This is a genomic window from Candidatus Cloacimonadota bacterium, assembly GCA_020532085.1.
Classification (GTDB): Bacteria; Cloacimonadota; Cloacimonadia; order Cloacimonadales; family Cloacimonadaceae; genus Syntrophosphaera.
On the sequence record JAJBAV010000004.1, the window covers coordinates 1 to 57,671 of the forward strand.

The following is a 57,671-nucleotide window of genomic DNA, read 5'->3' on the forward strand; positions in this document are numbered from 1 at the left end:
CGGCGCCAGCGTGAGCACCGTGAAAAACGCCATCGACAACGGCTACCTGGACAAGGTCGGCACCTACGACGACCTCACCGAAGCCTACTAACCGGAGGGATGAGGGGGCTGGGAGACCGGCCCCTTCTTTAATTCGTCGCGGAAAAGCGCGGAAAAAGGGAAAATGGGGTCAGAAAAAGAGGGGTTTTTGAAAACAGAGGGACAGAGGGACAGAGTTATGTACCATAAGCTTCAGCTTGTTGGGTGTCCGAGATTCATCTCGAGGCACAAGGATAAAAACAGAGGGACAGAGAGAGGTTTGAGGTGGTGGCGGGGGTGGGGGATGCTTGAATCCGTATAATCCGTTTAATCAGTTGAATCCGTAGGGAAAAAATAAAACAAAGGAGGGACAAGTGAACGAGAACCTGCTGAAAGAACTTGCCCGGGAACTGGCCACCAAGGTGAACAACCTGGTGGACATCCCCATCATCAAAGAAGAAGATGAACAGGCGTTCTTTGAACTGATCATCCTGCTGATGCTGGAACTGGTCTTCAACCGCCTGGGTTTCAAGAACGTTGTCGAAATCTCGCCGCGTGTGTGAAACGCAAACTGCGCAAGAGGCGCAAGGACAGTAACACGTGATGGATTCCGGGGCCACAGGGGTTAAAACCCCCTCCCTGGAATGATAAATCGGGGCCTGCACTTCGGTGTGGGCCCATTACATTGCCTTCTACAAGGAGGAAACAGATACCAGTTTGTCTAAACTGAAACGCAACAAGTATGGACTTATGGCAAACAGGCAGTTAACTTCGTAAAATCATCCTCCACCGATAATCTTGAACAAATAGCTAACAAGAAAAATTGATCCAAACACAATGAAGAGCCATTTGAAAAAGGTAACGATCTGCCCCAGACAGGATGATTCAAAATCCCTGTCTGAGCCTGATTTGTAACTTTGCCTGTTCGATGAGTCGCCAGAGTTGTCGTTTTCTTCAATGTAGATATAACCTGTCCCCTTGCAGTACATGCAAGGTTTCCGACCATAACCGGTCATAACAAATCCGTTGATACAATGCCCACACTTTCTCTGTACCAAAGACATAATACCTCCATTAATTACCTCGAATCGCTGTAGATGCAATAACCACTTCTGTGGGTCAACGTTCACTTCATATCATCTATGTACTCCCCCTGAGGGTTTTCAGCATGGCAATGGCCCGGGCTGCCTCCCTGTCGGAGGGATCCAGAAAGCGAATGTAACCAGCCAAGCCGAGCAGGTGGTTGATCCATAAATGAGTTTTGGTGCCGTGTTTGGCAGCCTGGTCCGCCAGCCCGAAGCGGCTGAGGTAATACAGCTGCTGTCTGAGGTGCATGCGCCTGGACCGGGCCGCACGGAGGCCGTTGTTCACCATCACTCCCGTAACTTCCTGGCGGCGGTGCCTACGGATCACCCGGTTTTTTTCCGGATTGAGCCTTAGGCCCAGGGTTTCGATCACGGAGGCAACGCGTCTGATCACCAAGCCGGGCTTGAAATCGCCGGAAAAAGTTAAATCATCTGCATAGCGGGTGTAACGGATGTTGGCCTGACGGCAAAAATGAAAGATCCTTTGATCGGCCTCACGAAAGATGAGGTTGGAGAGAGTGGGACTGGTGGGCGCACCCTGGGGCAGCGAACCGTTTAGGCAGGTGAGTTTGGCCAGCAAGGTGGCCACCTGGGGATGGTAGCCGACGCCATGAAAGACCTGATAAACCTGATACTCGCGCAGAGAGCCGAAGAAATCGCTGACATCCAGCTTGAGCAGGAGGGGTTGGCGGGTGTGGAAATTGGCGTTGTCTTTCACGGACGAGCCTGGCTGATAAGCTTTGGCAGCTGGATCAACGGGCAAGCGGGCCAGGATGAGGTCGAGGATCACGCGCTGCATTTCCTTGAGAGTGGGCAGGGGTTCGTGAAGTTCACGGAACCCACCGTTGCGCTTGGGGATCCGGAAACACCGGTAATACTTATGGGGGCGGTTGGCAATGCACATCACCAAGGAGATGTCAAAGCCGAGAAACCAGGCAAGGTTCTTCTGATCGAGGATAACGGGCAGTTCCTGGTCGTAGAGCCGGCGCGCGCGCTCCAGCAGCAGCCGCGTTCTATCGGGCGGAATTCCGTGAATCTCACGGCAGGCGCGGCGGATGGCAGCTTCGTATTCTGACCAGTTCATGGTATCAAAGTGGACGGACGCGGTCTCGCATCACTCATGTTTTGTATCCCATGGCAGCGTCTAGTAAGCGCAGCGCACAGACGCTGCCATGGCAGCACGTAATGGGGTCCTTCCGGAAATGATGACTCATCATTCCTCCGCGTTTGCACACGGTTGCGCTGAAAACTCAACCGCGTCCGTACCAAAATTTCCTTCTCCGCGTGAGCGGAACATAGACGGGCTCTTCGGCCAATCTGTTGCTGCGGCCGTTTTCGAGGGCGGGCAGCAAAAATGAGCTTCCTCTTTTGCCCAGTTTCCTGGCCAGCTTCCGCAATTCGATGATGCCAGCAGAACTCAGCCGATAAGATCCACCGTTTTTCCGGAGCAGATCACGAGCCAGCAATTGTTCAAGATTAGAGCGTAGAGCCTGCTGATCAAGACCCCAGCGCTCAAGCTGGCGCGGAGACATCCCCCGGCTGGCAAAGCCAAGCAGATAAAACTGGACCTCGCAATCTTGCATATCTAACCGCCTAACCTGGCAACCCGCCTAATGGCTATGTCGCCTCTGCTTATCTCTGGATTCAAGAAGTGTATCGGCAGTTTCTTGTCAACGTTTTTTTCGGTGTCCTTCTTGTCTTCGCGCTTGACAAATTTGACTTCCTGGAAATATTGACCCATTATACATTTACGCATCACGCCAGCCACCGTCAGGAGATCAGATGAAACAAGAGATCCAGGCGCATTCTCCGGCTGGGGACCAGAGGCTGTTTTCCGCTTCGGAGCGGACCCTTCGCATTCTGCCAGAGGCAATTTATCCACAAGGAAAATACTCATGCACAAAAGAGTGATGATATTCGCGATAGCCCTGCTGTCCGCGGCCCTGGCCTGGGCCCAGTACACTGTCGATTTTGAAGGCACGGGCGAAACCAAAACCGCCTATGCCAGCGGAACCGTCAACCTCAGCGGCCTGAACTGGGATCTGACCGAAGTGCTGATCGGCACTTCAGATACAGATTTCAAGAACGGCGCGCGCTCAGCGAGATTGCGTGGTTACGGGACCAGTTCCATGACCATGCTGGCCGACAAGAGCAACGGGCTGGGCACCATCTCTTTTCAGTACCGCCGCTACGGCACCGACGCCCAGGTGGATTGGAAGGTGGAATACAGCACCAACCAAGGCAGCAACTGGACCCAGATCGGATCCAGCTTCACGGCTCCGGCTTCTGATGTTGTTCAGACCTTTACCGCCACGGTCAACGCCTCCGGCGGCGTGCGGATCAGGATCAAACGGGCCACGGAAACCGGCGCCAGCAACCAGAGGTTGAACATCGATGACATCACTCTCACGGATCATACCGGCAGCGGCCCGGTCATCTATGCAAGCGGCAATCTGAGCGCTTTCTCAACCCCGGTGGGAACTCCCTCCGCCACTCAGTCCTACAGCCTTTCCGGCAGCAACCTTACAGAAGGCATCGGCATCAGCATCCCCGTAGGTTTCGAGATCTCCACCGATGGCGGCAGCAGCTACCATTCCGGAGCCTATAGCGTGGCCTCCAACTTCAACGGACAGGTTTTGGTACGTTTGACCGGAACGACAGCAGGATCCTACAGTGGAAATATTGTCCACAGCAGCGCCGGAGCCTCCAACGCTGATCTGGCCGTATCCGGAACGGTTGGCGCCGCGGGCAGCGGTTACTATGGCAGCATAAGCGGTTACGGAGAAACGCTGAAGGGACTGCTGCATTCCTTGGTGAAAGAAAAACACACCACCGAATTTGTCTATTACAACACCACCGACCAACTCAAATACACCGACGAAAAACCTCTGAACACAGACAACGTGATCCTTTTCTACACCGGCTGGACTTATGCGAAAACCGATTATCCCGGCTTTTGGGACAAAGAGCACACCTGGAGCAAGAGCCACGGCGATTTTGGCGAAACCGCCCCTGCCGGCACCGACTTGCACAATCTAAGGCCCTGCGACTCCTCGGTCAATTCCTCCAAAAGCAACAAAGACTTCGCGGAAGGCGGCTCTGAATACATCGATACCAGCCTGCCCGGAGGAGGTTCGCTGGGCTCAGGATGCTATACCACAACAGATACCTGGGAGCCGCGCGATGAGGACAAAGGCGACACCGCGCGCATCATCATGTACATGGCGGTGCGTTACGAAGGCGATGACACCGGGACCCCGGTCGATCTCGAGATAGTTGACCACGTCTATACCGACGCGGGCCAGAACCTGCCGCTTTACGGAAAACTGGCCACCCTGCTGCAGTGGCACGTTCAGGACCCTCCGGACACATGGGAAGACCGGCGCAACGACCGCATCGAGGAACGCCAGGGCAACCGCAACCCCTTCATCGACCGGCCTGACTTTGCCACCCGCATCTGGGCGCCCTGTCCCCTCTACGCCGACAATCTCTCCCAAAACAGCTTCACCGCCCACTGGAGCACGCCCATTGATGCCACCAGCTACTTTCTGCAAGTGGTCTCGGACACCCTGAGCCTGATCAATGTGAGCGGCTACGAAAACCTCGACGTGGATCTGGTTACCCAATATGATGTAACCGGGCTCGGCCCTGCCGGAACCTACTATTTCCGGCTGCGCTCCTTCTTTGAAGACGATTACTCCATGTATTCGCCCTTTCTTGCAGTGAATCACGAAGATCCCCTGCCCGTGGAACTGGCCGGCTTCACCGCCACCATCTCCGCGGACAACTATGTCAATCTGCTCTGGGTAACCCATTCCGAAACGGGAGTGCTGGGCTACTACGTGTTCCGCGGCTGTAATGACGATCCGGAAAACGCCGTTCTGGCCAGCCCGCTGATCGCGGCCACCAACACCTCCCAGCAACAGAGCTACATCTTCACCGACACCGGTCTGGACGCGGAAGGAACCTATTGGTACTGGCTGCAAAACGTCGATCTGGACGGCTCCAGCGCCTGGCACGGCCCGGTCTCGATAGCTTACAGCCAAGGCCAGGATTCCACTCCCACGATCCCTCTGGCCACCTCGCTCGACCCCATCTACCCCAATCCCTTCAATCCTCAGGCCAGCCTGCCTTTCAGCCTGGCCCGCGGCGGCCTGGTGAGCATCAATGTGTATGATCTGAGGGGAAGGTTGGTGAAGGTTTTTGACCTGGGCGAACTTGCTGCCGGCAGACATCAGATCCAGTGGGACGGAGCGGACTCCGGCGGTTCCCCCTGCCCCACGGGATTGTATTTCTTCAGAATGAGCACCCCCGAAGGAACTTTTTCCCGCAAAGCCATGCTGGTCAAGTAATCCGGCCAATACCTTTCCGGACGAGGCTTGCGGGAGTTTTGGAGGAGACCCGGGATTTATCCGGATCCGGACTGGCTCCCAATATCAATACGGTATCAATACGGAATCAATACGGATTTCATCCGCAATGATTCCGTATTGATACCGTATTGATATTGGGAGCGGAGCACGGAGGGCAAAAAATAGCTTTACAAAAATTTGGCCGTACATTTACTTGGTCCTTTGTGCTAACTGTGTGTTTTAGTTATGTAATCGGCAGTCCGCAAGCCGGGAACTCCGGCGGGGTTGCCGCAATAGATGAGATGATCAACCATAACACCAAAACAAAGGGAAAAAGGAGATGATCGTATGAACAGACGGATCGTCTTGCCAGTGCTCCTGGCAATTTTCGCCCTGGGAGTGTTCAGCGCCTTCGCGCAAACCTATGAATACTCCTTCAGCACCACAACCGGGACCTATGAGCCCATCACCGGAGGCCTGCTCCTCGGCACCGAGACCAGCGACGACCAACGTTTCGTTGATCCCGCCACTCCCGCCGGAGGAACCGTGCTCACCGGCCCGGGGCTGGACATAGGTTTCAACTTCACTTTCAACGGGGCCGTGTTCGACCGCCTGGCGATCAACAACAACGGCTGGATATCCTTGGGACAATCCGGCCTGACGCCATCGGTGAACATAGCCTCCACCTCAGGCTACACACCACTTTCCTCCACCACCGCCATCGATCCGCCGGTCCTCTACAACCGGATCGCCGGCATGGCCCGCGATCTGCAGGCCCAGGCGGGGGCCTCGCTGCGGCTGGAGACCATCGGCACGGCGCCAAACCGCGTCTGCGTGGTCCAGTTTGCCAACTACAAGAAATACGGAACCAGCGGAACCGGCGATCAGATCAACTTCCAGATCCGGCTCCACGAGACCAGCAACAACGTCCAGATCGTTTACGGACAGGTGGTTTCCAACGCCACCGCCGGCAACATGCAGGTGGGCCTCAGAGGCCCGGACGTGGCGGACTTCAACGCCCGCCAGGGTGACGGCGCCTGGGATAACACCACCGCCGCCACGGCCAACACCGAGTATGTGATCCTCAACGACGTGAACTATCCCGCCAACGGCCTCACTTTCAATTTCAACTTCCCGGTGGCCGATCAGCCTCCGAACCCCGCCAACCTGGTTTCCCCGGCTGACGGCGCCATCCTGGTGAGCCCCACGGCCACCCTGAATTGGATGAGCGGCGGCGGCCTGCCCAACGGCTACAGGTTCTTCCTTGGAACCGATCCCGCGGCCACCAACATCGTGAACAACCAGGACCTGGGCGCGGTGAACAGCTACGATCCGACCCCGGACCTGAACCTGGACACCACCTACTACTGGAAGGTGGTTCCCTACAATGGATTCGGTGACGCCAGCAACTGCCCCATCTGGAGCTTCACCACCCACGGCGATCCCGAGATCGACGTGCTGCCCTACACCCAGAACTGGGACCTGGTGACCGCTCCGGCGCTGCCCTTCGACTGGACCAACATCATCCAATCCACCTCCACCACCGCGTTCGTGGGCACCTACGCTTCCACCACCTACGCCCACAGCCAGCCCAACACCGCGCGCCTCTACAATCCTTCCGACGCGGATGCCACGCTGCTGCTGGTGGGGCCGCCTTTGGCCGCCACCCTGCCGGTCAACGCGGTCCGGGTGAAGTTCTGGGCCCGCTCCAGCGGAGCCAACTATCCGCTTTCGCTGGGTGTGCTCAGCGATCCCACGGACGCCAGCACCTACACCGAAGTGCACGCCCTCACCATGACCACCACCCTCACGGAATACATCTACGACATGACCACCTATGCCGGCACCGGCACTCACATCGCCTTCAAACACGGTTTGGGTGGAACCGGTCGCTCGCACTACATCGACGACATCAGCTTCGAGCAGATCGGCGCCGATGACCTGGGCTGCTACGCCCTCGTCGGCAGCACCACCCCTTCGGTTGGCGATGCCACCACCTACATCGCTGTGGTCCAAAACTGGGGCACGGCCGCGCAGGATACCTACACCGTGAAACTGTTCGACGGCGCTAACGTTGAACTGGCCACGACCCCCGGCGTAAATGTAGCCCCGGGCACGACCATCGACATTCCGCTGACCTGGACCCCCACCGTTCAAGGTGAGGTGCAGCTCTACGCCAAGGTATTCCTCACCGGCGACATCAACCCCGCCAACGACCAGAGCCCGAACCTGACCGTGAGTGTACAGCCGGCCGGCGCCACCATCGTCGGGATCGGCGACGGCACCAGCACCAACACCACCTCCGGCTCACCCACGCCATACGGTACCTATTACAAGAACTTCCACCAGCAGTACCTCTACACCGCGGCGGAAATTCTGGCAGCCGGCGGCGCTCCGGGACTGATCACCGCGCTCAGCTTCAACGTGGCGAACCCCAACAACTGCTCGCCGATGCCGAACTACACCATCAAGCTGAAGCACACCGACCAGGCCGTTCTCACCACCACCTTCGAGGTGGGCGACTACAGCCAGGTCTGGTTCCAAAACGATTTCGTACCCGTTGCCGGCTGGAACGTGCACACCCTCAGCACCCCCTTCTTCTGGAACGGCAACCAGAACCTGCTGGTGGACATCGTGACCACCCTGATCCCGGGCGCCTATACCCAGAACGCCTCGGTCTATTACACCCCCACCACCGGCACCAACACCTGCCTGCGCTATCAGAGCGACAGCGCAGACGCGGGTTCCTCCGCCACCGGCACCACCTCAGTGAACCGGGCGAACATCCGCATGAGCCTGAATGTGGTCGGAATGGCCGAGCTGGAAGGAAATGTGAGCTCCGCCGGCAACCCCGTCGCCGACGCGGCTGTTGTGATCGCCGGCACCACCCACGCCACAGTTACAGACGTCCTGGGCAACTACAACTTCCCCTATGTTGAGCCCGGCACCTATAACGTGACCGCCAGCAAGTTGGGCTTTGAAAGCCTTACCCTGCCGGTGACCCTGGTGGTGGATGAGACCACCACCCTGAACTTCGTGCTCACGCCCTCCTCCTCGGTGAACGTGACCGGATTCGTGGTCGGCAGCGACCAGCCCACAGTGGGACTGGCCGAAGCCACCGTATCCCTCACCGGGATCATGGATTATTCCGCCACCACCGACGCCACCGGGCATTTCACCATCCCGGGCGTCCTCTCCGGCAACACCTACAATTACGTGATAGTAAAGGAAGGTTACCAAAACCTGACCGGCTCCATCACCGTGGGCGCTACAGCCTACGACATGGGCACCCTGATCCTGCCTGAGATCGCCTTCCCGCCTTCCCAGGTGGTGGCCACCGAAAACATTGCCCAGACCCAGGTTGACCTGATCTGGCACAGCCCCGTGGCCGCGCCGCCCTACGACGACTTCGAAATGAACGACGGCGGCTGGGTTTCCAGCGGTTTTGGCGACTGGGAATGGGACGATGACTACGATGTGACCAATTACACCGATATTGACACTTATGCCGACACACCACCTCCCACCGCCTACAGCGGAACCGGCATGTGGGGCACGGTGCTTGAAGGCGGATACAGCAATTGCGCTGCCTGGTCCTATCTGAGAAAGACATTCAACCTCTCGGGGATCAGCAATCCCGTCCTCAGCCTGTGGCACTACATGGACGGCTACAACACCTGGGATTACGGCTTGATCACCGTCAACGGCACCACTGTCTGGGGCGCCAGCAGCGCGGCTGAATTCATTCCCTGGCAGGAACTCACCGTTGACCTCAGTGCCTATGGCAACCAGGCAAATGTGGAGATCGGCTTTGAATGGTATGCCACCTCCGTTGTTTCCTATGCCGGCTGGTACATCGACGACGTGTATGTGGGACCGCCTCAAACCAGGACTGAAACCTACGTCCAGGCAGTGGTTCCCAGCATCGCCACCGGCCTTTCCGAAACCGAAGGCACGGCTCTGAAAGCCAAGCGTTCGCAGTCATCCAGCGCCGTCCCCCAAAACCATGTCCGCAATGACCGCGTCCTCACCGGTTACAAGGTCTGGCGTTTGCTGGCAGCCAACGAAGGCAACGAGACGCTGTGGACCCCGCTGACCCCCACCGCCATCACCGACACCACCTTTGTGGACACCGCCTGGGCCCCGCTGCCCTCCGGAGTCTACAAGTTCGCCGTGAAGGCCGTTTACACCAATGACGTGCTCTCCGCCGCGGCCTTCTCCAACGAGATCCACAAAGGCATGATGGGCACCCTGAGCGGAACCGTGACCGAATTCGGCACCAACGTTCCCATCGCCGGGGCCACCATCACCGCCGGAGATTACAACGGAACCTCAGGCCCCGACGGCAGCTACGCCTTCCTGGCCTATCAGGGCACCTACGACGTGACCTGCGCCAAGCAGGGCTACCAGTCCTCCACCATCACCGGTGTGAACATCGTGGGCACCCAGACCACCACCCAGAACTTCGTGCTCACCGAGATCACCCTCCCGCCCGGAGGCGTGACCGCGGCTGTGGCCGGTCCTGCCGTGAACGTGACCTGGAGCGAGCCCGGCACCGCCGGAGGTGAATGGATCCAATACTCCACCGTGGATGCCAACAACAGCATCGGCCTCACCAGCGGCGGCGACTTCAGCGTGGCCATCCGCTTCCCGGCCACCGCGCTGCAAGACTACGCCGGCATGAGCCTCCAGGCCATCAAATTCTGGCCCGGCGATGCCGCCACCTACACCCTCAAGGCCTGGACCGGCGGAGACGCCACCGCCCCCGCGGTGGAAGCCGCCAGCCAGCCGGTCACGGTTGACACCTACGACGCCTGGATGACGGTGAACTTCAACAATCCCGTCGGCATCACCGGCAGCGAGGAACTCTGGTTTGGCTACAACGTGGTCCACACCAGCGGCCTTTATCCCGCCGGCTGCGATCCCGGCCCCGCCCTCGACGGCTTCGGCAACATGATCTACAACAGCGGCGCCTGGACCACCCTGCTGGCCCTGTCCGCCACTCTCAACTACAACTGGAGCATCCAGGGCTACGTGGGCTATTCCTATCCCGACGTCGCTCCCCTGCTCTCACCGGTGGTGGCCACCACCTCCGGCCATCCCGTCAATGCCGGCCTCTTCAGCCTCAAGACCGACAGCCCGCGCCCGGTTACCCATACCGTGCCCGGCAAGGCGCTCAGCGCCGGCAAGCCGGCCGATCCCGGCAACCGCGTCCTCAACGGCTACAAGGTCTGGCGTCTGCAGCAGGGCCAGGAAAGCAACGAAGCTTCCTGGATCACCCTGACCACCGATGCCATCACCGCCACTGCCTTCACGGACAACGGCTGGAACGACCTTCCGGACGGAACCTACAAGTGGGCCGTGAAGGCCGTTTACACCGGCAACGCGATGTCGGTGCCCGCCTTCTCCAACCCGCTGGACATGATCACCCAGATCGGCACCATCGCCGGTATCGTCCGCACCACCACCAACGCCCCCATCATGGGCGCCACGGTCACCTGCGGCACCGCCACCGCCACCACCAACGCCTCCGGCGCCTACAGCATGCAGGTGGAAGCCGGAACGCACGACGTGACGGCCTCGGCACCCGGCTACGCCCCCGGCACCCAGAGCGGAGTGATCGTTGTGGTGGGACAAACCACCACCGTGAACTTCCAGCTGGAGGAAAGCTCTGAACTGCTGGTGGATGGCTTCGAAAGCTACGACAACTTCGCCCTGGCCTTCGCGCCCTGGACCTTGGTGGACGTGGACATGAGCACCACCTACGGCATGACCGGGATCACCTGGCCAAACGCCTACGCGGCGATGGCCTACATGATCTTCGTGCCCAGCGCCACCACCCCCGCGGTCACCGACGCCGAACCCCACGGAGGCCTCAAACAGGCTGCCTGCTTCGCCAGCACCACGCCTCCCAACAACGACTGGCTGATCACCCCCGTGCTCAGCAACCCCGCCGAGATCAAGTTCTGGGCCCGCTCCTACACGGACGACTATGGCCTCGAGCGCTTCAAGGTGGGCGTGGGCACGGATACCAATCCCAACAACTTCACCATCATCAGCGGTACCAACTACATCTCCGCCCCGATCGACTGGACCGAGTACACCTACTCGCTGGCCGGCTATCCCGGCAACGTGTATGTGGGCATCCAGTGCCTCTCCAACGACGCCTTCATCTTCTTTGTGGATGACGTGCTCGTGATGGGCGGCACCGCGAATGAAGATCCGGGCGTGCCTGTGGTGGCCACCGAGCTGCACGGCAACTTCCCGAACCCCTTCAATCCGGAGACCACCATCCGCTACAGCGTGAAGGAAGCCACTCCCGTAACCATCGGGATCTACAACGTCAAGGGCCAGCTGGTGAAGACCCTCGTGAACGAAAGCAAGGCCAGCGGAAACCACTCCGCCACCTGGAACGGCCGCGACAACAACAACCTGCCTGTCTCCAGCGGCGTCTATTTCTACAAGATGTTCGCCGGAACCTACAGCAGCACCAAAAAGATGATCCTGATGAAGTAATTCGTCAGATCGATAAGATCCCAACCCCGGAACGGTCCCCCGCTCCGGGGTTTTTTTGATTGGCGCTGGTTTTCCGGGAAAACGCCGCTCAAGGAGAAATATCTGAGCATAATAACGCAGAATGGCAAACTTTATCATATTGGTCACAATAAATCGCTTGACTTTGCGCGAAGGGTTGATTTCCCTGCAACGGACGGCAGAGTCAGTTTCGCCAAACATTCGGTCCGTTGCCGCCGGAACCAAGGAGTAGAGATCATGTTAAGATCATTCTGGCTGGTTTTTTTGTGCCTCGCCGCGAGCCTCTGTTTCGCCTGGGAAGCTCCCGACAGCCTGCAGGTGAGAAATCTGACCGCGTTTACCAAACTTTGGGGCTACGCCAAGCATTTCTGTCCCGCGGATGAAGTTCAGGAAATCGATTGGGACCGCTTTTCGGTGTACGGCTCCGCCCAAGTGAGGAACGCCAAAGACCTCGAAGAGCTGCGGCAGATGCTCACGCAGTTGTTCAGTCCCATGGTTCCCGGCCTGGCGCTCTGGACCGACAGCAAGCCGGAACTCCCGGCGCTGCATCCGCTGCCTGGAATGATGAGCGCGTTCTGGCAATATGAGGGCTACAACAACGTTCAGGGACCTTCCATCTACAGATCGGTGCGGACCAACCGCCCTCACAGGATCATCAAGGATCCTGACAATCCTTACTCTTGGGGCAGCCTGCAACCGCAGGTGGCGCTGAACAGCGCGACGGATGCCAGGATCCGGGTATCCTTCCGCTTCCGCCAGGCGGTGGCGGACACTCTGCCCGTGCTTTTCTATCTGGGATGCGGGGACATCAGCGAGGGAGATTCTCTGCGCGGAGCGGACTGGAGCGACCGCAGCTACGAACTGGATATCCTCGGGAACACGGATGCCAGGTTGTGGCTGGCTTTCAGCACCGAGGGCTGCCTATGGCTGGAACATCTGCGCCTGGAAAGCTGGAGGGATGAGGACTGGCGGGAGATCTTCTTCAGCGATTTCACGCGTGACGAGGCCGGAGCCATGCCGGCGGGATTCAGTGTGAACCTCGCCTATGAAAACGGTGGCATAGGCCAGAACATGGACGTGCTGGTGGAGGAAGTGGAGGGCCAAAAGCTGCTGGCGATCCGCAGATCAGTATCGGAGGGGGCCTTCACGCTTGGCTGCATCGACCGGATCTTCCCGGAGGAACCTGCTCCCGGCGAAAGGCTGGAAAAGGACCTGGCGCCGGGGCTGCGCTGCAGTTTTCCGCTGATCCTCTCCTGCGATCAGCATCACACTTATCCCATGCCGGATCCAGAAGGACTGGAGGCATTGAAAGGGAAATACGCCGGGGTGGACCTGAAGGACCGGGCCGATCCCGGGACCTGGCTGGCTGGGATCATCCGCTACTGGAACGAACTCAACTTCTTCTACCCCTACTTCGAGTACCATCTCTGCGATTGGAACAAAGAACTTGAGCGCTGCCTGGCCCGGGTGCTGCGCTGCCGGGATTTCGCGGAATATAAGCTGGCCTTGCGGCTGCTGATGTCCCAAACCCGGGATGGACACGCCTACCTGGTCGACGCGGAAGACAGCCGCAAAATGCCAGGCTTCGGAGTTTGGCCACTGCACGGCAACTGGGTGGTGGACAAGGTTTTGGACGAAGATCTGGACATTCCGCTGGGCTCACGGGTCACCCACCTGAACGGAGAGGATTTCAGCCGGCTGATGCGGTCAAACCGACCCCATTACACCCTCTCCAATCCGGCCACCACCGATCTGAGGCTGTTCGGTAACTATCTTAGAAGCTACCGCGATTCCCTGGCCACCTTCGGCTTTGTGACCCCCGCCGGTGAAACGATCGAGCGGGCCACACCTTTGAGCTCTGCCGGCATGCTGCAGTATTTTGTGCCGGAAGAAAAGTTTGTGCAGTATCCGGACAGCATCCTCTACGTGAACACCAATGCCATCACGGAAGATGAGTTGCAGGAAAGGATGCCTGAATTGCTGCAGGCTAAGGGCCTCATCCTGGACCTGCGCCTCTACCCCGGGATCCAGCTGGGCTTGCTCACGCAGCTGCTCACGCAGCGGGATTCATTATACAATTGCCTGATAAAGAGATACATCCGTCCGGGGGAAGAACTGCCCCGCCTGGGGGAAGGCGTGCCCACCTGGGGTTTGGAGCCCGCGGAACCGCATATCGGGGCCAGGGTCGTGGCCCTAAGCAGCCGTAACAGCCAAAGTTACTGCGAGATGTACCTGGCCGTGCTGAAACACAACCACCTGGCCACCCTTGTGGGACAGCCCACCGCCGGAGCTAACGGCAACGTGATCTACTCAGAATTGCCCGGCGATCTGGAAGTGATCTGGACAGGCATGCTGGTGCGCCAGGGCGACGGAGGCAGGTTCAGCGGCGTGGGGATAGTCCCGGATGTGTTTGTGGAAAAGACTTTGGACGACATCATGGCCGGGCGGGATCCGGAACTGGAGCAAGCGCTGGAGTTGCTGCGGAGGGATCTGAACTGACCGGAACGCTCTGAAAGCTTCAGTATCCAGCATGTATTGGCGGTCAGATCACCGGTTGCCAATGCGTTTGCCTCTGCGAATCACCAGCCGGTTTGGCGTAACCCTGCATGCCTTTTCCCAAGAGGTTTACGCTTGTCTCCAACTTGGTTGCGCTAATTCCGGCGAAAAAGTGCTTGACGTTTCCCGGCTCTCGTCAGTTAATGGCTTTTATTGCCAAAATGTTGTAATTAATGTGACCCAAGGATGACAGACATGAAAAGAACGCTTTTACTGACAGGGCTTTTGGCCCTTTGCGGGCTGGCCTTCGGGCTGAGCCTGAACCTGGATGTTGACCCTGCCGCGTGGACCGGATCCACCCGTGGTGTTGAGACCGCGCCCATGCTGGAACCCGGCGTGCCGGCGCTGAACTATCTGCCGGTGCGGGTGCTGCTGCCCTTCGGCGAAAAAGTGCTGAACGTTAGTGTGAGCCTGGCCGAACCACAGCTGCAAAGCGAAAAGGCCGAGCCCGGTTTCGTTCACGCGCAGCAGAAGACCTCGCAACCCCAGCCCGACACCACCCAGCCGGACCCCGCGATCTGGAACGCAGATAAAGCCTGGCCCAGCGAGGATTTCAGCTATCTGGGCACCCAATCCATGCGCGGCTATCAGATCGCCGTGATCAACATCTACCCTTACAAATACAATCCCGTGAAGAAACAGGTCCTGGCCAGTTCCCAGGTCCAGATCGAGATCGAGACCACCTTTGACGCAGCCAAGGCACGCTCCGCGGCCAACTTTTTCGCCCCCGCCCGGGGCAGCGCCGATCTGCAGGAGTTTGTCCTGAATCCCGAGGCCGCGGGCAGCTATCAAAGTTCCTACAGCTACCGCGACCACGCTCCCCAGAGCCGGTTGATCGACCTCAGCGTGCCCAAAAAGATGATCATCATCACCAGCGCCGCCAGCGCCGCGAACTTCGCCAACTACATCCAGTGGCGCGACGCCCAGAGCGTGAGCACCGGCCTGTTCAGCACCGCGGACATCTACGCCGCCTATCCCGGAGAGGACAACGCGGAGAAGCTGCGCAACTTCATCAGCGATGCCTACCAAACCTGGTCCACCACCGCCACGCCTTTGGAATACGTGATCCTGGGCGGTGACGATGAGATCGTGCCCGAACGCGGCTGCTACGGCCAGGTTGGCAACACGGTGGACGCCAGAATGCCCACCGACATCTATTTCAGCAATCTGGATGGAACCTGGAACGCCGACGGAGACAACATCTGGGGCGAAACTACAGACAACGTCGACATGCTGCCGGAAGTGCACATCGGACGTTTTCCGGCCGAAACGGCGGAGGAATTTGCCAACATCATCCGCAAGACCCAATACTACGTTAACTACAACACTTTCAGCAACAACATCGCCGTGATGTTCGGCGAAAACCTGAACAACAACCCCCTCACCTGGGGCGGTGATTACAAGGACGACGTGGCCAACCATATCCCGGAAAGTTATTTCCTGCGCACCATGTACCAGCGCGATGGCACCTACAGCGATCAGGGCGTCTGGCATGCCATCAACCAGGGCGCTCACGTGATGAACCACATGGGCCACGCCAACGAGACCTTTTTACTGGGGCAGGGCAACAACACCATTGAACAGCTGGAGAACACGGAATATGGATTCCTCTACACCCAGGGTTGCTATCCCGCCGCTTTTGACCAGCGCACCAGCGGCGACGGCGAATCCATCGCCGAGCATATGTCCACCACAGACGGCGGGGTTTTCGCCTTCATCGGCAACACGCGCTACGGCTGGTACGCCCCGGGCAGCATCAACGGCGCTTCGCAGTTCTATGACCGCGAGTATTTCATCGGCCTCTATGAAACCCTGAACACCCGCTTCGGCCAGGCGCTCAGCTATTCCCGTCTGCAGAACCTGAACGCCGCGCTCAGCAACGACGTGATGCGCTGGTGCTATTACGAGGTGGTGCTGTTCGGCGATCCCTCCATCGAGCTCAAATATCCCGATCCCTCCCTGCCGCTGCTTACTTTGGAGGACTACAGCATCTCCGACATCGAAGGCGACGGCGACGGCAGCATCAACCCCGGCGAGATCCTGCGCATCCACCCCGTGATCCGCAACCATCAGGACTGGGCGACAGCCTACAACGTGAGCGTGACCCTGCAAAACGCTCCGGCAGGAGTGGAGTTGCTGAACGGCACCCAGACCATCCCGCAGATCCTGCCCGGACAGACCAGCCCAGACCATTTTTTCATCCGCGTACAGCTTGACCCCGACATCAGCTACGGCATCTACCAGATGCAGCTGGCGCTGGATTCGGTGCATCCGGCCACCAATCTCAGCACCGGCCAGCGCAAATTTGACATCAGCTTCGAGATCACCATGGTGGACAACCGCTACCCCTGGGATTGCCAGATCCAAACCAAATCCGCGCCCATGGTGCACGATTTCAACCGCGACGGCAGCCCCGACATCATGTATCTGGACGTGCAGGGCCGGGCCTATTACATCAACAACTTGGGCGACGATTTCGGCGGCTGGTTCACCCCGCCGCAACAGGAGATCATGCGCAGCGCCGCCATGGGCGACATCACCGGCGACGGCGCTTCCGAAATCGTTTACACCAGCCGCGCAGGACGCGTTCTGGCCTCCACTTTGGCCGGCGTTCCGGTCTTTGATTACGACGCCGGCAGCCAGCTGCTGTTCAGCCCGGTGATCGCCACCCTCGACGCTTCCGGCACGGACAAGGTGCTGGCGCACGCCCTCAACGGCGATCTGCATGCCATCAACCCCGACGGCAGCCCAGTGGCGGGATTTCCCGTGAACCTCGGTTCCGCCTACTTCACAGAGATAGCGGCGGCAGACCTCGATGGCGACTGCGTGATGGAGATCATCGCCGGCACCACCGATGGCAACCTGCACGTTCTGGACGGCACGGGCTCTCCCAAACCAGGATTTCCCGTGGCCACCAACGGCTCCATCACTGGCGCGCCGACCGTTCTGGACAACGGCAGGATCGCGCTGGGAACAAACACCCGGCTGCTTCTGGTTGCGCCCACCGGAGAGATCCTGGTGAGCAAGGGGATCCCGGCCGCGATGGCTTCCAGCCCTGTGTTGGCGGACCTCAACGGTGACGAGGAACTGGAGATCGTTTTTGTGACCATCAGCGGGATCCTCTGCGCGGTGGACCAGAACGGCGACTACCTGAGCGGATTTCCCCTGAACGTTGGCGCTGTCTGCAACACCCCGCCCCTGATCGCGAACCTGGATGACGATCCCGCCCCGGAGATCCTCGTCTCCAGCAACATCAACTCCGTCTATGCCTACAACCCCGACGGATCCAGCCTGGACGGCTTCCCCTTCATCACTTCCTTCAACGGCACCACCCCCGGCACCATCTGCGATCTGGACAACGACGGCATGCTAAAGCTGGTGAGCGGTTACTCCACCGGAGTGCTGGTGATGAATCTACGCCGCGCCGCCGGAGGCTGCCTGCCCTGGGCCACCTACCGCGGTTCCCTCAAACGCCAGGGCAGCCACGCCGCGGCCTGCTATCTGCCGAATTCCGACCCCGCGGTGCCTGCTTTAACGAACAAGCTGGCGCAAAACTATCCCAATCCCTTCAATCCCAGCACCACCATCAGTTTCCAGATCGCGCAGGAAAGCGAAGCCCGCCTGGCCGTGTTCAACCTCAAGGGCCAGCTGGTGCGCGAACTCAGCTCCGGCCAGCTTGCCAAAGGCGATCACAGCGTGCTTTGGGACGGACGCGACGCCAGCGGCAACGCCGTGGCCAGCGGTTTGTATTTCTATCGCCTGCAAACCCGCGCAGCCTCACTCACCCGGCGCATGCTGCTGCTAAAATGAAAAAGACTTGATGCCAAAACAACGATAAACAGAATACGAATAAAAAATAAATAAACACAAGGAGACCCAAAATGCCCAAAGTACTGATCGCCACGGAAAAACCCTTCGCCGCCGAAGCCGTGCAAAAGATCAAGGCCGAGTTGGACGCCGCCGGTTATCCCCACGTTTGGCTGGAAAACTACACCGATCCCCAAGACCTCCACACTGCCGCGACTGCTGCCGAAGCCCTCATCATTCGCAGCGACAAGGTGGACGAAGCCGTTTTCGCGGCCGCCCCTCAGCTCAAGATCGTGGTGCGCGCCGGCGCCGGATACGACAATATCGACCTCGCCGCCGCCACCGCCCACAACGTTGTGGCCATGAACACCCCCGGCCAGAATTCCAACGCCGTGGCCGAACTGGCCCTGGCCATGATGATCTTTATGGCGCGGGGCAAATTTAACGGCAAAAGCGGAAGTGAACTGGCCGGTAAAAAGCTGGTGCTCTACGGTTTCGGCTTCGTCGCCCGCTACCTGGCCAAGATGGCCAAAGGCGTCGGCATGGAAGTTTTCGCCTACGATCCCTACCTCAGCTCCGAGATCATGACCAAGGAAGGCGTGACCGCCCTGCACAAGGTGGAGGACATCTTCAGCACCGGCGACTTCATCTCCCTGCACATTCCCGCCACCGCCGAGACCAAGAAATCCATCAACTGGGACCTGCTTTCCCTGATGAAGGACCACTGCATCCTGGTGAACACCGCGCGCAAAGAAGTGATCGACGAGGATGCCCTGCTGAAGGCCTTTGAAGAGAAAAAGAAATTCCGCTACGTGAGCGACGTCGAGCCCGAATGCTCCGCCCAGCTGGCCGAACTTTATGCCGACCGCAGTTACTGGACCCCCAAGAAAATGGGCGCCCAGACCGGAGAGGCCAACGTCAACGCCGGCGTGGCCGCCGCCAAACAGATCATCGCCTTCTTTGAAAAAGGTGACAAGACCTACAAGGTGAATTAATTACGCCCCCGTACCCCGGTTCGTGGCGCAAACAATAACCCCCGGTTTTTGGCCGGGGGTTTTTGCTGGGGATCAGCTGCTTCCGGGTGAATCCAGCCCGTCTGGAATTGACCATTTGTACACACCAACCGGCAAATAGTACGGACTATTTGTCGGTTATTACCGTAAAAAAGTCTTGACGGCGGGAGCCGGATTGCTTTGATGGTTTTGAGGTCAAGATGAACTACATTGAACGTGAACTCGAACGACAGATTGTATCCAGGTTGGACAGCGGGAAAGCCCTGTTTATCCTGGGCGCCAGACAGGTCGGGAAAACAACACTACTGAAGAGGCTTATGGAACTTGTGGGAATCCCCAAATCGCTCTATTATGATTTGGAGATCCCCGCGAATCTGGAATTGTTTTCCGGAACTCATGAGAGAGTTGTGAACCGGTTGAGATTCGACCGCGGAGCACAAAGCGGTAAAACCTACGTGTTCATTGACGAGATCCAGTATCTGAGTGATTTTTCCAGGACGGTCAAGATCCTGGTGGATCACTACGGAGATGAGTTCAAGCTGGTGATGACCGGCTCTTCCTCTCTGCTCATCAAACACCAGTTCTCAGAATCCCTGGCCGGCCGCAAAGAGGTTATGGTATTGCGTTCACTAAGTTTTGCCGAATTCTGCCGTTTCAAGGGCGAAGAGAGGATCGCGGGCCAACTGGTCTCGGATTTAAACGAGGGAAACCATCCTTTGTTAACCCTGACTGCCAGGATGGAGGGGTTGCTGGAAGAATACGCCATTTTCGGAGGTTTTCCCGAAATTGTGCTCCTGAATGGACAGAAGGCCAAGATAGAGCTTCTCAATGACATAGTGACCTCCTATATTCTCAAAGACATAAAGCATATCTTGCGCGTCGAAAAACTGCAGGAACTGAATCGTCTGATCAAGACCCTGGCCCTCAACATCGGCAAAGAGATCAACATCAGCGAACTGAGCAGAAACATTGGCCTGCACCGGGAAACTGTTCAGAAATATCTGGTTACTCTGGAGGAGTCATTCATCGTTAGCACCATCCGGCCGTTTTATTCCAGCCTGGATAAAGAACTGCGCAAAATGCCCAAGGTCTATCTGCAGGACACCGGTATCAGAAATCTGCTAACGAATGATTTCAGTCCTCTAGACGAGCGCCGTGACAGGGGCGAATTGGTGGAGAACGTGTTTTTCCAAAGTCTGCTGCGCAAACAGGAACCCACCACCCGCATCGGTTACTGGAAGACCAAACAGGGTTCCGAAGTGGATTTCGTGTTCACCGAGGGTGACAAGATCTTTGCCTATGAGGTCAAGTACGGATCAGACAGGTCAAATCATTTCTCCACTTTTCTCAAAGCCTACCCCCGGGCAAGATGTATCACTGTGCGGTATAAATATAAATATAAACAGGGCGAGCTGCCTTTGTGGCATCAGATTTAGCCAAACAATAACCCCCGGTTTTTGGCCGGGGGTTTTTAATGCGGATGACAGCGCCGTTTAGGCTTCGGCGCTGATGGGGACCACGGAGACAAACTTGCGGTTGCTGGCTCCGCGGGTCTCAAACTTCACATGGCCTTCGATGAGGCTGAACAGGGTGAAATCCCTGCCCATGCCAACGTTGGCGCCGGGATGGAACTTGGTGCCTTTCTGGCGCACGATGATGTTTCCGGCCACCACGTATTCGCTGCCGTACTTCTTCACGCCGCGGTATTTGGGATTGCTGTCCCGTCCGTTGCGGCTGCTTCCGACTCCTTTCTTATGTGCCATTTCTCATCTCCTCAGATCCGGATCCCGGTGACTTTAATTTCGGTGTATTTCTCACGGTAACCTTTTTTAACCCGGTAACCTTTCCTGCGCTTGGCATGGTAGATCACCTTCTTTTTGCCTTTACCGTGGTCGATAACTTCGGCAAGTACTGCTGCGCCTTCTACTACGGGCTGGCCGACCATGATCTCGTCCTCATTGCGGACAAGCAACACCCGGTCAAATTCCAGGCTTTGGCCCGGCTCCGCCGTATTCAGCAGGGGAACGCGCAGGATGGCGTTGGCTTCAGCCCTGAACTGAAATCCTTTGATATCAACGATGGCGTACATCTTGACTCCTTGTTTTTGTATGGAAGGTCATAGTTTTTCGCGGCCTGATATCCGTCAAGGGGAAATTTGCCCTCCGCTTATTCCCCAATCTTTCAGCTCACCCGTGCCTCCCGCCTGATCCCCGCATTTAGTGCGGCCATCAGGCGGGAGGCGCCGCGCGGGCGGAAGTGCGGGGAAAAGGCAGGCAGCGCTGTTCATGCCCCAAAGTGCTGTTATCATCAGGTCCACAGCCTCAGCCCCGGCAGCGGCGCCGGCTTTTGCTTGAAGATTGGAACGTTTTATGCAATTCTTGCACATTAGCAGAAATTCTTACAAGCAACACAGGGAGAAAGAATGCGTAAAGCGATGTTTCTGTTGGTATTGGCCTTGGGGATCGGAGCCCTGACGGCGCAGTTGGGCCCCCTGCAGATGGTGGGGGAGGGTCATTTTGCCGGCGAGGCCGGAGTGTATTCCGAGCCAGGGCTGCTGGCCCTGGCCTATTTCGCCAACCCCAGCACTGATCCCTCCGCTACTGGCTGGATCGTGTATAAAACCAGCACCGACGGCGGCGGCATCTGGACCTCGGTAAACGTTGCCCAGGCCACGAACTGCCTCACCCGGCCCACTTTGTATTACTCCCAGGCTGAGATCATCATCACCTACACCAGCGGCACGGACCGGCTGCTGGCCAGGTCCGTGGATGGCGGCGTGACCTGGCAGACCGCGGCGGACGACCCCAACTTCAACACCGGGCGCACTTTTGAGAGCAGTCCCATCACGGAACGGAGGGACGGCCAACTGAAGACCATCGATCTGCTGCTGCCCTATCCCGAGCACGCGCAGGCCACTTTCCAGCATCCGGACGATCCGGAGGAGATGCAGGTGCCGCAATTGTTCACTGGCATCGAGTCTTCCCCCAACAGCACCAATGTCTATTATTACGGCCTGGATAACATCGATGGCATCGTCCGCGTCAATTCCGACCTCTGGATCAAGCAGGCCGGAGGCGGCGACAACAACGGCTGGCCCACTTTCCACGCCCCGGTGATCATCGGCGGCGAGGTTCATCCGTATAACGGAGCCTACGATGAAAGCCAGGTCTTTCAGGGCGGACTGATCGAACACGCGCCGCCGCTGGAAATAGCATACGCCGGAAACGTTAACGGCAGTTTGGTCGGCCCGTCCTATTATGATCCCAACAACATCATGTACGTGGAAGTGGACGGCAGCAGTTACACCGCCTGGCTGGGACAGGTGCAGGACCCCCATATTGAGTCTTCAGATGTGTATTCCACCTATCCTCCGGCAGACCCCAACAACTTTCTCTACACTAACACTTATGCTGTCTGCGACACCCTTTGGACCTTCTATAACAGCGGTTCCTGCCTCAACAGCACTAAATTTGTGAACGCCAAGCTCTGGATCAAGGGCACCTTCGGCTCCCACCAAACCTGGGCGGCGGCGGACACCATCTTCATCCTGGACGACATCCTGCTGGCCAACACCCCGGCGGGGACAAGCCCGGCGGCCAATCTGACCGATTCCGTGAACCTGATCTCGGAAAAAAGCATCGTGCTCAAATACGGTTACCGCAACCCGGTGGATTCCCTGCGTTACCATGGGCTCTGCGCGCCGGACCAGGAACCCCACCAGATCTATGCCAACCTATTCGCGATGGGCAGAAGCACAGACGGCAACCCGCGCCGCGACGGGGTTTTCACCTTCGAATACCAGCATCCGCATCCTTCCGTGCCGGCGGTGTGGATCAACAACACCCTGTATGACAACATAGACCTGCATCGCTACCGCTATCCCCAAACCGACGACTATCCCTGGGCTTGCACCATTCCGGGCTTGCCAAACCCCAAGATCGACCTGCCCTGGTACAATCCCCTCTGGCCGGAACGCATGCCCTATCTGGAACGGGGCACCATTCAGCTCTGGGGCGGGGTGTATCAGCAGCGCCGCGGCTTCCTGCACCGTTCCTATTATGACACCGAATGGCCCAGCAACAATATCTGGGATATCGACCAGGACTTCTGCGGAGGCTCGAGTAACCCCAATGTGGTTCAACACCAGGACCCCGTTTTTGGACTTCCACTTCTCAATGTCAACTATCCCGGCGCCAGCGGAACCGGCGTGGGTTACAAAAAGCAGTATCACCACGATCCCCGCCGCAAGCTGAGCGACGCGCCCCTGGCCGGCGACAGCGACCTGCACAGCATGTGGAAACTGGGACTGGCCCTGGGCACCATCAACGCTCCGGCCGGCGAACGCTATTTCCTGAAGCCCCAGCTGCGGGCCACCCGAGCCAAGGGCTTCAACAGGCTGGGTGACCAAGCCCTCTACAGCGTGAACGACCTGCTGCTCTTCGCCGTGGGCGACAGCGTGTCCGACTGGTCCGCCTCCACCCAGGGGCAGGGCCTGATCCGCAGCCTGGACCTGGATTCCGACGGCTCCGCGTTTTTGTTGCAGGACTCAACGGGACCGGGCACGCGCCAGCTTAAGGTCAGGGTCCTGGAGGCGGGCAGCGGCGATTTGGACTATGAGCTTGTCTATCAGGCGGATACGGGCCTCAACGCCACCACCGTAATGTCCGCCGGACGCAGGATCTTTGCCCTGCACGAAGCCGGCAGCCTCAAGCTTTACCAGATCTACGCCGGGGCCGCGGTCTTGCTGGCCTCCTGGCCTCTGAACCTCAGCGACCCCGGCCAGTATGACCTGGCCAAATCCACGCTGGTCCTCGCACCGGCCAACGCTGAGATGTTGGATATCTATTTATGGCTGCGCGCCGCCGGAACCGACCCGAACCAGTCCGGCAAGGTATTCCACGCCAGAACCATCCTGACGGTTCCCAACAGCGATCCCGGCCTGCCGCCGGTGATCCAGCCCCGCCTGACAGCCTGGCCCAATCCTGCCTTCGGCAGCGTCAACATCAAGCTGGAATCCGCTTCCGGCAGCCAGCCCAGCTTGGAGGTTTACAACCTTCGCGGCCAGAAGGTCCGCGTGCTGCAAGCGGAAAAAGCGGCCTCCGGCAGCGGCTTCGAGTGCGTTTGGGATGGCCTGGACGACAGCGGCCAGCCTGCCGCCCGGGGGATCTATTTCCTGCGGGCTGCACTGCCTGGCCAAAATGTCCCCGTGAAGAGGATTTGCCTTTTCTGATCAATGACTTAAGCTTTCTTAAGGAGGCGAAATTGAGAAAGATGGTGCTCGCGACGGCCCTGCTGCTGGTTATCAGCGCTTTGGCCGCCAACGTTGTGATTCCCCGGGCGGTGGAGCGGGTCTGGTTCGACGATTCGGACAATTTCTGGGTGCGCTTCGGCCCCGAAGCCGACGCTTGGGAGATAGGCAGCCTCAGCTTCATAAACTCTTCCGGCACTTACACTTTCCCCTCCGGCTACACCCTGCCGCCGGAACTTCCGTTCGAGCTGAACTTCAGCCAGGTCATTCCCGGCTTCAGCATCAACCGTGCGGAAGACTTTTTCAGAGCGGATACGGACCCTTCCGGCTATGATTTTCTTGACGAAATCGTTAGCTGGGGACCCCAGACCGACACTAGCGTGGACATCCATCCGCTCACGGCGGGCCAGTCCGTGGTGCAGTATAGTGTTGCTTACCAGATCTACATGGGGGAATGGGAATCGGCGCACGTCTGGGCCAAAGACAACGGCACGGATTATGTGAATCCCTATTTTCCCGCCACGCTCTGCACCCTGAGCGTCCAGGTGTACCAGATTGCCGGCGGACCGGCACCCTGGGTGCCCATCCACCTGAACTACGGCACTGAGCCTGACACGGTCTGGCCGGACGCGCAAACCAACTCCCTCGGCTGGTGGCAGAAGCAGTTTTTCTACGCCCAGCGCACCCGTGTCATCATCACTGACCCCATCGACGGACACTGGGTGTACAACCAAATACACTTTCCCGAGCCCGGCGAACATATCCACATAGATGCCACTGTCTGGTACAGTGGTGTTTCGCCCGAGGACCAGGTAACGGGAACTTTGCAGCTCAGCCCCTCCATTTTGGGAACGGCCTCCGGCCACACCCTGCACCTGGAATACAGATCGGATAAGCCACTGTTCGATACCGCGCGGCTGGGCCTCTACGATCTGCGGGGCAGATGGCTGGCCGGCAAGGATATGCCCAGAGAGGGATACACGGACTGGGATCTGCCGGAGCTCGCCAACGGCGTTTACTTCATCCGGCTCAGCGGTGCCGGGGCCAATTTGGTGGGGGGCCGAATCACCGTGATAAAGTGAGGTTTAGCATGAAAAAATCCATAATGACCTGCGCGATTCTGCTGTTGGCGCTGAGCGCCTCAGCCAATCCCGTCACCCCCAGAAGCCTGGCCCGGCTTTGGTTTGATTCCGGCGACCTCTATCTCCAGTTCGCCCAAGATTACATGGGCCCAGGCTATCTGGACCGCATTCCGGAACTTACCTTTGTCAATTCAGCCGGGACCTGGCAATTCCCCGACACTTTCGTTCCACCCACCTCCCTGCCCTGCACGGTGAACATCTCCGAGGCCATTCCCGGTTTCAGCTTTGATCCGCAAAACGATCAGCTGATTCTGCAGGACAGCCTTTCGTGGGCTCCACACTGGCAGGAATCGATCAGCTGGGGGCCGGGCGACACTGTGGCCCTGCATCCCCTGCTGGCCGGCCAATCCGCAGTGCAGGTGATGGTGGGTACCTACGAAGGCGAGGTTGCCGGCTGGGCCAAGGACATAGGCACCGAGGGCGGGTTTAACCCTGTTCACGGCTACACCCTCAGCGTCCACACGCAAAACCAGTACGGAGTGCCGGTGTCTGGAGTTCCTGTCTATGTAAGCTTTATCAACTATATTTCCACCTATTACACTCCATTTTCCACCGATGCCGATGGAAACTGGCAATCCAACTTTTACTCCGTGCCCACCTGGGTGCGGGTCCTGGACCCGCTCACCCAGGACCCGGTGCTGGATACCAGGTTCTACCCCGAACCGGAGGAAACCGTTGCGCTCTCCGCCGTGATCACCAGCGTGGACGCCAACGATCCGGTCCAGCCCTCAGCCAGCCAGGTTCTGCGGATCAGCCCCTCCGTGCTCAACTCCGCCACGGGCAACACCGTTTCCCTCAAATACGGCCAGGATGATACCTTCGCCGGAGCTGCCGAACTCCGCCTCTTCGATCTGCGCGGCCGCGTTTTGGCCACATCTGGGATGCCGGCCGGCGGTGAGACTCAGTGGCGTTTGCCGGATCTGCCCAGCGGGATCTATTTCATCGCTCTGGAGCAGGGCTCGCGCCAGTTGGGACGGGGCCGCATCACCGTCATTAGATGAGCCCCAAAGCCTTTCTGTTGCTGCTTTTGCTGCTGCCGGGGCTGCTGCTGGCCCAGCCGCAGTTCGCCTTTGAGGGCGAGGTGTTGGATCTCTCTTTGGAGAGGATCTCCGCGGAACATGACACCCTGCTCTGGACGGTGTCCGGCCGGTTTTTCCTCTCCAACCTCCATCATGAAGCCCTCAGCCGCCTGATCTGGTTTCCCGTGCCCGCCTCCGACAGCGTCGGGGTCGCTGAGGACGTCTTGGTATCGCTCATCGAACCGGCCGACAGCATGGAGGTGGAGCTGCTCTACCAAAACCCGCGCGGCTTCGGTTTCCGGCTGGATCTGCCCGCGCGCAGTTTCGCTGAGCTGAAGATCGGCTACCGGCAAAGGATCAGCGGTTCCGAAGCGCGCTACGTGCTGCTCACCGCCAACGCCTGGGGCCGTCCGCTGCCCTCTTCGGAGATTTATCTGGCACTTGGACAGGGACTTAAGCTCACCGATCTGCCCTACCCGGAGCCGGTCGTTGACCTTGGGGCTTTAGCTTCAAACTACCGCTGGACCTTTCTGAACTTCGTGCCGGACAAGGACTTTGTGCTCCGCTTCCAGCGCCAGCGCTGATTCCCTGGCAAATCCAGCTTTGCCTTCTCCCATCCACATCCCAACCACTTCCCGCTCACTTCCCAAGGCTTCATTGGGAACTTAGGGGGAGGCGGACAAGGGGTGAACAGGCCGAACCTCAGGGCGGAACACCCTCCATCCCCTCTGTTCGCGCGGGCTGAGCGGATTTATCACACGCTCTTTACGCTGGCTATATACCTAGTGGGTAACAAAACGGAGGGGAGGCAAGGTTTTTGGCGCAAGCTCAATTTAAGAGGGTAAAGCCCGGAGGGCGGACTTGACTGGCAAGTCCCTTCTGGGGCAACACATTGCTGACCTCCGGTTTCCCACCTCGTGCCTCTAAAAGAAACAAGTTTCTGCGGAACTTCGCAAACGGGGACGTTTGCGACTCCAACTCAAGGCTGAACTCAGGAAATTAACTACTTGACCAGCGCCATTTTGCGGCTGCTGCTGGTTCCTCCCGCGCTGAGGCGATAGAGATAGACTCCGCTGGCCACCGGGGCGCCGTTCGCGTCCGTGCCTTCCCAATCCAGGCTGTGCGTTCCGGTTCCCAGTTCCTTGTCCAGCAGGGTGGTCACCAATCTGCCTCTGAGGTCATAAACATCCAGCCGGGCCGGGCCGGCTTTGAGCAGCTCGAAACTGATGCTGGTGCTGGGATTGAAGGGATTGGGCCAATTCTGGGCCAGAATGGCCGGAGCGGGGGTCTGGCCGGGATCGTCCGCGTCCCAGCCATAGCCGATCTGCAGTTCCATGAACATCACCCGGCCACCGTCTGGGTTGGGATGGTAGGGCGGATTCAAAGCATTGGCGCCCCAGGTGAAATCATCGTAGAACATCAAGCCCAGTTTTCCCACTTTACCCCCGTTGCTGTAGCCCGTGAACAGCATCTGGTCAGAGGGATAGACCCACATCGGCTTGATTCCTGCCAGTTCGGGGATTTCCACGTTGTTGAGCACGATCGGGTCGTGCCACCAGCTGCCGCCATAATCCGAATAGGCGATATAGACGTCCGTGGCGTGTTGCCAAACTTCATAACCCGGAGCTTGGTACACGCACCAGTCAACGGCGCGTTTGGAATCCTGCCAGACCACGGCCATCTGGCCCTGGGGGTTGGCGCGGGTGACCTTGATGTTGTTGTAGTGGAACATCATGGCGCCGTCGTGCGCGGTCTGGTCCCAGTGGGGGAAGGGCCAATCCTTGAACATGAGAGGGTAGTATTCTCCGGAATCCGGATCGTAGACGAATTCGTCCACCACGCCGAAAGGATGTTCCATATCCCAGGGAGTGAAACAGGCGTTGTAAGTATCTGCATAGTTCTGTTGGGGCCAGATGTCAACGATCTCGAGATAGCCCCCAACCGGGCGGTAAACAGCTTCCTTCACGTATTGGAGAAACGGGTAGAATCCACCATCAGAATTGGCCAGGCCCCAAAGCCCCACGATGTGCAGCCTGCCGACTCTGTCCAGGGCGGCGTTCAGATGGCCGGAGTTCATCAGTTTCCAGTGCAGTTCGTCATCCGCGTAGGGAAGGCCCTGGTCGTCGGTGAAATAGTCGCCGGGATTCCAGCTGGGCATTTCACTGCTGAAGCTGTGGCGCGTCCAGTCGCCCTGCCCGAAGTTGCCGCCGACGAAGATGTCGATATCATTCTCAACCGAGTCGCTGTCGTGATAGCCGGCCAGGATGACGTTGCCGGCGGGGTCCGCCTCCAGGGTCAGGTGGGTCCTGCGCGGCTCGGGGTCCTGCGCCCAGGCGTTGAGCTCCGGAACGCTGTTGTACTGCCAGCTGAGGGGGGTCCCGAGTTCGATGTCATCGCCGTTAAAATCCGCCATGGCCAGATAGACATTGCAGCTCTGCCGGCCCAGCAGATAGAGCCTGCGCTTGTTCGCCACCGGGGAGGGCCCGATGGCCAAGCTGGGCGAGAGGAAAACGTTGTCCGTGGTCACCGTCCCGTCCGGAGCGGTGATGGTGATGGGATTGTCGATCACGATCTGGTGATAGTTGAACAATCCGGCAATGCCGGCTATGAAGGCATCGGAGGTCAGCACAATCTCGGCTTCCGGGTCCGCGTCCTTATTCTGGGTCCAGGCGTAAAAAGGCTTGCCTGAAACGGGATCCACCGCGATCGCGGGCCAGCCTTGCACACCGGCGCTATAAGGACCGATCTGGTTGGTGTTGATCATATTTCCCGCTGGGTCCAGATAGCCATAATAGGTCCTGCGGTCGCTGGCGGGCGCGGTTCTGCCCTGCCAGGTGAGGAAATAGCCGCCGCCGGCGCTGGAGGGGATGAGGTTCAGGGGCAGGTTGTTGTAGCTGCCGATCATGTAGTCGTAATAGCTGTTCATGAGCGCGGTGGGCATTTTGCTAAAGTTCCAGGCAGGAGTGGTCTTCTGCTCCGGGGCGGCTTTTTCTGGCGCCGGCATCGGCTTGGCCGCGCGCGAAAGTGCTTCGGGAAGGGCCTCCGGCACGTCTGGTCCGGCCGCATCGGCCCCCAGGCTAACAACCGCCAGCCCCAGGCAGGCCAGCGCCAAAACAAAGCTCTTGCTCATCTTTCCAGCTCCTTTACTCTTTTACCCCCCCCCATGCAAAGTTTTGTAGTTTCATATCTTTGTCAAGCGTTTATTTACATCTCATCTGGATCGAGAAGGTAACCCGGCTTGAAAGGGAGTTTTATATCTTCACACCCAGCTTCAGGAAGAAGTTGATGCCCGGCCCCGGATAGCCGAATTCTGTCTCATAGTAGGTGTCGAGGATGTTTTCCAGGCCCAGCCGCACCGAGAAGCGCCTGAATTCCCGGGACAAGGCCAGATCGTGCAGCCAATAGGGATCCAGGGTGTGGTAAACTTCTGAGGCGTCCTGGCTGAAGCGGCTGCCGGCGTAGGTGCTGGATTGGCGCAGCTGCAGCTCCCAGGGGAGTGACCACTGCTGATGCAGGGAAGCCTGGTCGCGTGGAGTTTCCGTAAGCCGGTAAGGCTCTTCCGCCCGCCAGAAGAGGATGGCGCAGCCCAGTTCGCTTTGCCACCAGGGCAGGGGATTGAAAAGCAACTGGTATTCCGCGCCCCAGGAACTGAGCTGATGGACGTTCTGGTATTGTTCCCCCACCCGGTCGATGAGGTCGCGCACAGCGTTGTAAAAAACGCCCAGCCGATTGTTCAGCAACACCTTTCCCAAGCGCAGATCCTGCCTGTGTTCCAGCTCGAATTTATGCGCGTGTTGGGGACGCAAATCCGGATTGCCGTTTTCTGCGGAGAAGAGCTGGCGCATGGTGGGAAAAGAGCTGTTCCGGCCCCAGGCCAGGGAGCTCACGCTCTGCGCGGACCAGTTGAAGGACAGGCTCGCGGATGGCTCGGCCTGGAGGCTGAGCGCGTGGTTCTGGTCGCTGTGATGGCTGGAAAGGCCCAGCCCGGCTGATAATCCGAGCAGGCCATGGGGACGGAATTTCCACATTGCGAAGGCGTTGTAGATGTTCAGCCAGTGCGGGGTCCAGTCAGGATAATTGCCGTTGTCCTTTCTGGTGCTGTGCATGGATTCGGCCCTCAGCCCCAGGTCCAGTGTCTGGCCCCCCAGGTCCCACTGCAGGCGGGGATTGAACCCAAGCGTAAAGTAGCGCATCTCGCTGTCCGTTGTCAGCTGTTGCTGGGCCAGGTCGTTGAACTGCTGATACCTGTCCTGCCCACCGTCATAATACAGGTGGGATGAGAGTTTGAAAAACTCGTTCAGCACCTCTTCATATTCCAGGGTGGCCCAGTGATGCATCCAATCCAGGTAGCGCCGCACATCCAGGGCGTAGATCGAAGAGGGGATCAGCTTTTCGGGCACATAGCTCAGGCCCGCGGAAAAGCCGGTTTGGCGAAAATCGGTGGGACTGAAGCCCAGCCGGGCCTGAACGTCATACTGGGTTTTGCCGCTGTGGTTGCGCACGAAACCGTTCTCGAAAGGGGTGGGAATGAAATCCCGCGGCAGCACGATTCCCGCGTTGTGTTCCCGCGCCAGGCTGAGGCGATAGCTGAAATCCTGGAAACCGCGGGCGGAGGAAAGGGTGAAGCGGTTGTTGTTGTTGCGTTTGGCCAGCGCTTCCAGCGTCAGCCAGCTGGAGTTGTCGGGGTCCCTGGTTACGATGTTCACCACCCCGCCCAGGGTGCCGGGCCCGAATACAGCCGAGCCTGGCCCTTTCACGATCTGGATCTCGCCAATGTCCTCCACGGCCATCTGGTGCAGGTCCACGTTGCCGAAATAACCACCGTTCAGAGGCCTTCCATCCACCATCACGCGCACTTCGTTTTTGCGGAAGCCCCGCAGCCGCAGATTGCTTTCGTCGCGCGAGCCACTGGTGTTGGTGAGCCCGGTTTGCCCCTGCAGTGCTTCATGGAGGTTCAGCGGGGCCGAGGAACGTTGGGCGGGGTCCAGCAGCTGCACCGCCCCGATCGCGTCTCCGGGTTTTCCGGCCACAACCCTCACCGTGCCAAGGTAATAGACCCTCTGGCCGAGGGTATCGGCGGGGGCTGTTGCCGGCTTGATCTCCGCCCGGGCCGAACAGGCCAGGCAGAGCAGCGACAGCCCCAGTAAAAACCGGCGCAAGGTTCTAACGGGTGGGCATCACCGTGCTGGTGTAGCCGCTCAGGTCCGTGGGAATGTTGAAGACCAGGTCCGCCCCGGCCTGCGGGGTCAGTTCGAAGGTGTGGTTTTGGGCGGTGGCGCTGCCGTAAACTTCCATCCGGGCGAGTTTTTTGAATTTTTTCACGCTGCCGGGCAGGTCGTCGTTGAAAGTGGGAAAAGTGGTGACCTCGGATCCCAGGAAGTAATAGCCGTCCGCGATCAGTTCCGGAGGATAGGTTTTGCTGTAGCCGTCGGCGGCGAACAGCGCCAGCGAATCGTAGGCCGCGATGCCCTGCAGCAGGTCGCTCAGCTTGATGGCGGTTTCCTGCCCGCCGTCCCAGTTTGCCACCTGATGGGTGGGCAGGGCCCCCAGTTCAGCCGTTTTGCTGCCGCTCACGCCGGTGCTGATGTCCACCTTCCGGTAAAGCCTGAACAGGCCCGCGTCGCGCACCTTGAAGGCTCCGGGCAGGCTGGCGCTGGGGAACCAGGTGCGGTGATCGTCGCTGGGAACGAAATATCCGCCGGCAAAGGTTTCCCAGGGCAGGTCATACCCGGCGTTGTCGCTGTCGCGGGGACTGTAACCATCCACTCCGCTCACGATCTCGTAGGCGAACAGAGTCCGGAATTCTTCATCCGGCTCGGCTTCCGGGTCAACCGCGACCCGCACGCTGTCTGCGGGGATGAACTGGTCCAGGCTGTAGCCCAGCACATCCTCGCCGGTGGGCGGATCGTCCTCGCTGCAGGCCGCGAGGCCAAAAAGCAGCGCCAATAACAATGTCAAGTAGGTCAGCTTCTTCATTTTTCCTCCTTAAAGCTGCTCAAGAGGGGAGACGCTTTTCCGCTCTCCCGCCTTTCCAAAAGGGAGGCAGGGCCGTTTCCAGCCATACCCTGTCGGTGTTTGCTCTTGCCTGAACAGGTTTAGACACAAACACTCGGCGTGGTTTCCAAGAACTCGCCGGCCCCTTTTTCGTCAAGCTGATTTCGGAGTTTCCCCTGCCGGCCCCCAATATCAATACGGTATCAATACGGAATCAATACGGATTTCATCCGTAATGATTCCGTATTGATACCGTATTGATATTGGGGGCGAAAGGGGGTCAGGCCTGCTTTTTAGCCAGAAAGTGGGAAGCGGTGAAGAGGATGGCGCAAAGAAGGGGGATGCCGAAGAAAACGGTCAAAGCCATCCAGTCCCGTTCATACAGCCCGAAGAAGAGGGCCATGGCCACGCCCAGGGCCAGGGCGTACCAGCGTTCAAATTCCACCTGGTCCTGTTTCAGCGCCATCACGCGGGCCAGGGCCTCATAGCAGTAGGCCAGGTCCCAATCCGTGGGCTGGATCTCGTCTTGGAGGCGCAGAATATTGTTGGCGTGGTAAAGCGCGGCTTCCGGATGTTCCAGCAGGGTATAGACGTGGCAGATCATCCATTCCCCGCGCAGGATGTTGATGGGCTGGCCGATCTGGCGCCAGTGCCAAAGCGAGGCGTGGGCCTGGTTGATGAGGGTGTTTTCCTCCTCCGGGCTGCGGTCCTGCTTCATCAGGAGGTCCCAGCTCTGGTTGAAGAGGTCTGCGGCAAGCTGTTGATGAATGTCTTTCATGCTGAGCTCCTTGGTGTCGGCGTTTTGGGCTACGAGGCCCCCGATCAGAAGCAGGGCCATGCCCAGGACGATCGCTATATGTTTGCTCATGGTTTGTACTCCCGGGAACCAAGCTGAGCTTCAGCCTCAAAAAGGGCAATGAAAAAAAACCGGCGGAAGTGGTTTCCGCCGGCCATGTCCTTATCTGGTGAGGTGTTTATCCCTCGGTGAGTTTTTTGTACTGGAGGTATCTTTCCTTGAAGAAATCCCCGACCTCGGTCTGGAATCTATCGGAGCGCTCGGGGAAGATATCGTGCAGCGCGGCGTAGCGGCGTTCGCCCTTGAGAAATTCCTGCACCGGCAGGGTGGGTTCCTTGCTGTCGAGGGTGAGGGGATGCTTGCCGCTGGCCACGTTGAGCGGATTGTAGCGGTAGAGCAGCCAGTAACCGGTGTCCACGGCCAGTTTCTGGCGTTTCTGGCTCATCGACATGTCGATGCCGTGATTGATGCAGGGGGCATAGGCAATGATGATCGAAGGGCCGGGATAGGCTTCGGCCTCGAGGATGGCGTTCAGGGCCTGGGCTTTGTTCGCGCCCATGGCGATGGCGGCCACATAGACGTAGCCGTAGCTCATCATCATCATGCCGAGGTCTTTTTTGTTGGTGTTCTTGCCGGCCTCGGCGAAGCGGGCAATAGAGCCCAGGGGCGTGGATTTTGAGGCCTGGCCGCCGGTGTTGGAATAGACCTCGGTGTCCAGAACGAAGATGTTCACGTTCTGGTTCGAGGCCATCACATGATCGAGCCCGCCGTAGCCGATGTCGTAGGCCCAGCCGTCACCACCGATCGCCCACACGGAGCGTTCCACAAGGTAGTCCTGCAGTTCGGAGACCTGTTTCAGCATGGGTTTGCAGCCTTCGCAAGCCTTGTCCAGCGCGGCCGGCAGCAGGGCTTTGATCTTGTCCGCGTTGCCCTTGGCAGCGGCGTCCACGTCCGCCCAGTGTTCCAGGGCGTAGCCGAAAGCCTCTTTCAGGGCGGGATCGATGGCTTTTTCACGCAGCTGTTCCAGATAGTGGCGCAGCAGCTTGCGGTGGGAATTCACGGCCAGGCGCATGCCAAAGCCGTATTCGGCGTTGTCCTCAAAGAGGCTGTTCGCCCAAGCGGGGCCTTTTCCATCCTTGTTTTTGGCATAGGGGATGGTGGGGAAGGTGCCGCCCCAGATGGAGGAGCAGCCGGTGGCGTTGGCAATGATCATGCGGTCGCCGAAAAGCTGGGTGAGCAGCTTGATGTAGGGGGTTTCGCCGCAGCCCGCGCAGGCGCCGGAGAATTCCAGCAGGGGTTGTTTGAACTGCGAGCCCTTGACGTTGGTTTCCTTGAAGGTGGCCAGCACGTCGGAGGGCAGGGCGTCGAAATATTCATAGTTGGCCTGTTCGCCGGCGGCGCGTTCGTCCTCGATGGGGCGCATTTCCAAAGCGGCTTTGGGGCATTCGTTCACGCAGACGCGGCAGCTCTGGCAGTCGTCGATATAGATCTGAACCTTGTACTGGTAGCCTTCGGCGCCGGTGGCCTTGAGGGTTTTGAAGCTGGCCGGAGCGCCGGCGAGATCTTCATCCTTGGCCAGTTTGGCGCGGATGGCGGCGTGGGGGCACACGAAGGAACACTGGTTGCACTGGATGCAGTTTTCAGCTATCCAATGCGGCACGGCGGGGGCGACGCGGCGTTTTTCCAGTTTGGCGGTGCCGCTGGGCACATAGCCATCGATGGGCATCTGGGAAACCTTGATCTGGTCGCCCTCTTCGCGCATGATGGGTTCGATCACGCCAGTGGTGAAGGCGTCCGAGCCGTCCGGGACCAGTTTTTTCTGCGGAGTGCACTGGTCCGGAATGGTGGCGGGGATCTCCACTTCCTTGAGGGCTTCGTTCACGTGGTCGATGGCGTTGAGGTTCATCTGCACCACTTCCTCGCCCTTGCGGCCGTAGGTCTTTTTCACGGATTCCTTGATCAGCTGGATGGCCTCGCCGCGCTCCAGGATGCCGGAGATGAGGAAAAAGGCCGTCTGCATCACGGTGTTCACGCGTCCGCCAAGTCCCACCGCTTCGGCGATCTTGAGGCCGTCGATGTTGTAGAACTTGATCTTGCGGTCGATGATGGTCTGCTGCATTTCACAGGTGAGGTGGTTGAAGGCTTCGTCGCGGTCCCAATTTGAATTGAGGAGGAAAACGCCGTTTTCCTTGATGCCGCCCAGGAGGTCGAACCGGCCGATGAAAGCCTGGTTGTGGCAGGCCACAAAGTCTTCCTTGGTTACGAAGTACTGGCTCTGGATGGGCTGTTTGCCGAAGCGGAGATGGCTGCGGGTGATGCCGCCGCTCTTTTTGGAATCATACTGGAAATAGCCCTGCACATAGAGGTCGGTGTGGTCGCCGATGATCTTGATGCTGTTCTTGTTGGCGCCCACGGTGCCGTCGGAGCCAAGGCCCCAGAACTTGCAGTTGATGGTTCCCTCGGGGCTGGGGTCGATGTATTCGTCCAGCGGCAGGCTGAGCTTCGTCACGTCGTCCTCGATGCCCACCGTGAAGCCGTGGAAGCCTTTGGCCATCAGATGTTTATAGACGGCCAGAACCATCGTGGGGGTGAAATCCTTGCTGGAAAGGCCGTAGCGGCCGCCGATGATGAAGAGGCCGGGGCGGTCCTTGAGGGCGGAAACCACGTCCAGATAGAGCGGTTCACCGATCGAGCCGGGTTCCTTGGTGCGGTCGAGCACGGCCACGTTCTTCACGCTGGCCGGCAGAACGCTGAGAAAATGCTCCACGCTGAAGGGACGGTACACGCGGACCTTGACCAGGCCCAGCTTCATGCCGCGCTTCGCGTTCAGATGGTTGATGGTCTCTTCGATAGCTTCGCAGCCGCTGCCCATGGCCACGATCACGTGTTCAGCCTCGGGATGGCCGACGTAGTCGAAAAGTTTGTAGGCGCGGCCGATCTTCGCGGCCACTTCTTCCATGGTGGCGGCGATGGTGGCGGGGGCATCCATATACTGCTGGTTGGTGGTTTCCCGGCCTTGGAAATAAACGTCCGGGGCCTGCTGGCCGACCTTCACCCGGGGATTCTCAGGGTTCAGCGCGCGCAGGCGGAAAGCTTCCACCAGAGCGGGATCGTTGAGCTCGGCCATGGTCTCGTAATCGATCACATCGACCTTTTGCAGTTCGTGAGAGGTGCGGAAGCCGTCGAAGAAGACCAGGAAGGGGATGGAGGTCTTCATCGTGGCCAACTGCGCCACCACACCGAGGTCCATCACTTCCTGCACGCTGTTGGCGGCGATCAGCGCCCAGCCTGTGTTGCGGGCACTCATCACGTCCGAATGGTCACCAAAAATGGAGAGGGACTGCGCGGCGAGGGAACGCGCGGTGACGTAGAATACTGTGGGCAGCATTTCGCCGGCTATTTTGTGCATGTTCGGCAGCATCAGCATCAGGCCCTGGGAGGCGGTGAACGTGGTGGTGACGGCACCGGCGGAAAGCGCTCCGTGCACCGCTCCGGCGGCACCGGCTTCGGATTGAAGTTCGACCACGTCGACCGTGGTGCCGTTGATGTTTTTGCGGCCGTCCGCGGCCCAGGCGTCGGCAAGCTCACCCATCGTGGAAGACGGGGTGATCGGGTAGATGGCAGCCACTTCGGCGAACGCGTAGGCCACGTGCGCCGCGGCGGTGTTGCCGTCCATGGTGGCTTTGATATTCTTGGCCATGGATAATACTCCTTATCTATCTGTTTTTATATTTAATTAGCTGTGTATGAACCCTAGTTTTCGGAGGCAGGTTTGTGTCAATCTATTTCACTTGGGAGGCTTGGTCGCGGTGGCGCCGAGGCACGGAGTTTTTGAGTTTTAGCGTGGCGCAGCAGCAGAGTTTTTTATTGTTCGCAGAAGCCCTGCGGTGTTGACATTGAAGGAACGGCGTATTCGGCGTTGGGTGGGAAACCCCGGAGTGACAGGCAACAGATTATCATCATCCCCGGCTCAATCCGTTAATCCGTGCAATCCGTTAATCCGTATTGAATTACGAATACTCAGTTCCTGAGTTTTCGGGATCACGGTCTTGATACGGACTCTTGCCTTACCGTTGCTCGATTTCCGGCAGCATGATCACGCTGAGCTTGTTCACATCGGTGTTCAGATAGGTTTTGGCAGCGGCGAGGACACGTTCGCGGCTCAGGCTTTCGTAGTAGCCGGGAAGTTCCAGCCAATCTCCCAGGGGACGGTTCAGCCAGACGCTGGAGTGCAGTTGCCCCAGCCAGAAGCGGTTGGAGCGGATATCTTCCTGGTATTGCTGCTTCATGGTTTCGCGGGCGGCTGTGATGTACTTTTCCTCCAGCCGGCCGGCCTTGAGGCTGTCCAGAGTGGCGAAGATGGCGGTGTTAAGCTCGTCCACCCGCGCCGGCGAGCAACCCATGAAAGTGCCCAGAACGCTGTAGGGACGTGGAAATTCGGAGGCCATGGTGAAAGCTTGTATGAAGTACACGCCGCTGAGGTCCTCGCGGATGTTCTCGCGCAGTTTTTCGTTCAGCACATACTCCAGGCCGCTCAGATCCACTTGGTTTTGCAGGCTGTATGCGTATTCCCCGTTGGTAAAATGTGCCACAAAAGCGCGGTCGCTGGAGCCTTTGCGGAAGCGGATCTCGTGGATGCCGTCGCGCGGATCCAGGCCTGGATCGACCGGAGTGTCCTGACGCCTGAGCACGGGCAGGTTGCCCAGATAGGCCTGGCAATACTGTTTTAGCTGTTCTTCGTCGAAAGCACCCACGATGATGAAGCTGAAGTCCGAAAAATCGGCAAAGCGGTCACGGAACACGGCTTCCAGATCGGCCAGTTCCACCGCGTCGAGGTCCGCGTCGGCCAGATCTGTCTGATAAGGATGGTTGGCGTAAAGTTCCTTGTACATCCTGCTCATAAAGACATTCATCGGGTCCAGGTTGCGGTTTTGGTAGTATGTTTTCATCCGCTGCACGTGGGAGGCGAAATCCTGCTCATCGAAGCGCGGGGCGGTGGCGTACTGGTAAAGCAGCTGGAACATCAGTTCCATGTCCTGCGGCGAGCAGGAGGCGTTCACGCTTTCGCTGTAATTGCTCACGCCCAGGCTGGCATTCGCCACTTTGCCGGCGGTGGCTTTGCGCAGCGAGATGGAGTCAAAGTTGCCGAAGCCAGATTCCTCGATGTAGCCGGATAGCAGTTGGGAAGCGGGAAGCGCGTCCGCGGGATAGCGCGTGTAGCCGCCGGGGCTGACGGCACGCAACAGCACCTGGTCGTTCTTGAAATCCGTTTTCTTGGCGTAAACTTTCACCCCGTTGGCCAGGGTCCAGATCTTGGTTTGGGTTGCGGTGTCGGTCTCTTCACTCACGATAGCGGCGAGTGATGGAAAGTCTTTCATGATCGGCTCGTTCACGGTTTTATCTTCGTAAGGAGCGATCTCCAGGCTGTTCACACCGCGGGCGATCTCCAGCAGGCGTTCCTGCGTGGGATAGGCCAATTCCTCTTTCTGGGGGCCGCTCAGGCCAATGAACATGTTCTTGTCCTGGATCAGCTCCGCCACCATGGCGTTCACCTCGTCCAGGGATACCAGGTCGATCAGCTCCTGGGTGAGCAGCTGCCGGAATTCCGCGCTGGTAAAGACGTTCTGGTTCGAAAGGGCGTCCACGATCCCCCAGGCGATGTCGCCGGATTCACGGGTGCCTTGCTCCGCCACCTGACGCTCGGCATCGCGCAGGACGTCGATCTTGGCGCGTTCGAACTCGCTGGGCATAAAGCCAAAGCGCTGCACCCGTTCCGCTTCGGTGAGAATGGTGCTCAAAGCCTCTTCAGACTTGCCCTGGGTGTACATCGCGAACATCATGGAAGCGGACATCGTGCGCAACAGCGGATATTCCGTGGCGGCGGCAAAGGAATAGGGCGGATTGGGTTTTTTGCTGTTTTCCTCCAGACGGTGGTTGAGCATGGTATAGAACAGCGTGCCTTTCAGGTTGTTGTAATATTCGCCGAAATTGTTGACCCGCTGGACGTCCTTTTTCCACATCACCTGCAGCATGTTGCTCGGATATTCGGGATCGGTGGTCACGATGGCCTGGGGCGCGAGGTTGGCGGGAACGCTGAAATCCTCTCTGGGGCGGGGATCGACCCGGGCCGGGATGGCACCAAAGTATTGTTTCACCAGATCCAGCATGGCGTCAGGCTCAAAATCGCCCACGATCACCACGCTTTGGAGGTCTGGACGGTACCAGTCACGGTAAAAACGTTTGATGGTGTCATGCCCGAAGCCGCTGATCACCTCGTAAGTGCCGATGGGAGAGCGTTCCGCGTAGCGCGAACCGGCCAGAAACACGGCGTTCTGGGCATCCCGGACGCGTGAGCCGGCATCCTGCCCGAGCCGCCATTCCTCGATGATCACACCGCGCTCGCGTTCGATCTCGGAAGCCTCGAAACTAAGCTGGTGGGCCATGTCCGAAAGGATCAGCAGGCCCTGGTTCAGCTTGGCGCTGTCGTCGGTGGGGATCTTCAGTTGATAAACTGTGTAGTCGTAGCTGGTCATGGCGTTGAGGCCGTTGTAATAGCCCATGCCGATGGAGGAAAGGTAGTTCACCACCTCACTTTTGGCAAAGTTTTTGGTGCCGTTGAAGGCCATGTGTTCCGTGAAATGTGCCAGTCCGCGCTGATCCTCGTCCTCGTTCACGGAGCCCACATCCACGTAGAGCCGCAGTTCAGCGAGGTTGGCGGGTTTGGGGTTGCGCATGATGTAGTACGAGAGTCCATTGTCAAGTTGGCCGGACAGCACGGCGGGGTCCTGCTGCAGGGGGATCTGCATCAGTTCAGCGGGCTGAGCGGCAAGCCCGGCCAGCAGAGCCGTCAGGATGATGGTTGCGTAAAGCTTTGCGGTGATTTTCATGGTTCGGATGTGTCCTTTATTCTGGATCGCTGAGGGTGATCAGGAACTGCTGGTCCACCTGCAGGATGTTGGTGGGGTCTCCGTAGGTGTAGGTGGTGCCATCCACCATGCGCACGGTGGCATAATAGTAGAAGTTGTTGCTGTTGGTGGCATATTCCACAGGCAGATAGGCGAATCTTCCGGAATCTATGGCCCCCAGGTCGTGGGAGGCGACCACGCCCACGAAATTGTGTTTGTAGAGGGTGGCCTGGGCCACAGCCTGGCTGCTGTTGTTCACCACTTTGAAGCTGGCCCGGTTGGGGTTGATGTAGGCTGTCAGGGTCTCACCGGCGCGGATCTCCACCCGGGTGGTGTCGGTGAAGGTCTCGTTTTCCTCGTCGTAGATCTGGTAGGTTTCGCCCACCAGGCGCACTGGCACTTCCACCCTCACGTCCGGGTTGAGGATGTGCTGGTTGCCGGTTGCCACGGCGAAAATGTGTTCCGCGCCGGCCGGGATGGCCAGTTCATCCTCTTCGCCCAGGGTAACATAGACCGGATATGAGGTCTGGTTGAGCACGCGGAAACTGCCGCCTGATTCACAGGCGGTGAGGAACAGGATCGCCAGCAGCGGCAAGAGCAGCAGATAAGCTCGCTTCATGATAACACCTCTTTGTCGTTAAAGTCGTTGCCAGTCCATATCATCAGGCTGGTTTAAAAACCTTTTCCGGCCCAGCTTTTACCCCGCTGTCCTGATGTCAAGGATTATCTTGGCCCTCGCGCCGGAGGCCGAAACGGCCCTGAATCCGTTCAGGGTGCCGCTCGCGCTGCCGAGACCCAGGTTTTGCTTGACATTCCTGGCCGGAAGATCCGCTTTGGCGCGGGGATCGATGCCCGCCAGCAAGCGTTTCCCTGCTGTCCATGATGTTTGAAACCCAACGCGGCGGGAAAAGGAGCGCCTGATGACAAATGACTCCAGCAACCGGCTCTATGCCGATCTGGCCTGGCTCTGGCCACTCTGGGGAGATCCGGCCACAGAATACGCCGCCTATTGCGAATTCATGGTGAAAGGCCTGCGCCGCCACGCCCGGAGGGAATTGAAAACCCTGCTGAACGCCGGTTGCGGCGGCGGCAAGAACCTCTTCACCCTGCGCAAACACTTCCAGGTGACCGGGCTGGACCTCAGCGAACAGATGCTGGCCCTGGCGGCGGAGCTCAATCCCTGCTGCGAACTGCTCCGGGGCGATCTGCGCGATTATGGGCTGGACCGCGAGTTTGACGCCGTCTTCCTCGACGACGCCATCTCCTATCTGCTCACCGAGGATGACTTGGAACGCTCTTTCCGCCAGGCTTTCAAACATTTGGCCCCGGGCGGGGTGCTGGCCTTTAGCATCGACGCCACCTCCGAGAATTTCCAAAACCGGCGCACCCAGGTCTTCCAATCCATCCCCTCAGAGAAATATCCGGACACCGAAGTCACCTATATCACAAACGATTACCTGCAGGCTGACGGCAGCGTGTCCAACACCTTCATCTACCTGATCCGCCGGAACGGAGAACTGCGGATCGAGACCGACCAGCACGTCTGCGGCCTGTTTCCACTTGAAACCTGGCGGTACTTGCTGGAGCGAACAGGTTTTCAAATCGCGCGGGATGATTACGAAGAAAACGGAGACCAATACCCCAGCTTTTTCTGCCTGAAACCCTGACCGGCTCTAAATATCAATACGGTATCAATACGGAATCAATACGGATTTCATCCGTAATGATTCCGTATTGATACCGTATTGATATTGGGAGCGACCCGGGATTTGGCTGTCATTTGACGATGACGAACTTGCCCACTTTGATCCTGTTGTCGGCCTTGTTTTGCACGGAGAAGAGATAGACGCCGGGGGCAATGATCTGGTTGTGGCGGGAAAGCAGGTCCCAGGCGTGGATGCCGCTGGCGGAAAGGCCGTGTTCGGTGGCTTTGGAGACCGAGATCACGTCTTCCTGACAGGCTCCGTCGTGATCGATCTCGCGCACGAGGTCGCCAGCCAGGGTATAAACGCGGATCACGCAGCGCGCGGGCAGGTTCACGAACCACATCCTGCGGCTTTTGTCGCCGTTGGGGTCGTTGGGCCTGCGGCCGTCGAAGGCGCAGCTGCCCAGATAGGGATTGGGAACCACGTAGATGTTTTCCATGTCCTCGCGGGCCAGGGCGCCGGGAAAGAAGACCAGCATGTTGGCGTCGGGATCGCGTCCGGTTTCCAGAAAATTGAGCTCGTGCACGGGAATGCCGCGATCGAAGGCAGTTACGGCCACGTAGCATTCCCTGCCCTTGGGCGGGTGCGGGATCGAAGCGTGGTAATACCTGCGGGACAAGCGTTTCTGCCTTAAAAGTGACAAGGCCGAATCATCCCCGCCTGAGCCCGGGATGGAGTTTTGGCCACCGTGCCCGGGCAGGGGGATGAGTTTTGTATCCAGGAGGGCGTCGTAGATCTCGGCGCGCATCTGGGGATGCTTGAACAACCGGGCCTGCAGGGCCAGGACCAGATCCGCCGGCGCGCCGGGATAAAGAAGGGCGATGCGCCGGGCCTCCAGTTCCAGTTCCCGGCTCCATTCCACCTCCGGCGCGTAGATGGGCCAGCCGTAAAACAGATCGTCCGGATTGGTCGCGTAGGCGTAGTTTTCGTCCAGGCAGGTGTAGAGGCCGTAAGCGTCCGAATCCTGCCAGGCATTGGGGTTGGGCAGGCCTTTGTCCACGCCGAGATAGCCGCCGTAATCCACGAAGAGCGAGTCCGCGCCGGGGCAGCTGCTGTTCACCGCGTAATCTGAAAGGTCGCGCGGGGTTTCGGCCTTGTCCCAGCGTTCAACAAGCACCCAGTCTTCCTGCGAGCCGCTGCCGCTGCGGCTCCAGAGGCCGTAGCCCTGGAAATCGTGGCGCAGCCTGAAAGCGGTGTAGGGATTCACCCTGGCCTCGGGGTTGAAGACGAAGGTGGGATCGTTCAGCCGGGGCTGAAACTCCTCGGGAAAGCCGCTCCAGTCCACCCAGAGGGGATCGCTGTCCAGGCCGGGCCGGAAATTCGGACCGGAGGGGTCCTGCCAGCCGATGTCATCACTGCCCACGGTCATGGGATCGTAGCTGAATTCGCCGCGGTTATCCCAGTAAAGGTCGATGCTGTTGCCGTTGTCCGCCAGTTCGGCAAAGAGTTTGGGGATGGCCGGCGGTTCGGGTGGGCTGTAGTGGGGAAAAGTGTCCGGAAGCACCACCGTAACAAGGGTTTGGGCGCGTCCGTAGATCTCCATGGCCCAGCGCGCCGTGCGTTTCAGTTCCTCCATCGTCTCGCCGGGAAACAGCGCCACCACGATCTTCATGGTCTTGCCCGGAGCCAGGTCCCAGCGTTTGTGGTAAACGCCCCCTTCGATCTCGTTGAAGTCCGAGCTGCCGGGTTGCGCGCCGTAAAAAGCAAAGAGGAAGCGGGTGTCCGTGGGGGTGGGCTGCACGAATTCCATCTGCTCCAGCGCTTCCGGGCGCAGGGGCTGGAAGTTCGTGGGATTGGGATTGCGGCCCGTGAGCAGCCAGTATTTTTCGTTGGCGGTGAGCCGGGGGGCATAGTTGAAGGAAAGGGGATCGGCGTCGTGCGGTCCGTTCACGCCGCTCCAATACCAGCAGTGAAAGCGGAGCAGATCGGGGTCCGGAGTGCAAACCCGGGCGCCCATGATGCCGCAGGTGAGTCCGCCATCGAAATCGGCGTCGCGCGTGAAGGCAAATTCGTAGCCCACACCCTTCACATAGCCGGAAATGTCGTCGCTGGCCTTTTCCCCGCCCATCACCTGCGGCCCGCAGTCCGAATCCACGTAGATGCCCATACAGCAGTCGAACAGCGTGTCCCGGGTGGCGAGGTTCATGTTGGTGATGTCAAACTCGATGTAAACCAAGTTCTTGATGTAGTCGTAGCTCCACTGGTAGGACATCTGCCGCACCCGGATATTCAGGGGATAATGCCGGTTTTGGCCGCGGCTGATGCCCAGATCCCTGTCTCCGGGTGTGCCAAAGGGACAGTAGTCGTAATAGTAAGAGATGAAATCCTGCTCGGAAACCGGGGCCCCGTCTTCATCCACCTGGCCGTCGGAATCGTCGTCGCAGGGCTGGGCGAAGTTGTAGGAGGCGTTGCTGAGGTCGCTCAGGTCCATAAAGCCCAGGGGAAACCAGATCTCGGAATTGAAGCCGGAGGTGATGGCTTCGTAGTTATCCGTCTGATGGATGCGCAAACCGCCGAAAGCGCTGAACTGGCGGGGAAGTTCGTCCGCGCCGCGCAGGGGAAAGCTGTAGCCGATGAAATCTTCATCGATGACGCCGTCGCCGTCGTCATCCTCCCCGCGTTTGTGATAGCGGCTGCTGGCGGTGATGATCTGGTCGGTGGAGTTGCAGGCCAGATAGAGGTCCTGAACGTCCGGGTTGCCAGCCACCAGAGGGTTGTAAGCCGGCAGGAGTTCATGCACGTTGAGCACGCTGTCCTCGCCGATCGTGACCAGGGTGTCCACCACCGGCACCATCCAGGGTTGCCAGTCCGGGCTTCCTTCCGCCACCGTGCCGGAGCTGTCCGCGCTGGGATGCAGCGACTGCCAGTACAGTCTGCGCCCGGCTTCGTCCCGGCGGTATTTTTTGGCCCCAAACCACAAGCTGCCCTGAAAGAGATAATCCACTCCGCTGCCGCCAGGGTATTCCAGGGATGGATACTGCTCGCCAGTGGCCCCGCCACTGCCGAAATAGCCGAAATTGCTCACCCGCAGCCAGATGTTGCCCACATTGTGATACCGGGATGTGTCCAGCCTCTTCACGCTGTCCGCGCGCTCCTTACCCAAACCTGCCAAACGGCCAAAAGCCAGCAGCAGGGCCAGGATGAGCATCAGAGTGGCTGTGCGTGGGCGCATCATTCTCCCCATGGCCAATGTTTGGTTCACATTTGAGAAATATCCAATATATGTCAAGGTAAATCCCGGCCCTGCCAAATCCGGTACGGGATCCCAGTCCGTAAAACGAATCCGGGGTTGTGGTTGGCCGGGACACGCGCATCGGGGCCAAGAAATAATTTGACAGAAAAACATCCGGGTAAAATAATGCCTTTACGAACGCAAGGGAGCGATAAATGAGTTCATTAACGGTGCTGGGCTGCATGTGGGGTGACGAGGGCAAAGCGAAGATCGTCGATTTTTTGGGCGCGGACGCCGATGTGGTGGCGCGTTTTCAGGGCGGGGCGAATGCCGGACACACGATAGTTTTGAACGAAGCCAAATATGTATTTCACACGGTGCCTTCGGGCATCCTCTATCCCAAGGCCAGATGCGTGATCGGCGCCGGCACGGTGATCGATCCCCACGGCCTGCGCGAAGAGATGAAGGCGCTGATGAGCCAGGGCATAGATTTTGGCGGCCGGATGTTCATCGATGTCCGCGCCGGGCTGGTGCTGCCGCTGCACAAAGAACTGGACGGCAGCACGGAAGAGGAATTGGGCGCCAGCAAGATCGGCACCACAGGCAAGGGGATCGGCCCCGCCTACGCGGATCAGGCGGCCCGCAGCGGCCTGCGCTTCGGAGACCTGGGCCATCCTGACTGGCTGAAGCAGCGCCTGATCAGCCTTTACGCCTTTCATGACCTTGAGCCCCGCGATCTGGCAGGCGAGCTGAAGCAGCTTGCAGACGTGTGGGATTTTCTCAAGCCCTATGCCGCCCAGGCGGATGAACTGGTGCGCGCTTCTTACCTGGCCGGCGCATCCGTCCTGTTCGAGGGCGCCCAGGGCACGCTGCTGGACCTCACTTACGGCACCTATCCCTATGTAACGTCGTCACATACCACCACCGGTGGGGCCAGCACGGGCATCGGTTTTCCCCCGCGCTGGCTGGACAAGATCCTGGGAGTTTACAAAGCCTACGCCACCCGGGTGGGGGAAGGGCCTTTTCCCACCGAACTTTTCGACGCCACCGCCGAGCGCATCCGCACAGTGGGCAACGAGTTCGGCGCCACCACCGGCCGGCCCAGAAGAATAGGCTGGTTCGATGCCGTGGCCGCCAAATACACCGCCGCCCTGAACGGCCTGGACGCAATGGCCCTGACACTTTTGGACGTGCTGAGCGGCTTGCCGGAACTTAAGATCTGCACCGGTTACTGGCTGGACGGCAAGAAACTGCCCGGTTACGCGCCCCATCCGCTGGACCTGGAACGGCTGGAGCCAGAATACCTCAGCTTGCCGGGTTGGGAAGCCGATCTTGGCAAAATCCGCAGCCTCTCCCGCCTGCCCAGGGCGGCCAAGGATTATCTGGAGGCGGTCCAGGACCTCGTGGAAGTTCCCATCAAGCTGGTATCGGTGGGCAAGGACCGCACTCAAACCATTGTTGTAAAGTGATATAAGGAGATTATGCCATGTGCAGGAACCTGATCTTTCTGCTTGTGCTGGGATTGCTGGGCACGGCCCTTGGCGCCCAGGCCCCGGATACTTTGACCTTTCCCCAGCCCCAATATGTGAACCCCATCTTCGACAGTTTTACGCGCAACTACATCTCCACCAGCGCGATGGGCCGCGGTCACACCGGCCTGGCCATCCCCGGAGGAGTGGACAACGTGCTCAAAAACCCCGCTGGCTACCGTCCGGACAAGGCATCCCTGCATCTGGAACTGCTGGTGAAGCCGCCGGTGGACAGCGATATCTATGCCATGGCGGACACTTCCGTTTACTACCAGATGACCAATGAGACCATGAACTCGCCCGTGCCCGTGGGGATCATCGGCGGAGGTGGCAGGATCGGCCCCAATTTCACTTACGGCCTGCTTTACAGCCTGCCCAAGACCATCAAGGTGGACAATTTCGGCGTGGAGATCAACATGGGCTACGGCCTCATCCAGCGCTATCCCAGCTTTTACCTGAACCAGATCACAGCCAACGCCGCCTGGCACAAGGACGATTTCCACGTGGGACTGAATCTGCACAACCAGATCTATCATCTGGGCGATGTGACCTTCCTGCGTTCCTTCGAGCGCATCAGAGACACCAAGTATGTGCTGAGGCCCCAGCTGGGGCTGCTTTACAGCGGCGAGACCCTCAGCGCCGGACTCAGCGTGGTGCCGCAGCAGAATGTGGACTGGGACCTCAAATTCGCCAGTTACGAGACCCGCCTGCCCCTCAATCTGGCCATCGGCATGGCTTACGGCAAAAACGACGCCTTCCTCACCGCCGAACTCGACTTTGAGCAATGCAGCGCCATCAGCCCCGCCTTCAGGGATCGCTACACCATTCACGTGGGCGCGGAAAAGACCATCCGCCGCTACACCTACCGGGCAGGATACATGTACCATCCGCAGGTGTGGGTCGGGGATTTTCTGATCCCCGACGCCGCTTCGGACACCCTCTCCATCTGGTGGAACGCCGTGTTGCCCCAGGGCCAGGTGGGCAAAAACAACCAGCATATCCTCACGCTGGGCAGTTCCTGGAGCCATCCGGACGTGAGGGTGAACCTCGCCGGCCTGATCGACGTGGCCGGACAGGCCCCCGTAGCCCAGGTGAGCTTTTCCGTGGACCTCTTTTTCAGCGCCTTCAAGCGCAAGAACTTCCTCTACTTCGACTGATGCCCAAAGTTCAGATCCGCAAGATAGAAACCTACGACCTACCGCAGCTTGAGGCCGCGGTGGGAGATTTTCTGGGCCAGGCGAACCGCCTGAGGATCAAGCGCAGCAAGCGGGTGTTGCTGAAACCCAATCTGCTGGGCGCTTTTCCACCCGAGCGGGCCGTTACCACCCATCCCGTGCTGCTGGAAGCCCTGATCCACCACTTTCTGGAACTGGGCAAAGAGGTGTGGATCGGCGACAGTCCCGGCGGCACGGCCAATGTGGAGCAGGTCTGGAAAGTCTGCGGACTCAGCGATCTGGCCCAGCGCTACCCCGTGAAACTGGTCAATCTTTCCACCGCCGGCTACCGCGAACTCCAGTGGGAGGGAATCCCCGTGAAGATCTCCGAGGTCTTCTGGCAATGCGGGATCGTGATCAACATCGCCAAATACAAGACTCACGGCCTGGTGGGCTTCACCGGCGCTCTGAAGAATCTCTATGGCCTGGTGCCAGGCCTCGTGAAATCTGATTATCATGGCCGCTATCCCAACTCAGTGGATTTCTCCCATCTGCTGCTGGCGCTCTACGGACTCACGCGCGCCCGGCTTTCCTACAGCTTCATCGACGGGATCCTGGGCATGAACGGCATCGGCCCCTCTGGTGGACGGGCCAGGAATTTCGGCCTGCTGCTGGGTTCGCGCTCCGTATCCTCCCTGGATTTTGCCGCCGCGAGGATGATGGGCTTCCGCCTCGACGACGTTCCCTACCTCAGCGAAGCGCTGCAGATGGACGGAGTGCTGCCCTCCCGGGTGCACGTGCCCACCAGTTTCCGCGATTTCACGCTGCCGGACGTGGACATCCGGGCCGTGAAATACAGCTACCGCGTGCTCCGCCGCGTGCCCCGCTTCGCCCACCATCTGGTGCAGCGTTATTACGGCAAAAGGCCCGTGATCAGCAATCGCTGCCAGAAATGCGGCATCTGCGTGAAAAGCTGCCCCGTGCAGGCCATTTCTGCCCCCAGCAAATTCACCCTGCCCGCCATCGACCCCCGCAAGTGCATCAAATGCATGTGCTGCCACGAGATGTGTCCCCATGGCGCGGTAGACATCCACAAAACCTTTCTCACCAGGATCATTGAAAAATGAAAAAACAACAGCCCAAGCACAAAGCCCTGTTCAACCTCATCTACCTGGTCCTGTTCCTATTCATCCTCAGTTGGATCGTGTTCTGGGGTAGCAACAGCTTTTACCAGAAATGGCGCCTGCAGCAAAGCGCCAGCAAAAAAGAGAAGCTGGTGGAGGCCCTGGAGGCGCAGAACGACAGCCTGAAGCAGGAAAACCAACGGCTTAAGACCGATCCGGAGGAGCGCAAACGCGCCATCCGTGCCGCGCAGGGCATCTACGCAGAAGACGAAACCGCCTATATTTTCAAACCGGCCCAGGGCGACAGCATGGCCAGGCCGGGCAAAAAAGCCGGAGACAAGTGAAGCCGTGCCTGGATCTTGCCGGATAGCTGAACCGCGCCGCCACTGGGAGACTGGATGACCGACGGGACTGACGGCCACGCGCCCGCTCCGGTGAGCCGGCGACGCAAAAAAAGCCTGCGCGAGATGCTGGCCCTGCTGCTGGATTCCAGCGGACCCCAGCGCGAATATCTGATCAACATAATCCTGGCCCAAAGCTCCGGTGAACCCGGCCGCGAACCTTCCCTGCGCGAAAACCGCGCCCGCTGCGCCAACATCCAGGAACAACTGGTGGGGCTCCTGCGCGCCGAAGCGGATGCCGGACCGGGACAGTTACTGCCCTTTTTCAAGCATCTGGACAACTTTCCCCTCGACCCGGAACATGAGCTCCCCGCCGCCCTGAGCCAGATCTTTCCCCTTGGCCCCGGAGAAACCGAGAAAAAGCTCTTCCACCGCCTGGAACTCTTTTGGCTGCTTACCCTGATGGGCGACCTGGACAGCGCCCGTCCCCTGCGCAAAGAGCTGGAGCCCCAGGTCTCGCTTCAGCAGCCGCGCCTCTACATCATCTGGCTGCTTTCCCTGGCCCGCATTCTCCAGAAACGGGGAAAACGCCTCAGCTTCAGTTCCCTGTGGCTGAACCTGATCTGTGAATACCACCGCCTGGACGGGCCCGCCACCGCCCTCTACCTGATCCTCAGATGGGTTAGGATGCTCAGTTGGGGCCGCGACACCGCCCTCCGCAAGCAGGTGCTACAGAAGTTTGGCGCCCGGCTGCGCCAGAGGAATGACCTCCTCTCCGCCACCCTGCTCTACGAACTTTTCAACCAGGAACACCGCCACGCCAACCCCGGCGAAAAGATGCTCTACACCAGGCTTTTACTTCACCACCCCTCCTCCCTGCTGAGCGTGCAGCAGCTGCTGTATCTCCACTTCTTTGCCGGAAACTACCTCTCCGCAGTGAAAGCCAGCATTCCCCAGTCCATTCGCGAATTTCAGCACTCGAACTACTATCTGCACAAAAGCTGGTCCTACCTGCAAAACCTTTCCTTCTTCCTGCGCGCCAACCTCCACGACGAACAGTACGCCCGCGCCATGACCTATCTCCAGCAGCGAGTGGTGGAACTGGGCAGCCAGATCAGCCTGCAAAACAACGCCTACGTGGAAACCCTGCACGAAAACTACAGCACCATCAAAACCCTGCTGCGCCAGGTGGAGGAACTCTCGATCACGGACAACCTCACCGGCCTGAAAAACCGCCGCTACCTGGCCAACAACCTCTACCACGCCTTTCAGCTGGCCGCCCGCCACAAGGTGCCTGTCTGCCTGGCCATCCTCGACATCGATTTTTTCAAGAGCGTGAACGACCGCCTGGGCCATCCCGCCGGCGACCAGGTGCTGAAAAGCCTGGCCCGGTTGCTGCTTTCCTCCTTCCGCAAGAGCGATGCCGTGATCCGCTACGGCGGCGAGGAATTCCTGCTCGTGCTCTTCGACGTTAGCCAGGAACGCATGGAAGCCCTGATGAACGAATTGCGCCACAAAGTGGCGAGCCACCGTTTCAGCTGGCAGGGCAACCCCATCCGCATCAGCGTGAGCATCGGCTGGGCCACCACCAATCAAGCCTGCCTCAGCCAGAGTGATCTGGATGAACAGATCGCCCGCATTGACGCCGCGCTCTACACCGCCAAAAACACCGGTCGCGACCAGGTGGTCCGCGCCCCGGACCGATTTCCTGCTTGACAGCTTTGCCCACCGCATTTTTTGTTTGCCCAAAGGAGTATTCAGATGGCCAAGATCGTGGTTAAAGACCTCAACAAGATATACGACAACACTGTACATGCCGTTATAGACGCCAATTTCGAAGCTGAGGATAAGGAATTCGTTGTTCTCGTTGGCCCCTCCGGCTGCGGAAAAAGCACCGTGCTAAGAATGATCGCCGGGCTGGAAGAGATCTCCAGCGGCGAGATCTGGATCGGGGACACCCTGGTCAACAACGTTCCCCCCAAAGACCGCGACATCGCCATGGTCTTCCAGAATTACGCCCTCTACCCCCACATGAGCGTTTACGACAACATGGCCTTCGCCCTGAAGCTGCGCGGCGAGGACAAGGAAAGCATCCGCGGAAAAGTGCAGCATGCCGCCGAACTCCTTGGCATCCAGGACATGCTGAAACGCAAGCCGGCCCAGCTTTCCGGCGGCCAGCGCCAGAGGGTGGCCCTCGGCCGCGCCATCGTGCGCAACCCCAAGGTCTTTCTCTTTGACGAACCCCTTTCCAACCTCGACGCCAAGCTCCGCGTGGCCATGCGCGCCGAGATCGTGAAACTCCAGCGCCAGCTGGCCAACACCATGATCTACGTTACCCACGACCAGGTGGAGGCCATGACCATGGCCGACCGCATCGTGGTGATGAAAGACGGCGTGATCCAGCAGATCGACACACCCCTCAAGATCTACAACGACCCCGCCAACGTCTTTGTGGCCGGATTCATTGGCTCCCCCGCCATCAACATGGTGCAGGGCAGCGTGCAAACCAAAGGCGGCGAGTTGATCTTCGACAGCGGAGATTTCCAGCTGGACATCTTCCCCGCCCACCGCGCGGCCTTGCAGAAATACACCGGAAAGCCGGTGATCATGGGCATTCGCCCCGAAGACATCTATGACGCCCGCTACGATTCCATGGCCGATTTCCCCCGCAAGCTTTCCACCACCTGCGACATCGTGGAGCCCCTCGGCAACGAATATCACGTGGTGCTGCGCACGGCCAAAAACGAATTCACGGCACGCTTTGACCCCAAGGAACTGCCTGTTTCCGGCGCTCCGCTGGAGGTAAGCCTGAACCTAGCCAAAGCCCACTACTTCGATCCCGCCACCGAACTAAGCCTGGTCTGAATCCATCCGGGGTTTCCATGCGCGGCTTGATCCTGGCCTGCATCTGCCTTGTAGCTTTGCCTCTGGGCGCGCTCATTCCCCAGAACACCGCTTCGGCCAACGCCCTGGCGGGGATCACCCTGCTGTCACAGTCCGTGGCCGATTTCCAGCTTTCGCCCGCCCTGCCCTTCACCGGGATCGCCGCCTCTGGCCATCTGCCCTTCAGCGCTCCCGAGGCCGGCACCTTCTCCCTTTCCGCGGCCCACAAACTCTCGTTTCTGGTGCTCAATGCCGGGGCCTCCCACAGCGGAGACGCGGATTACAGCCTGCAGGATTTCCGCCTGGGGCTGGGGATCAACCTGGGCGGCCTGAGCGCAGGCTATGCCCAGCATCTGATCCTGGAAAGCGCCTCCACCGGCAGCTACCAAAGCTGGTGCGGCGATGCCGCCCTGGCCTACCGCAGCCCCGGCTACGGCTATGAAGCCCGCCTGCTGAGGATCGGGCGCGAAGACACGGAACTCCATCTCAGCGTGAGCACCGCGATCGTGCAGGGCATCGAGGCCGCCACCAGCTACGTTTATACCCCAGCCGGACCCGACGGCTACCGCCTCGCCACCTCCATCGAGGTAACCGACAACCTTCTGCTGCAAAGCTCCTGGCAAAGCTCCCCCAACCGCTTCGGCGCCGGCCTCAGATTCCAGCTGAAAGGTTGGGACCTGATGTACGCCGTCCGCACCCATCCCGACCTTCGTCTCTCCCACAGCCTCGATCTTGGCTATTCCTGGTGAAATCCGGCCTTGTTGCCTGCCTGCTATTCTCCCTTGCCTGCCTCGCGGCTCAGATCCCTGAAGAACTGACCGAACTGGACTACGCCGCCCAGGCAGAAGCCGCCTGGGAGCAGATCTACCAGGAACTGCGCGGCCAGCCCTTTTCCATCGATGCCCGCGCCACCCTGGCCCCGGCCAACACCCAGTTTCAGGCCAGCGCCGCCTGCCGGATCGACCGGGCGGAGTTGCAGCTGAACTACAATCACCGCCTCCATGACGCCCTGAGCGCCGGCTCCTTCCGGCTACACACCTCTTCACCCCGCTGGGATCTGGTCCTCGGCAGCTACAGGTTCAGCTTCGGGCGCGGCCTCGTGAGCGGTTCCAACTCCCGGGCCCAGCCAGACAGCCTCTTCAGCCTGCCCAATCCACTTTCCCCCAGAAACTACAGCCCCCAAGGCGCCGTTCTCACCCACCGTTACCGCTTTCTGCGCGGAGCTGTCTTCGCCTCGGTGCAATACCGCGAGGCGAAAACTGATACTGAAGGGCAGATCCGGAGCCTGCCAAAAACCCGCTCCGGCGGGCTTACCACCACCCGGGAAGACATTCTGGGCCTGGCCGCCGGAGTGGCGTTGCCCCGGTTGCGGGCAGGCGGATTGCTCTACTGGCGGCAGTACGACCGGGATTTCGCCGAAACCGGCACCAACCGCTCGCTCTGGGCGGCAAGCCTCTACGCCGCTTTCAGCCACAACAACCTGCGCCTGGATGGAGAAGCAGCCTTGGCGGAGGGAATTCCCAGCGCTCTGCTCACCTGCAGCTACAAGCTCAAGGATTTCAGCCAAAGCATCAGCTATGGGCGCAACGGCCTGAAGGACAGGCTCCCCTACGCTCTCTCGCCCGGAGTGTTGTCAACAGCCGCCTCCAGAGACGAAATCAACGGCGATTTGAGCCTCGGACTGCCACTGCATGTGACGCTGAAACTACGCTACACCATTAGCGGCGGCTCCGGCTTCGACGGCGGCGCCCTCTCCCGCTTCACGGGCTCGCTGGGCTACAGCGACAGGGGCAGCCATCTGAAACTGCTGTTTCACAACTACGACCGCGAGATCATCAGCCTCGTGGATTCCAACTACGTGTCCTCCGAGCCGCGAAACTGGCGCATTCAGCTGAGCGGGCAACTCCGCTTTCAAACCAACTTTTACCAGCGGCTGGACTTCAGCTACACCCTGCAGGACAAATTCAACTTCAGCCGCAACACCCACCGGGTGCGTTTCGGTTTTGCCTGGGAGCACAAGGACTGGGAACTCGGCTTGGATTATCTGGCCTGGCAGAGCGCGGAGGAGATCTGGCTGGTGGATGAACTGGACCCCTACACATTGCTGCCGGAAAGCGCGGAGGACAAGCTCCTGGTGGCCGATCTGGCCTGGCGCAGGGGGTCCTGGCGGCTGGGATTCCAGGGCCGCAAGTCTTTTCTGTACGAGGATTCATACCGCCTGTGGCTGCGCTGGGGCTGGAGCTGGCCGGGCCGGGCCGCGGATTCCGCTTGACAGAAATTTGCCCCACCGGGATGATGAAATCAAAATCCCGCCTTAAAAAGGAGGAACAATGTTACGTCCCAAAGTAAAGATGTCTCCCGCCTTCAAATTTCCGCAGAAGAAGCTGCGGTTTTGGGTTGCCCTGCTCTGGTTCGCGGTGATCGCGGGCCTCATTTTATACTTCGCCCTGCCGGTGCTGAATTTCCGCTTCGTTGGCTGGATCGTGCCTTTGGTGATCTGCCTGGTCCCCTTGCTGGGCTGGGCAAAGATCCGCAAGGTGGTGGCGATCGCCATTCCCCTGCTGCTGATCTGGCTGGTGCTGGTCCCCTTCTTTTCCAGCGGGATGTTCAACCCGCGCAAGCACCGCAACCTGATCGGCGAGGTGCAGAAGACCGAGTTTTCCGAGCTGGTCTCCCCCGTGAACCTGGACCAGGTGCCGATCATCGATTCCTCTTTCGCGGCCAGCCTGGCCGAAAAGAAACTGGGTGACGATTTTGCCCTGGGCAGCCGGGTGGTGCTGGGAAAGCCCACCATTCAGATGGTGGAGGGCAAACTCTATTGGGTGGTGCCCCTCCTCCACAGCGGTTTCTTCAAATGGCTCACCAATCTGAAAGACGGAACCCCCGGCTACATCAAAGTTTCAGCCACCGATCCCCAGGATATCACCTTTATCCGCCAGCTCAGCGGCCAGCCCATCAAGATCCGCTATCAGCGCAATTCCTTTTTCGGCCAGGACCTCTACCGCCACCTCTACTTCCACGGTTTCATGGGCAAAGGCCTCGCCGGGGATACCTTTGAGCTGGACGACAAAGGCGAACCTTACTGGACCATCACCACCTACACCCACGCCATCGGCGTGAACGCCTCCGAGGCCACCGGACTGGCCACCGTGCACGCTGTGAGCGGAAAGATCGACTTTTATCCCCTCACCAAGCTGGCCGACGGCAGTTTCGACGATTCCAAGCTTCCGGCCTGGGTGGACCGGGTGCAGCCCTCCTATTTCGTGATACCCCAGCTCTCCTGGTGGGGCCGCTACGTGAACGGTTTCTGGAACACCCTCTTCGGCAAGCGCGACATGCTGGAGGTTACCGATGGCTACAACGTGATCTACGGCCGCGACCAGCGCAGCTATTTCTACACCGGACTCTCCAGCGTGGGCTCGGATGAAGGCACCGTGGGCTTTTCTCTCACCGACACCCGCAACAAAAAGAGCCACCTCTACCTGCTCTCCGGCGCCACCGAAACCGCGGCCATGCGCTCCGCCGAGGGCAAGGTGCAGAACTTCCGCTACCGCGCCACCTTTCCCATTCTGGTGAACATGGGCGGCAAACCCATCTATTTCATGACTCTCAAGGACGGCTCCGGCCTGGTGAAGATGTTCAGTTTCGTCTCCGTGAGCGATTTTTCCCTGGTGGGCGTGGGCGAGACCCTGCGTGAGGCGCGGGACAACTTCCAGCTGGCCATGGCGGACAGCCGGGTGGGCAGGATAGCCGAAAAACTGGAGGGCGACGTAACCCTGGAAGGAACAGTGACCCGCTTCGGCAGTGACATCAAGGACGGCCGCGCCTACTACTATTTCCGCCTCGACAGCGCTCCGGACAAGGTCTTCATCGCCACCAGCAGCCTCAGTAACCTGCTGCCCCTCACCAGCACCGGCGACCGCCTCCGCGTTACCTACCTGCAGGCCTCGGACAGAGAGATCAGCCTCACTGCCTTCAGTAACCTGAGCCTGGGCACAGAATAGCGGCTAGTTTTTACGCCTGTTGCCATCCGTGGTCAGATCGCTTTCCTTCACGATCTGCCAGCGGCCGGCTTGCTTTTCCAGGATCAGATAGGCCTGGTAGCTTTTGCTTTTGCCTGCCTGATAGACCACCTTCGTAAAATCCGCGCGGACCTGACCGTTCGCAAGAATGATCAGGCTGGGTTCCGTGCTCTCCTGATAAAAATCAGGATGCTTGACGGTGAGCAATTCTTGCTTCACTCCAACGCAGTGGGCGCGGGGATAGGTTTGCAAATAGAATTCCACCCGGGGGGCATAGAGGGATTGAAAGGCCTCCATATCCTTCTCGTTGTGGGCGCGGCTCCAGATTTCCACCAAAGCGGAGATGGCGGCGCGTTCGGCGCTGCCGATCACCGGAGGCACAAGGCTGGGCGCTTCTTCCTGCGCGGGCTTGGCTCCGGTCGCTTGGCCAACCCCGGACTTGACCTCCAGATCCAGCGCGCAGTTGGACAGCCGCAGCCCGTATTTGGCGTTGTAGCTCATCACTTTGCCGATCACGGTAACCTCCTGCCCGGCCCGCAGGCCGGCCAGCGCTTGCATGGCTTTGTTGCCGGAAAACATGCAGGATACCTGTTCCGGCGTGACTCCCAGCCCCACCAGCCGCAGGATCGCCCGCCCCTGGTCCCGGGGTTCCAGCGACCCCACCCGGCCGGCAACCTTGCCGCTTGTATCCAGGTATTTGGCTTCCGCAGCCACCTGGTTCACGCGGTATTCGCCTAAAATATCGTCCGCTGTCACCGCGAAGCTCAGCTCGTCCCGCCCGCAGGCGCTCAGGCCGATCAGCAAAATCAAGAGCAGAGCCGCTCCACCAGGCTGCAACATTCTCTTCATCTCTCGTTTCTCCAGTTCCAAGATCCGGTTTTGCCTACTTTTCCTTCACGATCTGCCAGCGACCGCTTTGGTTGTCCAGCACCAACCAAGATTCGTAAGTGCTTGAGACTCCCTCCGAATAAGTCACCTTGAGAAAATCAGCCCGCACCTGGCTTGGATTGATCTGGCTGAGGCTGAGATCGTAGGTTTCCTGATAAAAATCAGCGTATTTGGTGCTTAGCAGTTGCTGTTTAACCTTCACGCACTCCGCCCGGGACTGTTTCGCTGTGTAAAAATCCACCCTGTCCGCATAGAGCGAACTGAACAGGCGCATGTCCTTGTCGTTGTGGGCACGGGTCCAGGCATCGATCACGGCGGCGATCTCCTGGTAGGTCTCGCCCTGCTCTTCGTCGCCCTCTTCTTCATCCCAGAAAGATGTGACG

At 59.1% G+C, this 57,671-nt stretch carries 35 protein-coding genes and 1 riboswitch (1 of these 36 running past the window's edge); of the genes, 21 read left to right on the forward strand and 14 right to left on the reverse strand.

From position 1 onward, the window contains the following. Positions 1–392: 392 nt before the first annotated feature. Entirely contained in the window at positions 393–581 is a 189-nt protein-coding gene (locus LHW45_01895) for a hypothetical protein (protein MCB5284330.1), read from the forward strand. A gap of 577 nt (positions 582–1,158) precedes the next feature. On the opposite strand, the gene LHW45_01900 is transcribed toward LHW45_01895, so the two are convergent. Then, the gene (locus tag LHW45_01900) at positions 1,159–2,187 is read right to left on the reverse strand and encodes a reverse transcriptase family protein (GenBank protein MCB5284331.1); all 1,029 of its coding nucleotides are present in this window, start codon (positions 2,185–2,187) and stop codon (positions 1,159–1,161) included. Between the two features lie 166 nt (positions 2,188–2,353). Beyond that, positions 2,354–2,686, reverse strand: a complete 333-nt coding sequence (locus LHW45_01905) for a hypothetical protein (GenBank protein ID MCB5284332.1) — start codon at positions 2,684–2,686, stop codon at positions 2,354–2,356. A 312-nt stretch (positions 2,687–2,998) separates the two neighbouring features. On the opposite strand from LHW45_01905, the gene LHW45_01910 reads away from it, so the two are divergent. The 6 genes from LHW45_01910 to LHW45_01935 all read left to right on the forward strand — a co-directional run bounded on the left by LHW45_01910 (position 2,999) and on the right by LHW45_01935 (position 20,801). Next, positions 2,999–5,455 (forward strand): endonuclease, encoded by a 2,457-nt coding sequence (locus LHW45_01910; protein ID MCB5284333.1) that lies wholly within the window; start codon positions 2,999–3,001, stop codon positions 5,453–5,455. A gap of 348 nt (positions 5,456–5,803) precedes the next feature. Beyond that, positions 5,804–11,971, forward strand: coding sequence for a carboxypeptidase regulatory-like domain-containing protein (locus tag LHW45_01915; GenBank protein MCB5284334.1), 6,168 nt, complete (start codon positions 5,804–5,806; stop codon positions 11,969–11,971). A gap of 255 nt (positions 11,972–12,226) precedes the next feature. Beyond that, entirely contained in the window at positions 12,227–14,488 is a 2,262-nt protein-coding gene (locus tag LHW45_01920; protein ID MCB5284335.1) for a hypothetical protein, read from the forward strand. 252 nt (positions 14,489–14,740) lie between these two features. Beyond that, positions 14,741–18,355: a C25 family cysteine peptidase gene (locus LHW45_01925; protein MCB5284336.1), complete on the forward strand. Its 3,615-nt coding sequence runs from the start codon at positions 14,741–14,743 to the stop codon at positions 18,353–18,355. Between the two features lie 71 nt (positions 18,356–18,426). Then, a complete protein-coding gene (locus tag LHW45_01930) occupies positions 18,427–19,347 on the forward strand; it encodes a 3-phosphoglycerate dehydrogenase (protein MCB5284337.1) in 921 nt (306 codons plus the stop codon). Positions 19,348–19,565: 218 nt separating this feature from the next. Beyond that, entirely contained in the window at positions 19,566–20,801 is a 1,236-nt protein-coding gene (locus tag LHW45_01935) for an ATP-binding protein (GenBank protein ID MCB5284338.1), read from the forward strand. 57 nt (positions 20,802–20,858) lie between these two features. Here the strand turns inward: LHW45_01935 and rpmA are convergent, their stop codons facing one another. Both rpmA and rplU read right to left on the reverse strand, forming a co-directional pair. Beyond that, on the reverse strand, positions 20,859–21,128 hold the full coding sequence (gene rpmA / locus LHW45_01940; protein ID MCB5284339.1) for a 50S ribosomal protein L27: 270 nt from the start codon (positions 21,126–21,128) through the stop codon (positions 20,859–20,861). A gap of 11 nt (positions 21,129–21,139) precedes the next feature. Beyond that, entirely contained in the window at positions 21,140–21,454 is a 315-nt protein-coding gene (gene rplU / locus LHW45_01945) for a 50S ribosomal protein L21 (protein MCB5284340.1), read from the reverse strand. A 333-nt stretch (positions 21,455–21,787) separates the two neighbouring features. Between rplU and LHW45_01950 the strand changes: the two genes are divergently transcribed. From LHW45_01950 to LHW45_01965, 4 genes are read left to right on the forward strand one after another with little or no spacing between them, the layout of a single operon-like run. Beyond that, positions 21,788–24,595, forward strand: coding sequence for a hypothetical protein (locus tag LHW45_01950; GenBank protein ID MCB5284341.1), 2,808 nt, complete (start codon positions 21,788–21,790; stop codon positions 24,593–24,595). A gap of 32 nt (positions 24,596–24,627) precedes the next feature. Next, positions 24,628–25,695 carry a hypothetical protein gene (locus LHW45_01955; GenBank protein MCB5284342.1) on the forward strand — a complete coding sequence of 356 codons (1,068 nt, stop codon included), beginning with the start codon at positions 24,628–24,630 and terminating at the stop codon, positions 25,693–25,695. Between the two features lie 8 nt (positions 25,696–25,703). After that, positions 25,704–26,756 (forward strand): hypothetical protein, encoded by a 1,053-nt coding sequence (locus tag LHW45_01960; GenBank protein MCB5284343.1) that lies wholly within the window; start codon positions 25,704–25,706, stop codon positions 26,754–26,756. Beyond that, a complete protein-coding gene (locus LHW45_01965; GenBank protein MCB5284344.1) occupies positions 26,753–27,358 on the forward strand; it encodes a hypothetical protein in 606 nt (201 codons plus the stop codon). The genes LHW45_01960 and LHW45_01965 overlap by 4 nt, the downstream gene beginning before the upstream one ends. A gap of 419 nt (positions 27,359–27,777) precedes the next feature. On the opposite strand, the gene LHW45_01970 is transcribed toward LHW45_01965, so the two are convergent. The 7 genes from LHW45_01970 to LHW45_02000 form a co-directional block, all read right to left on the reverse strand. Further along, entirely contained in the window at positions 27,778–29,904 is a 2,127-nt protein-coding gene (locus LHW45_01970; protein MCB5284345.1) for a T9SS type A sorting domain-containing protein, read from the reverse strand. Positions 29,905–30,025: 121 nt separating this feature from the next. After that, positions 30,026–31,933: a TonB-dependent receptor gene (locus tag LHW45_01975; protein ID MCB5284346.1), complete on the reverse strand. Its 1,908-nt coding sequence runs from the start codon at positions 31,931–31,933 to the stop codon at positions 30,026–30,028. A 4-nt stretch (positions 31,934–31,937) separates the two neighbouring features. Next, positions 31,938–32,750 carry a hypothetical protein gene (locus tag LHW45_01980; protein ID MCB5284347.1) on the reverse strand — a complete coding sequence of 271 codons (813 nt, stop codon included), beginning with the start codon at positions 32,748–32,750 and terminating at the stop codon, positions 31,938–31,940. A gap of 32 nt (positions 32,751–32,782) precedes the next feature. Beyond that, positions 32,783–32,901, reverse strand: a riboswitch (molybdenum cofactor riboswitch). 147 nt (positions 32,902–33,048) lie between these two features. Beyond that, positions 33,049–33,636 carry a hypothetical protein gene (locus tag LHW45_01985; protein MCB5284348.1) on the reverse strand — a complete coding sequence of 196 codons (588 nt, stop codon included), beginning with the start codon at positions 33,634–33,636 and terminating at the stop codon, positions 33,049–33,051. Between the two features lie 106 nt (positions 33,637–33,742). Then, positions 33,743–37,264 (reverse strand): pyruvate:ferredoxin (flavodoxin) oxidoreductase, encoded by a 3,522-nt coding sequence (gene nifJ / locus LHW45_01990; GenBank protein MCB5284349.1) that lies wholly within the window; start codon positions 37,262–37,264, stop codon positions 33,743–33,745. Between the two features lie 367 nt (positions 37,265–37,631). Beyond that, positions 37,632–40,451 carry an insulinase family protein gene (locus LHW45_01995; protein ID MCB5284350.1) on the reverse strand — a complete coding sequence of 940 codons (2,820 nt, stop codon included), beginning with the start codon at positions 40,449–40,451 and terminating at the stop codon, positions 37,632–37,634. Positions 40,452–40,467: 16 nt separating this feature from the next. Further along, a complete protein-coding gene (locus tag LHW45_02000; protein MCB5284351.1) occupies positions 40,468–41,088 on the reverse strand; it encodes a hypothetical protein in 621 nt (206 codons plus the stop codon). A gap of 301 nt (positions 41,089–41,389) precedes the next feature. Here LHW45_02000 and LHW45_02005 point away from each other — a divergent pair, with 301 nt between their 5' ends. After that, positions 41,390–42,136 carry a class I SAM-dependent methyltransferase gene (locus LHW45_02005; GenBank protein ID MCB5284352.1) on the forward strand — a complete coding sequence of 249 codons (747 nt, stop codon included), beginning with the start codon at positions 41,390–41,392 and terminating at the stop codon, positions 42,134–42,136. Positions 42,137–42,245: 109 nt separating this feature from the next. Here the strand turns inward: LHW45_02005 and LHW45_02010 are convergent, their stop codons facing one another. After that, on the reverse strand, positions 42,246–45,347 hold the full coding sequence (locus tag LHW45_02010; protein MCB5284353.1) for a hypothetical protein: 3,102 nt from the start codon (positions 45,345–45,347) through the stop codon (positions 42,246–42,248). A 215-nt stretch (positions 45,348–45,562) separates the two neighbouring features. On the opposite strand from LHW45_02010, the gene LHW45_02015 reads away from it, so the two are divergent. From LHW45_02015 to LHW45_02055, 9 genes are read left to right on the forward strand one after another with little or no spacing between them, the layout of a single operon-like run. After that, positions 45,563–46,816, forward strand: coding sequence for an adenylosuccinate synthase (locus LHW45_02015; protein MCB5284354.1), 1,254 nt, complete (start codon positions 45,563–45,565; stop codon positions 46,814–46,816). 17 nt (positions 46,817–46,833) lie between these two features. Continuing rightward, positions 46,834–48,033 (forward strand): hypothetical protein, encoded by a 1,200-nt coding sequence (locus LHW45_02020; GenBank protein ID MCB5284355.1) that lies wholly within the window; start codon positions 46,834–46,836, stop codon positions 48,031–48,033. Beyond that, positions 48,033–49,157, forward strand: coding sequence for a DUF362 domain-containing protein (locus LHW45_02025; GenBank protein MCB5284356.1), 1,125 nt, complete (start codon positions 48,033–48,035; stop codon positions 49,155–49,157). The genes LHW45_02020 and LHW45_02025 overlap by 1 nt, the downstream gene beginning before the upstream one ends. Then, on the forward strand, positions 49,154–49,498 hold the full coding sequence (locus tag LHW45_02030) for a septum formation initiator family protein (GenBank protein ID MCB5284357.1): 345 nt from the start codon (positions 49,154–49,156) through the stop codon (positions 49,496–49,498). The genes LHW45_02025 and LHW45_02030 overlap by 4 nt, the downstream gene beginning before the upstream one ends. 54 nt (positions 49,499–49,552) lie before the next feature. Further along, positions 49,553–51,211 carry a GGDEF domain-containing protein gene (locus LHW45_02035; GenBank protein MCB5284358.1) on the forward strand — a complete coding sequence of 553 codons (1,659 nt, stop codon included), beginning with the start codon at positions 49,553–49,555 and terminating at the stop codon, positions 51,209–51,211. 45 nt (positions 51,212–51,256) lie between these two features. Further along, entirely contained in the window at positions 51,257–52,360 is a 1,104-nt protein-coding gene (ugpC, locus tag LHW45_02040; GenBank protein ID MCB5284359.1) for a sn-glycerol-3-phosphate ABC transporter ATP-binding protein UgpC, read from the forward strand. A gap of 17 nt (positions 52,361–52,377) precedes the next feature. Continuing rightward, positions 52,378–53,127, forward strand: a complete 750-nt coding sequence (locus LHW45_02045) for a hypothetical protein (GenBank protein ID MCB5284360.1) — start codon at positions 52,378–52,380, stop codon at positions 53,125–53,127. Continuing rightward, positions 53,124–54,650: a hypothetical protein gene (locus LHW45_02050; GenBank protein ID MCB5284361.1), complete on the forward strand. Its 1,527-nt coding sequence runs from the start codon at positions 53,124–53,126 to the stop codon at positions 54,648–54,650. The genes LHW45_02045 and LHW45_02050 overlap by 4 nt, the downstream gene beginning before the upstream one ends. Before the next feature lie 58 nt (positions 54,651–54,708). Continuing rightward, positions 54,709–56,382 (forward strand): hypothetical protein, encoded by a 1,674-nt coding sequence (locus LHW45_02055; protein MCB5284362.1) that lies wholly within the window; start codon positions 54,709–54,711, stop codon positions 56,380–56,382. A gap of 3 nt (positions 56,383–56,385) precedes the next feature. Here LHW45_02055 and LHW45_02060 read toward each other — a convergent pair whose 3' ends face one another. Beyond that, complete coding sequence (locus LHW45_02060) at positions 56,386–57,249, reverse strand: hypothetical protein (GenBank protein ID MCB5284363.1); 864 nt, start codon at positions 57,247–57,249, stop codon at positions 56,386–56,388. A 34-nt stretch (positions 57,250–57,283) separates the two neighbouring features. Beyond that, positions 57,284–57,671, reverse strand: partial view of an OB-fold putative lipoprotein gene (locus LHW45_02065; protein ID MCB5284364.1) — the 3' portion only. It continues 569 nt past the right edge of the window; only the last 388 of its 957 coding nucleotides appear in the window; its start codon lies off the right edge, out of view — the gene reads right to left on this strand; it ends in the stop codon at positions 57,284–57,286.

What these genes read in the sequence shown, in the direction of transcription:
- LHW45_01900 (MCB5284331.1), bottom strand. Translation starts at nt 2,187, where the DNA reads ATGAACTGGTCAGAATACGAAGCTGCCATCCGCCGCGCCTGCCGTGAG.
- LHW45_01905 (MCB5284332.1), bottom strand. Translation starts at nt 2,686, where the DNA reads ATGCAAGATTGCGAGGTCCAGTTTTATCTGCTTGGCTTTGCCAGCCGG.
- LHW45_01910 (MCB5284333.1), top strand. Translation starts at nt 2,999, where the DNA reads ATGCACAAAAGAGTGATGATATTCGCGATAGCCCTGCTGTCCGCGGCC.
- LHW45_01915 (MCB5284334.1), top strand. Translation starts at nt 5,804, where the DNA reads ATGAACAGACGGATCGTCTTGCCAGTGCTCCTGGCAATTTTCGCCCTG.
- LHW45_01920 (MCB5284335.1), top strand. Translation starts at nt 12,227, where the DNA reads ATGTTAAGATCATTCTGGCTGGTTTTTTTGTGCCTCGCCGCGAGCCTC.
- LHW45_01925 (MCB5284336.1), top strand. Translation starts at nt 14,741, where the DNA reads ATGAAAAGAACGCTTTTACTGACAGGGCTTTTGGCCCTTTGCGGGCTG.
- LHW45_01930 (MCB5284337.1), top strand. Translation starts at nt 18,427, where the DNA reads ATGCCCAAAGTACTGATCGCCACGGAAAAACCCTTCGCCGCCGAAGCC.
- LHW45_01935 (MCB5284338.1), top strand. Translation starts at nt 19,566, where the DNA reads ATGAACTACATTGAACGTGAACTCGAACGACAGATTGTATCCAGGTTG.
- rpmA (MCB5284339.1), bottom strand. Translation starts at nt 21,128, where the DNA reads ATGGCACATAAGAAAGGAGTCGGAAGCAGCCGCAACGGACGGGACAGC.
- rplU (MCB5284340.1), bottom strand. Translation starts at nt 21,454, where the DNA reads ATGTACGCCATCGTTGATATCAAAGGATTTCAGTTCAGGGCTGAAGCC.
- LHW45_01950 (MCB5284341.1), top strand. Translation starts at nt 21,788, where the DNA reads ATGCGTAAAGCGATGTTTCTGTTGGTATTGGCCTTGGGGATCGGAGCC.
- LHW45_01960 (MCB5284343.1), top strand. Translation starts at nt 25,704, where the DNA reads ATGAAAAAATCCATAATGACCTGCGCGATTCTGCTGTTGGCGCTGAGC.
- LHW45_01965 (MCB5284344.1), top strand. Translation starts at nt 26,753, where the DNA reads ATGAGCCCCAAAGCCTTTCTGTTGCTGCTTTTGCTGCTGCCGGGGCTG.
- LHW45_01970 (MCB5284345.1), bottom strand. Translation starts at nt 29,904, where the DNA reads ATGAGCAAGAGCTTTGTTTTGGCGCTGGCCTGCCTGGGGCTGGCGGTT.
- LHW45_01980 (MCB5284347.1), bottom strand. Translation starts at nt 32,750, where the DNA reads ATGAAGAAGCTGACCTACTTGACATTGTTATTGGCGCTGCTTTTTGGC.
- LHW45_01985 (MCB5284348.1), bottom strand. Translation starts at nt 33,636, where the DNA reads ATGAGCAAACATATAGCGATCGTCCTGGGCATGGCCCTGCTTCTGATC.
- nifJ (MCB5284349.1), bottom strand. Translation starts at nt 37,264, where the DNA reads ATGGCCAAGAATATCAAAGCCACCATGGACGGCAACACCGCCGCGGCG.
- LHW45_01995 (MCB5284350.1), bottom strand. Translation starts at nt 40,451, where the DNA reads ATGAAAATCACCGCAAAGCTTTACGCAACCATCATCCTGACGGCTCTG.
- LHW45_02000 (MCB5284351.1), bottom strand. Translation starts at nt 41,088, where the DNA reads ATGAAGCGAGCTTATCTGCTGCTCTTGCCGCTGCTGGCGATCCTGTTC.
- LHW45_02005 (MCB5284352.1), top strand. Translation starts at nt 41,390, where the DNA reads ATGACAAATGACTCCAGCAACCGGCTCTATGCCGATCTGGCCTGGCTC.
- LHW45_02010 (MCB5284353.1), bottom strand. Translation starts at nt 45,347, where the DNA reads ATGCGCCCACGCACAGCCACTCTGATGCTCATCCTGGCCCTGCTGCTG.
- LHW45_02015 (MCB5284354.1), top strand. Translation starts at nt 45,563, where the DNA reads ATGAGTTCATTAACGGTGCTGGGCTGCATGTGGGGTGACGAGGGCAAA.
- LHW45_02020 (MCB5284355.1), top strand. Translation starts at nt 46,834, where the DNA reads ATGTGCAGGAACCTGATCTTTCTGCTTGTGCTGGGATTGCTGGGCACG.
- LHW45_02025 (MCB5284356.1), top strand. Translation starts at nt 48,033, where the DNA reads ATGCCCAAAGTTCAGATCCGCAAGATAGAAACCTACGACCTACCGCAG.
- LHW45_02030 (MCB5284357.1), top strand. Translation starts at nt 49,154, where the DNA reads ATGAAAAAACAACAGCCCAAGCACAAAGCCCTGTTCAACCTCATCTAC.
- LHW45_02035 (MCB5284358.1), top strand. Translation starts at nt 49,553, where the DNA reads ATGACCGACGGGACTGACGGCCACGCGCCCGCTCCGGTGAGCCGGCGA.
- ugpC (MCB5284359.1), top strand. Translation starts at nt 51,257, where the DNA reads ATGGCCAAGATCGTGGTTAAAGACCTCAACAAGATATACGACAACACT.
- LHW45_02045 (MCB5284360.1), top strand. Translation starts at nt 52,378, where the DNA reads ATGCGCGGCTTGATCCTGGCCTGCATCTGCCTTGTAGCTTTGCCTCTG.
- LHW45_02055 (MCB5284362.1), top strand. Translation starts at nt 54,709, where the DNA reads ATGTTACGTCCCAAAGTAAAGATGTCTCCCGCCTTCAAATTTCCGCAG.
- LHW45_02060 (MCB5284363.1), bottom strand. Translation starts at nt 57,249, where the DNA reads ATGAAGAGAATGTTGCAGCCTGGTGGAGCGGCTCTGCTCTTGATTTTG.